This window comes from Nonomuraea candida (assembly GCF_000725485.1).
Lineage (GTDB): Bacteria > Actinomycetota > Actinomycetes > Streptosporangiales > Streptosporangiaceae > Nonomuraea > Nonomuraea candida.
Genome location: NZ_JOAG01000038.1, coordinates 1 through 57258 on the forward strand (window position 1 = coordinate 1; position 57258 = coordinate 57258).

A 57258-nucleotide genomic window follows, 5' to 3' on the forward strand; every position below is an offset into this window, starting at 1 on the left:
TTCGAGGCCCGACTGGGTCGGGACGTCCTTGCGCCCGGCCTGGCGAGCCGCCTCGACCCGGGCCTTCCACTTCTCGTTTCCGAGCAGCCAGTCGAACGATTCGGTCTGCAGGCCGAGGAGATAGGGCACCTCCAGGGGCTCCTGGATGCGCGCGAAGGAGACGCGGCGGGGGCCGGCGGCCACGGGGGAGCCGGGCACGGGGGAGCCGGGCGCGGGGGAGCCGGCGGGCGGGGCGGAAGCGGGAGAGTCGGGGGAGTCGGCGGAGGCGGTGCGCGAGGCTGCCAACGGGATGTCCTTCCGGAGGCACGGATGGAATCGGGCTGCGCGCATGCCAAACGCCCCGGCGGGATCCGGGGCGTCGCGGGGCAGCGCGAGAGAGCAGCATAACGCAGTGGACAAACGAATGTCCACGCTTACTATATGCGTCAACCTCGGTGCCGCCTTCAGCTTCCCATAGCCCCCATGGGCTCGTCAACTTCCGGAGCGAGGAGATGGCGCATTCGCTCCCCGTCGTCGGGGGTGAGGACCGATTGACAACCTCAACCAACCAAGCGCATGCTCGGATTTTCGCCCATGGCCCCGCCGAAGGGACACGTCGATGGAACCTCCCGCGCCTGCCCCTCGCCCCACCGCCCCCGCCTTAGGTCGCCGCTCCCTGCTCGTCGCCGGGGGCGTGATGGCGGCCGGCGCCGCCCTCGGCCGCGCCCCCGCCCACGCAGCCCAGGACGCCGAGTACGACGTCGTGGTCGTCGGCGCCGGGGCGGCCGGGATGACCGCCGCCCTCACCGCCGCCCGGCGCGGCCTGCGTACGGTCGTGCTGGAGAAGGCCGCCACCTACGGCGGGTCGGCGGCGCGGTCGGGCGCGGGCATCTGGATCCCGTGCAACGAGGTGATCCTCGCCGCCGGAGTGCCGGACACGCCGGCCAAGGCCGCCGCCTACCTCGCCCGCGTCGTGGGCGACACGGTGCCGCTCGCGCGCCAGCAGGCGTTCCTCGCCGCGGGGCCGCCGATGATCTCGTTCGTGATGCGCAACAGCCCGCTGCGCTTCCGGTTCATGCAGGGGTACGCCGACTACTATCCCGAGTTCCCCGGCGGCATGCCGGACGGCCGCTCCATCGAGCCCGACCAGCTCGACGGCAACCTCCTCGGGGCCGAGCTGGACCGGCTCAACCCCGCCTACATCCCGACGCCGGCCGGCATGGTCGTCTTCAGCGCCGACTACAAGTGGCTGACGCTCAGCGCGGTCAACCTGAAGGGCGCGGAGGTCGCCGGCGCCTGCCTGCTGCGCGGCACGCAGGCGGCCCTGCGCGGCGAGCGCCCGCTCACCATGGGCCAGGCCCTGGCCGGCGGGCTGCGCGCGGGCCTGCTCGCGGCCGGCGTGCCGGTGCTGCTCGGCACCCCGCTGCTGGACCTGCACGTGGAGGCGGGCCGGGTGGCGGGCGTGGTCACCTCGGCCGGGCTGGTCAGGGCCAGGCGCGGGGTGATCGTCGGCTCGGGCGGGTTCGAGCACAGCGCGGCGATGCGCGCCGAGTTCCAGCGCCAGCCCATCGGGACGGACTGGACGATCGGCGCGGACTCCAACACCGGCGACGGCATCGAGGCGGGCGAGCGCGCGGGGGCGGCGCTGGAGCTCATGGACGACGCCTGGTGGGGGCCGTGCGTGCCGCTGCCCGGCGAGCCGTACTTCTGCCTGGCCGAGCGCACGCTGCCCGGCTGCGTCATGGTCAACGGCGACGGGGAGCGCTTCGTCAACGAGGGCGCGCCGTACAGCGACGTGGTGCACGTCATGTACGACCGCAACTCCCCGTCCGCGCCGCACATCCCGGCCTGGCTGATCGTCGACCAGCAGTACCGCAACCGCTACCTGTTCAAGGACGTCCCGCCGCTGCTGCCGCTGCCCTCCTCCTGGTACGACGCCGGCGCCGTGCACAAGGCCGCCACCGTCGAGCTGCTCGCCCAGCGGATCGGGCTGCCGCCCGCCGCCCTGCGCGCCACGATCGCCCGCTTCAACAGGTTCGCCGTGGCCGGCAAGGATGAGGACTTCCACCGGGGCGACAGCGCCTACGACCGCTACTACGCCGACCCCCACGTCCGGCCCAACCCCTGCCTGGCCCCGCTGTGGCTGCCGCCCTTCTACGCCTTCAAGATCGTCCCGGGTGACCTGGGGACGAAGGGCGGGATGCGCACCGACGCCCGCGCCCGCGTGCTGCGGGCCGACGGCTCGGTCATCCCCGGCCTGTACGCGGCCGGCAACGCCAGCGCGGCCGTCATGGGGCACAGCTACGCCGGCTCGGGCTCCACGCTCGGCCCGGCGATGACCTTCGGCTACGTGGCGGCCAACGACCTCGCCACCGCCTGACTCGCCACCGCCTGACTCGCCACCGCCTGACTCGCCACCGTCTGACTCGCCACCGTCTGACTCGCCCTGCCTGCTCGCGCTCTGCCTGCTCGCTCCCTGCCCGCGTTCGGCCCCGGGCCCGGGCAGGGCGCCGCGCGGCCAGGCGGAAGGCCGGGGAAGTGGGGAGAGGGCGGAAAGGGGATTAACCGCTCCTTTCCACTCTTAACGTATAGCGCACCGGGGGGCTTGCGGCAAGACCCCCGTCATGCCGCAGAATCGTCGGCCTGAAGCCAGAACCTGCGGAAATCGGGGGACACGCGGTGCGCGCACAGCTCGTGCGCGCCCGTCCTCCCGCCTGCGCAGCCCACCTCACCTCGGAGTCACTGAACGTGCAACCGCTGACCGCCGGCGTCTTCCACCTTTCCGACCAGCTCGCCGCCAAGGCCGACCCGGCCCTGATCGCCGGAGACGAGCGGCACTTCGCCGCCATCGCCGAGAGCCTGGAGCGGTCGATCGCCGAGCTGTCCGAGCGTCTCGACGCCGCGCGCAGGGCGCCCGGCGGCCTGGGCCGGCAGGCGCTGGACCGGGACCTGGAGATCCACCGGCTGACCGCCCGCCTGCGCGCGCTGCGCCGCTTCGGCCTGGACCTGTGCCTGGGGCGCATGGTCGGGGCCGACGACCCCGAGCCCGTGTACGTCGGGCGGCTCGGCCTCACCGACGCCGACGGCCGCCGGCTGCTGCTCGACTGGCGCTCCCCGGCGGCCGAGCCGTTCTTCGGGGCCACCCACGCCAACCCGATGGGCCTGGCCAGCCGCCGCAGGTACCGCTGGACCCGCGGCCGGATCAGCGACTACTGGGACGAGGTGTTCGCCCCGGACGGACTCGAAGGGCACGCCGCGCTCGACGACCAGTCCGCCTTCATCGCCAGCCTCGGCGGCAGCCGCTCGCCCCGGATGCGCGACGTGCTCGCCACCATCCAGGCCGACCAGGACGCCATCATCCGCGCGGGGTCCCGCGGCGCCCTCGTCGTGGACGGCGGCCCCGGCACGGGCAAGACCGTGGTGGCCCTGCACCGCTCGGCGTACCTGCTCTACTCCGACCCGCGTCTGAGCCGGCGCCGGGGCGGCGTGCTGTTCGTCGGCCCGCACCAGCCCTACCTCGCCTATGTCGGCGACGTCCTGCCCAGCCTCGGCGAGGAGGGCGTGCGGACCTGCACGCTGCGGGACCTCGTCGCCGAGGGCGCCGCGGCGGGGGCCGAGCCGGACCCGGAGGTGGCCCGGCTGAAGGCGTCGGCGGAGCTGGTGAAGGCGATCGAGCCGGCCGTCCGGTTCTACGAGAACCCGCCGGCCCAGGGCATGACGGTCACGACGCCCTGGGCCGACGTCTGGCTGGGCCCCGAGGACTGGGCCGAGGCGTTCGAGGCGCCGGAGCCCGGCACCCCGCACAACGAGGCGCGCGACCGGATCTGGGAGGAGCTGCTCACGATCCTGGCCGACAAGCACGACGAGGAGGTCTCGCCCGACCTGCTGCGCAGGTCGCTGCTGCGCGACCGGGAGCTGCTCGCGGCCCTCAACCGCGCCTGGCCGCTGATCGAGGCCGCCGACCTGGTCGGGGACCTGTGGACCGTCCCCGCCTACCTGCGCATGTGCGCTCCCTGGCTCACCCCCGACGAGGTCCGGCGGTTGCAACGCGCCGACGCCCAGGCGTGGACGGTGTCCGACCTGCCGCTCCTGGACGCCGCCAGGCAGCGGCTCGGCGACCCGGAGACGGCGCGGCGACGGCGCCGCCAGGAGGCGTCCGTGGCCGCCGAGCGCGCCCGCATGGCGCAGGTCGTCGACAACCTGCTGGACGCCGATGACGACGGCGAGGGCGTGGTCACCATGCTGCGCGGACAGGACCTGAGGGACGCGCTGGTCGACGAGGCCGCGCTGCCGCCCGCCGACCCCGACCGGCTCGCGGGTCCGTTCGCGCACGTCGTGGTGGACGAGGCGCAGGAGCTCACCGACGCGGAGTGGCAGATGCTGCTGCGGCGCTGCCCGTCCAGGAGCTTCACCATCGTCGGCGACCGCGCCCAGGCCAGGCACGGGTTCACCGAGTCGTGGCGGGAGCGGCTCGAACGGGTCGGCTTCGACCGGATCGAGCTCGCCTCGCTGAGCGTCAACTACCGCACGCCGGAAGAGGTGATGGCCGAGGCGGAGCCGGTGATCCGGGCCGTGCTCCCCGACGCCAACGTGCCCAGCTCCATCCGCGCCGGCGGCGTCCCCGTCGTCCGCGGCTCCGCCGCCGAGCTGGGCTCCATCCTCGACGCCTGGCTCGCCGCGAACGCCGAGGGGGTCGCGTGCGTGATCGGCGACCCCTCCTTCGCCGAGACGCCGCGGGTGCGGTCGCTGACGCCGGAGCTGGCCAAGGGGCTCGAGTTCGACCTGGTCGTCCTCGTTGACCCGGAGCGGTTCGGCGCGGGCGTCGAGGGGGCGGTCGACCGCTACGTCGCCATGACGCGGGCGACCCGGCAGCTCGTCATCCTCACGACCTCCTCCTGACCGCTGCTGCCCGCGTTCGATAGCGACCGCGGCTCGAACTACACCTCAGAGGAGTCCGGCCGCTTCCTGGCCGGCGGTGATGCGGTACACGATCTCGCGGTGGTGGCGATCAGTGTCCCGCTGCGGCTCGCAGGGCGGAGGCGAAGGTGCGCAGCGCCCTGCGAGCGGCCGGCTCGGACGCGCGGGATTTCAGGACGACGCTGCGGGTGGGCAGCGGGGGGAGGCCGAGTGATTCGCCCATGTCCATGGTGCCGGGTGGGGCCACACGCGGGCTGAGCGCCGCCACGGCCAGGCCTGCTGCCGCGGCCGCACCGACGGCTGCGATGCCGCCGCCCACGAACACCTCTTGCCAGGCGATGCCCGCTTCGTTCAGCGCGGTCACCGCCATCTCGTGCACATGGCATGACTCGGCCTGAAGGGCGAGGCGCAGTGGCTCGCCGGAGCGGTGTTCGAAGTCGGATGAGGCCATCCAGCCGAAGGCCGCCTCCATCAGGACTTCGCCGTCGGTGCGGCGGTCCTCGTGGCGCAGCACGATGGCCGTGTCCAGCGCACCGCTGTCGAACAGGTCAAGGAGCTCCCATGAGCTGGCGATTCTCACCTCCAGCGTCAGGTCTGGCGCTGCTCGCCCTATCTGGCGCAGGAGGTGGGGCAGTTCGGCGCCGACGACATGGTGGCTTATGCCGATCGACAGGCGTTGCCGCTGGACGCCGAACGAGCCCAGCGCGCCCGCGTGGGCGGCCAGCAGTTCACGTGCGGGCCCGAGGAAGGCGGCGCCGTCTTGCGACAGGCGGACCAGGCGGGGCGTACGGTCCAGCAAGCGGCGGCCCAAGGCGTCCTCCAGCCGCTTGATCTTCAGGCTCACGGCGGACTGCGTGGAGTCCATCGCCTCCGCCGCGCGCGTGAAGCTCTTCATCTCGGCGGTCAGCACGAAGGCCTGCACGGCGTCCAGGGGGAGCATCTTCATCGGCATACCGATCATTGAAATACTTAATGACTGAAATATCCTAGGATGACTTTTTTGAATGATCAAGTGATGGCTACGCTGCAAACCGTCCCCGAGGAACGGAGTCAGACCATGCCCTTGGTCCAAGTGTCGTTGCGGCGAGGCAAGTCCGCCGAGTATCACCAAGCCCTCTTCGAGGGCGTCTACCGCGCCCTGCGTGAGACCTTCGACGTGCCGGAAGACGACCGCTTCATGACGATCACCGAGCACGACGGCAGCACCTTCAGCGTCAGCCCCACCTACTACGGCGTCGAGCGGAGCGACGAGGCGGTCATCATCCGGATCACCGCCAGCAACACGCGCGGCCCCGCCCAGAAGCAGGCGCTCTACCGGCGCATCGTCGAACTCTTGCAGGCGAACCCCGGCGTGCGCCCCGAAGACGTGTTCATCAATCTTGTGGAAGTACTGCCGGAGAACTGGTCGCTCGGCCATGGCATCGCGCAGTACGCGGTGCGGCAGCGCTGAGGGGAGACGGCGAAGCCGCCCAGCACACGCGCGGCGACGCGGACCGTGCGGTCCCGCCGGGACCGTGCGGTCCCGCCGAGGTGGGCGGCGGCGCTGTGGCCCAGCCGGTGCAGATCCCGTTACATCGAAGACCGTACAGTTCCCGCTTGGGGCCCACGCGGGTTGCCGCCGGAGAGGGTGCCCGCTACGGGGTCGCTCGTCAGGGGGCGACGCGATCCGGGTGCGTGGCCGGGGTTATTCCTGCCAGAACGTTTGGCGAGCGACTGAGCCGTTGACCGTACGGCGGTACTGTCCCGGCGACTGGCCGGTGTGCTTCTTGAAGGCGAAGCTCATGTACTCGGAGTGGCTGAAGTTGAGTCGCTCGGAGATCTGCTGCACGGTCCAGTCCGTCGAGGAGAGCAACTCGGCGACGTGGCCCATGCGAACTCTGATGATCTCGCTGTGGACCGTACGACCCAGGGTCGAGGCGAACCGGTAGTCCAGCGCGCGCCGTGAGAGGCCGACATGGCGGAGTACGGCGTCTACGGCGAGGTTCTGGTCGGACCGGGCCCGGATGAACCGCAGTGCCTTGGACACGAGCGGATCGTCCACCGCGAGGATGTCGGAGGACTGCCGGGTGACGATCCGGGTGGGCTCGATGAGCCTGAGCCCGGGTTCGATGGTGAGGCCTTGCATCATCAGGTCGAGCAGGTGCGCCGCAAGGTACCCGGTCGCGGTTGTGTTGGGCTCGATGCTCGACATCGGCGGGGTCGTGAGGTTGTCGATCAGTTCGTCGTTGTCGACGCCGATGACCGCGACGGCGTCGGGCACCACCAGGCCGGCGATTTTGCAGGCCTCCAGGATTTCCTGTCCGGCGATGTCGTAGCAGGCGAGGACTCCGACTGGTTTCGGGAGGTCGGTGAGCCATGCGGCGAGGCGTTCGCGCTCAACGGCGCGCATACCGGACTGCTTCATCCCGAAGGCGTGCGGCGTCGTGCCGCGCTGGCGGACGCAGCCGGCGAACCACTCGCTGCGTGTCACAGACCAGGCGAACCGGTCGTCGCCGCAGAAGGCGAAGTTCCGCAGGCCTCTTTCGGCGAAGTGGCCGATGGCCCAGCGTACGATTGCGCCGTCGTCGGTCTCTACCCCGGGGAGTTCTGGGACGAGCCGGGCCGCGCTGAGATCGACGGTCGGCAGGCCGAGCCTTCGAATGAAACGGGCGGTCTGTTCGGTTTCGATCCGGGCGAGCACGCCGTCGCCGTGCCAGCCTTCGAGCCACGAGAAGTCGGTTTCGTGCCTGCTGTGCTCGGCCAGGTAGAGCGACCAATGAGGAGACTCCTCGACGTACTTCTTCACCCCGAGGAGCAGCCCGCGAGCGTAGGCGTTCGAGGTTTCGACCAGTAACGCGACGTGTCGCGTCTGCGTATCGGCCACGTAAAAATTCTAAGACCTCATGCTAAATCGCGCATGGTTGCGCCGTTGCGTCCTCCGTAACCTCACGAAACAGGAGGTAAGGATGACGCAGCCAGTGCGTGTCGCCATCGCAGGACTCGGGTTCGGTTCCGAGTTCGTGCCGATCTATCAAGCCCATCCGGACGCGGAACTCGTCGCCGTCTGCCAACGGACTGAGGCCGCGCTCCACGAGACAGCCGATCGTTTCGGCGTGCCCGGTCGCCATACGGATTTCACCGCCATGCTCGACGATCCGGACATCGACGCGGTGCACATCAACACCCCGATTCCGGACCACGCGCATCACACCATAGCCGCGCTCCGTGCGGGCAAGCATGTCGCCTGCACGGTGCCCATGGCCACGACGCTCGACGAATGCCGGTCGATCGTGGCGGCCGTGCGGGAGTCGGGCAAGAACTACATGATGATGGAGACCGTCGTCTATTCCCGTGAGTTCCTGTACGTCAGAGAGCTTTTCGAGAAGGGGACGCTGGGCCGGATTCAGTTCCTGCGCGGAGCACATCACCAGGAGATGGCCGGCTGGCCAGGCTACTGGGAGGGTCTTCCGCCCATGCACTACGCCACCCATGCGGTGAGCCCGGTGCTGTCATTGGCCGGTGCGCTCGCCGAGAGCGTCGTGTGTCTTGGTTCCGGGCGCATCTCTGCGGAACTCACCGCCAAGTACGGCTCGCCGTTCGCGGTGGAGAGCGCGCTGATCACCTTGCGGGACTCGGCTGTCGGAGCGGAGATCTCCCGTTCGCTGTTCGAGACGGCCCGCGAATACGTGGAAAGTTTCGTCGTCTTCGGAGAGCTCGCTACGTTCGAGTGGGAACAGACGCAGGGCGCGGGTCACGTCCTGCACGTCGGCGAGGTTCCCAAGCGTGTCGAGATCCCGGACTTCGCTCATCTGCTGCCGCCGGAGATCGCGCCGTTCACCACCCGGGGCGTGTATGACGCCGAGAACGAGCACCTCTCGTTCGTCCAGGGGGGTGGGCACGGCGGATCGCACCCGCACCTGGCGGATGAGTTCATTCGAAGCATCGTCGAGGAGCGGGCCCCTGCGATTGACGAGGTCACGGCCGCGAACTGGACATCTGTCGGCATCTGCGCCCACGAGTCGGCCATGAACGGCGGACTGCGAGTGGCGATCCCGGACTACTCCGGCTGAGGAACACGCGCCCGGCAGCCACATCTCCGGCAGCCACAACTCTGGCAGCCACATCGCGCCGGACAGCCACATCGCGCCGGACAGCCACATCGCGCCGGACAGCCACATCGCGCCGACGGGCGCCCAACTCTGGGAGGTGGGGATGACCCCTGCCCTGATTGATACGGACAGCGCGGCCGTGGAGAGCCGACCGGCTCTGGCCGTGAGCAGGTTTGCGCCGCTGCGCCGGCCTTCGGGCTGGGTCGCCGCCGTCGTCGCGGTGGCGTTCGCCGCTTGGGTGCTGTTCCTCGCGGACGGCACTCCGGCGGGTCCTGCGGTGGATGACCCGGGCAGGTTCATGGTGACGGTCCTGGACGGTGTGACGTTCGCGGGTTTGCTGTTCGTCGCGGCGTCCGGCTTTACGTTGATCTTCGGGTTGATGCGCACCGTGAACATGGTTCACGGGTCGTTGTTCCTGCTGGCCGCCTACATCGCGATCCGCGTGCAGGAGACGATGGTGGGCCGGTCCCGCAACATCGTCCCGGCCGACGTGGGCGTGCTCGACTGGGTGGTCCCGCTGCTGGTGGGCGCCGGTGTCGCGGCCGTGCTCGGCCTGCTGGTCCAGCAGGTGTTCCTGCAGTGGAACGAGGGCCAGGAGATGCGACAGACCATGGTGACGCTCGCCATCACCGTCGTGCTCGCCGACCAGATGTTGCGTGAGTTCGGCGGGCTGGCGCGGCGGATGGTCTGGCCGGGCGCGGCGACCCACTTCCTGTCCATCGCGGGGGAGCGTTACCCCACCACCCGGCTCTTCATGCTCGCCCTCGCGGTGCTTGTCGGAGTTCTGCTGTGGCTGTGGCTGACCCGGACGAGCGTGGGCATGATCATCCGGGCTGGGGTGGATGACCGGCAGATGGTGCGCGGCCTGGGCATCAACATCCGCCGGGTGTTCGCCCTCACCTTCCTCGCCGGCTCGTTCCTGGCGGGTGTCGGCGGAGTCATGGGCGCGTCGTTCGCCGGGGCGGCCCCTGGGACGGACGGCAGCTGGCTGCTGAACGCGCTCATCGTCGTGATCATCGGCGGGCTCGGCTCGCTCAGGGGCGCGGCCGCCGGCTCGCTGTTGTACGGCACGGTGGTCGCCTTCTCGCCCGCCTATCTGCCCAGCCAGTACTCGTACTACGCGATCATCATGACCTTCGGTCTCCTGGCGCTCGTGCTGGCGGTGCGTCCCTATGGGCTGTTCGGGAGGCCGGCGTGAAACTGGCCTTCGCCTGCCTGGTCTTCGGCCTGGCGCTTCTGCCGGCCGTGGCCACGCCGTTCTTCGTCAACTTCGTCATGACCCAGACCCTGATCCTGGGCCTGGCCGCGGCGACCATCGTGTTCCTGGCCAAGTACGGCGGCATGATCTCGCTGGCGCAACTGCTGATGGTCGGGATCGCGGGTTTCATGTACGGCAACGCGGCCCTGGACGGCGGCGCGCGTGGCCTGAACCTCGGCTGGCATCCGTGGGCGGCTGCGGGGTTCGCCATCCTGGTGACGACGCTGGTCGCGTTCGTGCTCGGCGCGATCGCGAGCCGGTCCACGGGCATCTACTTCCTGATGCTCACCCTGGTCTACGGGGTCATCGGCTACTTCGTGTTCGCCCAGATCGTCGAGATCTCCGGTCCTGGCGGCATCACCAGCATCCAGCGGCCGGAACTGCTGGGACCGCCGGTACTGCTCTACTACGCGGGCCTGCTGCTGTCGGTGGCGGCCTACGCCGGGTTCCGCGCCCTCGGGCGAACGGCGTTCGGGCTCGCGCTTCAAGGGGTCCGCGACGACCCCGTCCGGATGGCGTCGCTGGGATTCAACGTGCCGCTGCACCGCGCGCTGGCCTTCGCCCTGGCCGGGTTCGTGGCCGGGCTGGCCGGACTGCTGAACGTCTGGTGGAACGGCCAGATCGATCCCGCGTCGATCTCGATCGGGCCGACGCTGATCCTGCTGATCATCGCGGTCATCGGCGGCATCTCATCGCTCAAGGGCGCCTGGCTCGGCGCGTTCGTCTACGTCCTGGTGCTCACCTACCTGCGCGACCTGCCGCTGGTCGACCGTATCGGCCTCACCGAGGCCCGGTTCAACACCGTCATCGGGGTCATCGTCCTCATGATCATGGTCCTCTCGCCCGAGGGCCTGACCGGGATCGTTCACAAGATCCGGAAGCAGTTCGGAGAAACACGCCCATGAGAAGATCGAAAGTTCTAACACTGTTCATGGCCCTGGCGCTGACCGCGGGATGTGGCGGCGGTGGTAACGCCTCCTCTGGTCTGCCTGCCGACCAGAAGCAGCCCGCAAGCAGTGGATCAAGCACCGGCAACGGGATCCGGCTCGGCATCCTGGGGCAATGTGAGGGCCCGTTCGGCGGCTTCCACGAGGACGTGGTCGCGGGCACGACGCTGGCGCTGGCACGGTTCGCGGGTGCGAGTCCCAGCTCCAAGACCAGCGCGCTGGAGGGATTCAGCGGCGCGAAGGTGGCGGGCACCCCGATCGAGCTCGTCGGCATCGGCTGCGGCGATGACACCGCCGACCGCATCGTGCAAGAGGTGCGCCGGCTGGTCGAGCAGCTCGGCGCCAATGTGATCATCGGACCGCTCTCCGGTGACGAGGGCATCGCGATCGCCGAGTACGCCAAAGCGCACCCCGATCTCACGGTGCTGGCCGGCATCTCCGGTTCGCAGGAGCAGACCCTGCACGTCCGGGCGCCGAACTACTTCCGCTTCTACGGCGACGGCGCGATCTGGAATGCGGGACTCGGCGATCTGCTGCACAACAAGGAGGGCTGGGAGACCGTGGCGGTCATCGCCGACGACTACAGCTTCGGCCACACCTCGGCGGCCGGTTTCATCGCGGACTTCTGCGCTGTGGGCGGCAAGGTCACCCATCGGGTGTTCCCGCCGCTGGGCACCACAGACTACTCCTCCTACATCGCTCAGCTCCCGAACCCCGACGAGGTCGACGGCTACTTCTGGGCCGTCGGCGGGACCGGGACGCAGGCCGCGCTCGAGGCCTTCGTCAACGGCAAGGGCGACCTCACCGGCAAGCAGCATGCCGGCAACCTGTTCTTCAACCCCGACCTGGCCCAGGCGCTCGGGACCGACATCGCCGGGGCGTACGTGGGCGGTTTCGCCACACTGCCGTCCGACGTGCGCACCCCGGAGATCGAGGAGTACCTCGCCGCCGCGGACAAGACCTGGGAGAGCATCCCCGGCGCGCTGAGCGGCAACAAGCCGGCCAAGCCGTCCGTCGCCGCCGCGTTCGGCTTCTTCTACGGCTACTACACGGCCGGTGTGGCGCTGGCCGAGGCGCTGGAAGCGGTCGGCGGCGACATCACCGACGTTCCCGCGTTCCACAAGGCGATCGCGGGCCTCACCCTCGACCTGCCGTACGGCGACATCAAACTGGACGCGAACCGCAGCGGCATCGTCGACGTCGGCCTGTCGCGCCTGGTGAACGAGTCCGGGAAGGTCGTCCAGCAGACCGTGGCCATCGTCCCGGGCGTCGACCAGACCTTCGGCGGCACCTTCAGCCCCGACACTCCGTCGCCTGGCCGCGACTCGCCTGCGTGCGCAAAGCGGGACCTGCCATGGGCAGGCAAGGCCATCACCGTCGTCAACGGCGTCCCGCAGAGGTAGGGCACCATGACGCCTGTCGTCCAGGTCCACGACGTCACGGTCGCCTTCGGCGGCCTGCACGCTCTGCGCGGTGTCGACCTCGACATCGCGCCGGGCGAGCGACTGGCCATCATCGGGCCCAACGGAGCCGGCAAGACCACACTGTTCAACGTCATCGCCGGCGACATCGCACCGACCACCGGCGCGGTGGTCATCAAGGGGCGGGACTGCACGCACCGGCCATCGCGTCACCGTCCCCGGCTCGGACTGGCGCGAACGTACCAGAAGGCACGTACCTTCTCCGGCCTCACGGTGTGCGAGAACATCTACCTCGCGCTCGCCGGTCACCGCGGCCGGCACAGGACGCTGTGGCGGTCCGCGGCCGATCGCCGGATGCGCCAGGAGGCCGCCCAGGTCGCCGGCCAGGTCTGGCTGTCCGGGCAGCTCGACGTGGTGGCGGGTGAACTCGCCCACGGGCAGCGGCGGCAGCTCGAACTGGCGATGGCCGTTGCCGCCCAGCCGGACGTGATGCTGCTGGACGAACCCGCGTCCGGCCTCTCCCGCGGTGAGCGGGAGCGGCTGGTCGAGCTGATCGAATCGCTCGATGAACAGCTGACCCTGCTGCTCATCGAGCACGACATGGAGGTCGCGTTCCGTGTCGCCCAGCGGGTCATCGTGATGGCCGACGGCCGGCAGGTCATGGCCGGATCACCCGATCAGGTTCGTGCGGATCCGCACGTCCATCAGATCTACCTCGGCACGGAGGGGGCATGACGGCGATTCTCGAGGTACGGGACTTACGCGCCGGTTACGGGGCCTCGGTGATCCTCGACGGTCTGAGCTTCCGAATGGAGGCCGAGTCCGTCGCCGTCGTCGGGCGCAACGGAATGGGCAAGACAACGCTGTGCGACACCCTGGTCGGATTTCTCCCGGCTTCGGGCGGCGAAGTCCGGGTGACCGGCCGGAGAGTCGACGGGCTCACTCCCGAGAAAGCCGCCACGACCGGGATCGCCTACGTCCCGCAGGGCCGCCGGCTCTTCCCCTCTCTCACCGTGGACGAGCACCTCACCATGCTGGCCCGGCGAGCAAGGGGCCGGCGATGGACGCCCGACGCGGTCTACGAGCTGTTCCCCCGGCTCGCCCAGCGCCGGCGCCAGGGTGGAGCCGAGCTGTCGGGCGGTGAGCAGCAGATGCTCGCCGTCGGCAGGGCTCTGCTGCTGAACACGCCCCTGATCGTGATGGACGAACCCTCCGAAGGGCTGGCGCCCACGATCGTCGACGTGCTGGTCGATGTCGTTCACCGCCTGGTGTCCGAAGGGGTGGCCGTGCTCGTCGTCGAGCAGAACCTGAGGGCCGCGGTACGGCTCGCGAACCGGCAGCTCGTCATGGTCTCCGGCCGCCTCGAGGCGGAGTTCACCGGAGAGGAGTTGCTGGTCCGCCCTGACCTGCAGCGCCAGTATCTCGGCGTCGGCTCCACGGCCGCGCCGTACAAGGATGGAGAGCCGGCATGAGGGTGACGAGGGCGCTGGGCGCCAACACCTGGATCTGGACCTCGCCGCTGACCGACAAGACGCTGGCCGAGCTGGCGCCGAAAATCCGCGCTTGGGGATTCGACGTGATCGAGCTCCCGGTCGAGAACGTCGGCGACTGGGATCCGGGCCGTACGGCGACGCTGCTCGACTCGCTCGGCCTGTCGGCGACCATCGTGGTCGCCATGGGGCCGGGGCGTGAGCTGATCGGCGCGGATCGCGAGACGATCACCACGACGCGCGACTACCTGCGGCGTGTCGTCGACATCGCGGCGGCAGTCTCCGCACCGGTGATCGCCGGTCCGATCTACACGTCGGTCGGCAGGACGTGGCGCATCGGTGAGGCGGAGCGGCGCGGCTGCTACGAGCAGCTTCGCGACAGTCTCGAGCCGGTGGTACGGCACGCGATGGGCGCCGGTGTCACCGTCGCCGTCGAACCACTCAACCGGTATGAGACCAGCCTCATCAACACCGTCGACCAGGCACTGGAGGCGCTGGACGGCCTCCCCGCCGCGGGCTGCGGACTCGGCCTGGACATCTATCACATGAACATCGAGGAACGCAGCATCACCGAGGCCATCCGCAGGGCTGCCGGCCGGATCGCGCACGTGCAGGTCTGCGCGAACGACCGCGGTGCGCCAGGCGCCGACCACCTGAACTGGCCCGGCATCATCGCCGCTCTGGACGCGGCCGGCTATCCGGGCCCGCTCGTGATCGAGTCGTTCACCGGCGACAACGCGACGATCGCGACAGCGGCGTCGATCTGGCGGCCGTTGGCCAAGACACAGGACGCCATCGCCGTCGACGGGCTCGCCTTCCTCATGGGAGTGGTGGGGCTCACTTCCTCCGGTCCCAGCTCCTCAACGAAATGACGGTGAGATTCATGCGATTACGGTTCATCACGTTCATGGTGGCGACGCTCCTGGCGGTCCTGCTCCCGCCTCCGGCCATCAGCTTCGCGCACCCTCCCGCAGAGGCATACAAGATCCTCTTCTTCCACAAGACGACCGGGTTCCGGCACGACTCCATCCCAGCCGCGCTGGCCGCCGTCGAAGAGCTGGGCACGCAACACGGATACACGGTGACGCAGACGCAGGACGCGTCGATCTTCACCGACGAGGGCCTCGCCGCGTTCAAGGCCATCGTCTTCTTCACCGACGGTGAGAACACCCTGACCACACCCCAGCGGACCGCATTCGAGCGCTACATCCACCGCGGCGGCGGCTTCGTCGGCCTGCACTCCACGTCCAATACCGACAAGGCGAACTGGCCGTGGTGGCGTGACCTGTTCGGCGGGGCGTTCTTCGCCAACCATCCGCCCATCCAGTCCGCGACGGTGAAAGTGGACGCGGCGCAGCACCCGGCGACGGCCCATTTCGGCGCCTCGTTCCAGTGGCCCGGCGACGAGTTCTACAACCTCACCGCCAATCCCCGCGCCGCGGGCGTCAAGGTGTTGCTCACGGTGGACGAATCCACCTACAGCGGCGGGCAGATGGGTGCCGATCACCCTGTCTCCTGGTGTTCGGCCTTCGACGGCGGCCGGACCTTCTACACCGCGCTCGGCCACTCGGCCAGCCACTACGCCAATCCCGGCTTCCGGCAGCACATCGGCTGGGCCATCGAGTGGGCCGCCGGCGCGACCGAGGGCGACTGCGGCCAGCCGCGTACGGGCATCCCCACCGCCGCGGCCTTCGAGAAGGTCGCCCTCGACGACAACACGGCCAACCCGATGAAGCTGGACATCGCCGCCGACGGCCGGGTGTTCTACACCCAGCTGGGCGGCACGCTGAAGATCTACCACCCGGACACCCGGCAGGTCACCACCGCCGGTCAGATCCCCGTGTACCGGGGCCAGGAGAACGGCCTGATCGGCATCGCCCTGGATCCGGCGTTCGCCCAGAACAACCACCTCTACCTCTTCTACAGCGACCCGGCCTCGATGACCGTCGACGGCATCGCCGGCGGAGTCCAGCACGTCTCGCGGTTCACGCTCGACCCGCTCAGCGAGTCGATCGACATGGACTCAGAAGTGGTGCTGCTGAAGATCCCCCACCAGCGGGTCGAATGCTGCCACAGCGGCGGCCACCTGGACTTCGACGCGGAGGGCAACCTCTACATCTCCACCGGCGACGACACCAACCCCTTCGCCTCCGGCGGCTTCGGGCCGCTGGACTTCCGGCCGGGCCGCCAGCCCTGGGACGCGGCCCGCTCCTCCGGCAACGCCGCCGACCTCCGCGGCAAGATCCTCCGGATCAACCCGCTCGAAGCCGCCACCAGCGGCGACCCTCCCGGCGTCGGCAGCACCTACACCGTCCCCGATGACAACCTCTTCACCAGCGGCAAGCACGACGGCCTGTTCCCGGGAGGCGTCTATGTCCCGGCCCTGGGCCGGCCGGAAATCTACGTCATGGGGCTGCGCAACCCGTTCACCCTGGACGTCGACCAGACATCAGGCACGCTCACCTTCGGGCTGGTCGGCCCGGACGCCAACCCCTCCGGCGGAGTGGATCCCGATCGCGGCCCGCGGGGCTACGACTACTGGGCCCGCGTGAACGAGGCCGGCAATTACGGCTGGCCGTTCTGCATCGTCAACAGCCAGCCGTACCGGCACTATGACTTCGCCACCGGCGTAGCCGGCGAGCCGTACGACTGCGCCGGTGGGCCGGTGAACGACTCTCCGAACAACACCGGCATCGACCGGCTCCCGCCGGTGGAACATCTGCCCACGCTCTACTACCCGTACTGCGCCAGCAACGGCGGATACTCGGCGCCGCCGCCGTACCCGGAGGTTCCGTGCGGTCCCGTCGACGGCGGGGCCGCCTACGGGACCGGCCGCGCCGCGTACGCCGGCGACACCTACCGCTTCAACCCCCAGGTCACCGCGGACGGCAAGTTTCCCCAGTTCTTCGACGGCAAGCCGTTCGTCATGGAGTGGGAACGCGACTTCATCGCGACGATGAACCTCGACCAGAACGGCGCATACGTCAAGGGATCGCTCGCCGAGCAGTTCTACGGCTTCCGCTTCGACCAGAGCCTGCGCCTGCGCAAGCCGCACGACATGGAGTTCGGCCCCGACGGCAACATGTACCTGATCGAATGGGGCGACGAGTTCAACTTCGGCGGTGGCGGGGTCAACCCCGACTCCGGCCTGTTCCGCATCAGCTACGTCAAGGACGGCCGGACCCCGACCGTTGTCTCGTCGGCGTCACCGGACAACGGCCAGCCGCCCGTGGAGGTGAGCTTCTCCTCCGAGGGGACCTTCGACGCCGACGGCGACAACCTCACCTTCGCCTGGTCGTTCGGCGACGGCGCCACCAGCACCCAGCCGAACCCGACCCACACCTACACCAGGGCCGGCGTCTACACCGCGCAACTCGTGGTCACCGACAGCTCGAGCCGCTCGGCCAGCTCGAACGTCACCATCACCGTCGGCAACACCAAACCGGTGGTCACCATCGACCTGCCTGAGCACGGGCAGGTCTTCGAGTGGGGCGACGACGTTCCGTTCAGCGTCAAGGTGACCGACGCGGAGGACGGCACCGTCGACTGCGCGGACGTGGTCGTGCAGCAGGGCGTCTACCACGACACCGGGGGAGCGGTGCACGTGCACCAGGGCCCGTCGCACCAGGGCTGCCAGGGCACCATCCAGACTGACCCGGAGAGCGGACACGAGGGCGCGAACGTCACCACCATCGTCACGGCGAGCTACACCGATGCCGGTGGCCACCCCGATGCGCAGCCGCTCACCGGAGGCAGCAGTCACCTGCTACGGCCGGCCCAGACGGAGGCCGAGCACTTCGCCAAGTCCTCCAACGTCACCACCGCACCGGGCAACGACCCGCTCGGCGGCGGCGAAACGGTACGGGGTGCGAACGGCGCCTGGGCGTCGTACGATCCGGTGAACCTGGACGGCGTCCACTCGCTGGGACTGCGCGTAGCGTCACAAGCCGACACCACCATCGAGATCCGGCGGGACGCACCCACGGGGCCGCTCCTGGCCACGAAGGAGATCCCGGCGACGGCCAAGGCCCAACGGATACCCGGAAAGACAGGATTCGGCAACGCCGCCCAGTTCAACAACGGGACCGCCCATCACTACGCCGAACTGCCCACGGGCGTCGTCAGCGGCCTGACCGGCGACTTCACCATCGCCACCTGGGTCAACCGCGCGGCCACCGGGCAGGACTGGTCCCGGATCTTCGACTTCGGCTCCGGGACCGGCACCTACATGTTCCTCACCCCGAACGCCGGCGGCGCACCCGGGCTCCGCTACGCCATCTCCACCCAGGGCAACTGCTGCGAGCAGCAACTGACCCACGACCAGGAACTCCCCGCCGGGTGGCACCACGTCGCGGTGACCCTGTCCGGAACCACCGGAACGTTGTGGCTCGACGGGGTCGCGGTCGCGACGAACACGAACATGACCATCAACCCAGCCGAGCTCGGACAGACAGCCAATAACTGGCTCATCCGCTCCCAATTTCCTGACCCCTACCTGAACGCGGCGCTCGACGAATTCCACATCTACGACTCCGCACTCAGTCAGGCACAGCTCCAGGCGCTCATAGCGAACCCGGCCGGTGCCGCCGGCGGCAACATCGTCGCCTACACCTTCAACGAAGCCGGCGGCGCCACCCTCGTCGACGCCTCCGGCAACGGCGACAACGGCTCCATCGTCCTCAACCCGGCCGTCGCCACCTGGACCGACGCCACCGTCGACCTCAAGGCGACCACCGGCAGCACGCGGCTCTACCTGGTCTTCCCCGGCGCCGAGGCGAACGTCAACTGGCTGCGGCTCAACGCCTGGCCCACCGGCCGGTTGCAGTCCTCCAACTACCCCGACCGCTATGTCCGGCATGCCAGCTTCGACGTGCTCCTCCACGTGAACCCCGCCATCGCGGACTCACAGTGGCGGATCGTGCCGGGCCTGGCCGATGCGACCGGCGACCACGTGTCCATCGAATCGGTCAACCACCCGGGCTACTACCTGCGGCACGCCGGCTTCGACTTCGCCCTCGTCCGCAACGACGGCAGCGCCCGGTTCAAAGCCGACGCGACGTTCAAACGCGTCCCCGGACTGGCCGACCCCACCGCGGTGTCGTTCCAGTCCTACAGCCATCCCGACCGCTACTTACGCCACTACCGGTTCGCTTTACGACTCGACCGGATCACCAACGACACCAGCCGAGCCGACGCTACCTACCGCATCACCGACTGACCACTACTCGGTGGACGGGGACGACCCGGTCCCCGTCCACCGGGGGTCGACAGCCGCGGAGCAACGCCCCCATGGCCGAACGCCAGTCCGCCGACCGGATCGTGGTCCTGGACGGCGGGCGCGCCGCCGACGCGGGCGACCACTGCTGCTTCCGGTCTGGGGGACTCGCTCATCGCGCGCCCGGGCGGCGGTGGGTCTTCGCCTGCCCAGAATCGGACATTTAAGATCTACAACGTAAAGGCGCTCGGTTTGTGCAAAATTTCATTTTTTACTTCTTAAAGGCACGGGCTACGCCCGTACTCGACAATCCAAAGAAACGGTCTCATCGGTTGTAGAGCTTGCGTGCCCACAAGTAGCTGCCCAGGGCGATGACGGCGCTCCAGGCGGCGGCCGCGAGGAACGTGGTCCCGGCGGGACGGCCGGCCAGCAGCTCGCGCAGGGTCTCGATGACGGGGGTGAACGGCTGGTGCTCGGCGAACCAGCGCAAGGGGGCCGGCATCGACTCGGGCGGGACGAAGCCGCTGCCGAGGAAGGGCAGCACCATCAGGGGCATCGGCAGGTTGCTGGCCGTGGCGACGTTCTTGGTGACCATGGCGAGCGCGACCGACAGCCAGGTGATGGCGAAGGTGAACATGGCCAGCAGGCCGATCACGCCGAGCCAGTCGAGTGCCGAGGCGGCCGAGCGGAAGCCGATCAGCACGGCCACCAGGGTGACCGTCGTGATCGCGATGAAGTTCTGCACGAGTGCGCCGAGCACGTGTCCGGTGAGCACGGAGACGCGGGCGATGGCCATGGTCTTGAAGCGGGCGATGATGCCCTCGGTCATGTCGATGGCGACGGAGATCGCGGTTCCCTGGGCGGCGCCGGCGATCGCGGTGACGATGATGCCGGGGGTGAGGTAGCCGACGTAGGTGGCGCGGTCGCCGCCGATGCCGGCGCCCATGGTGCCGCCGAAGACGTAGACGAACAGCAGCAGGAAGACGACGGGGACGCCGGTGTAGGTGAGGATCAGGGTGGGGTAGCGCCAGAGGTGTTTGAGCTGGCGGCGGGTCATCGTCGCGGAGTCGGTGATGGCTCTCATGGCGGTCGCGGTCACGGTCGCGGTCACGGTGGTGGTCGTGGCGGTGGTCGTGGTGGTGGTCGTGGGGGTGGTGGTCATGGGGCGGGTTCCTTGGTGAGGGTGAGGAAGACGTCGTCCAGGTCGGGGGTGTGGACGGTGAGTTCGGCGACGTCGATGGCGTGGGTGTCCAGCCGGTCGAGGAGGTTCTTGAGTGTCTTGACGCCGCCGGTGTGGGGGAGGTGGGCGGTGAGGGTGGCGTCGTCGTGGGTGGTGGCGCCGAGGTGGTGGAGGGCTCTGCGGTAGGCGTTCTCGTCGGTGAAGCGGACGGCGATGTGGCCGCCGGGGACGAGTCGTTTGAGTTCGTCGGGGGTGCCGTGGGCCACGAGCCGGCCCTGGCTGAGCAGGGCGATGTGGTCGGCGAGCTGGTCGGCTTCCTCGAGGTATTGGGTGGTGAGGAAGATGGTCACGCCGTTTTGGCGGACGAGGTCTTTGACGATCTGCCACATGGTGCGGCGGCTGCGTGGGTCGAGGCCGGTGGTGGGTTCGTCGAGGAAGATGAGCCGGGGTGTGCCGACGAGGGTCATGGCGAGGTCGAGGCGGCGGCGCATGCCGCCGGAGTAGGTGGCGGCGGGCTGGTGTGCGGCGTCGGTGAGGTCGAAGCGTTCCAGGAGTTCGTGGGCGCGCCGGCGTCCGGGGGTGCGGCCGAGGTGGAGGAGGTCGGCCATGAGGCGGAGGTTCTCCTCGCCGGTGAGGAAGGTGTCGATGGCGGAGAACTGGCCGGTGACGCCGATGGCGGCGCGTACGTGGTCGGGTTCTTTGGCGGGGTCGTGGCCGGCTACGCGGATGTCGCCGGCGTCGGGCTTGATCAGGGTGGACAGGATCTGGACGGTGGTGGTCTTGCCGGCGCCGTTGGGTCCGAGCAGGGAGAAGATCGTGCCTTGCGGGATGGTGAGGTCGATGCCGCTGAGGACGGGGTGTGTGCCGTAGGACTTGCGGAGTCCGGTGACGGAGATGGCGGGGGGCCGGCTGGTGTGCATGGTGGTCATCTCCGGGCCGGGTTGGGCGGGGTGGCGGGCGGTTCGAGACAGTACGTGTTTGACATGCTTTGAAAGCTACGTTGCGTTCAAATTTATTGTCAATCGATGGAACGTGTCATCCCAGGTCGAGCCGGTGATTTTGGTGCGTTGACGCTGGCAGCGAATGCAATGCTGCGTTGCGTTGGTTGGGTGCTAACGCAATAATGGGGTCATGCCAGGAGGAAGGTTGACCCAGCGGGACCGCCAGCGCATCGCGGCCGGTCTCACCGAGAGGCTCTCCTATGCCGAGATCGCCAGGCGTCTTGACCGGCCGACCTCCACGATCAGCCGGGAGATCGCCCGCAACGGCGGCCCCGGCGGTTACCGGCCGGAGCGGGCGCATCGGGCGGCGGAGCGGCGGGCGCGGCGTGGCACGCCGGTGCCGTCGCCCGGGCTGCCGGGTGGCAGGGCGGTCGGGGTGGAGGACGGGGTGATCGAGATGGCGGTCCGGATGGGGCTGCCGAAGATGATGGCGCGGGTGTTCATCGGCCTGCTGCTGTCCGAGGACGGCAGGCTCACGGCGGCGGGGCTGGCGCGCAGGTTGCAGGTCAGCCCGGCGTCCGTCTCGATGGCGGTGGGTTATCTGATCCAGCAGGGGCTGATCAGGCGTGAGCGTGATCAGCGGGGGCGTCGTGACGTGTATGTGATCGATGACGACACCTGGTACCACTCGGTGATGACCGGTGCGCGGCAGACGCTGGAGGCGGCGGAGGCGGCGAGGAAGGCGGCGGAGGCGTTCGGGCCGGACACGGTGGTGGGGCGGCGGATGGCGCGGGGTGGGATGTTCCTGGAGCGGATCAGCCTGGACCTGCTGGAGTCGACCGAGCGCTGGCGCGGCCTCCTGTCGTGATCGGTTCGGGGTGACTCCGGTGTGCGTGTGATCGCTCGCGCGGGCCGGGCCCCGCGCAGGGGGCTGCCGGCCGCGCCGCGTGTCGCCCCGGTCGTCACCTCCGCCTGATCGCGGCCGGGGTCAGCGGAAGGAGCGGCGGTAGGCGGCCGGGGTGGTGCGCAGGGCGGTGTGGAAGCGGCGGCGGAGGTTGACCGCCGAGGAGAGGCCGACGCGGGTGGCGATGGTCTCGACGGGCAGGTCGGTCTCCTCCAGTAGTGCGCGGGTGGCGGCCAGGCGGCGTTCCAGCAGCCAGCGGGCGGGCGGGACGCCGAGCTGGTCGGCGAACTGGCGGGTGAGGGTGCGGGGGGAGACGCCCAGGTAGGCGGCCATGTCCTCGACGGTGATGGGCTCGGACAGGTGGGCGAGCAGCCATTCGAGCAGGGGTGCCAGGGAGTCGGGCATGGGGCCGGTGGTGGGGAGTGGCGGGTACTGGCGCTGGCAGCCCTCGCGGTGCGGGCCGGCGGCGAGCTGGCGGCCGATGCGCATGGCGTGGGCCGCGCCGTGCTCCTGCAGCACCTGGTGGAGGCAGAGGTCGAGGGTGGCGGCCGAGGCGCCGGCGGTGGCGACGTCGCCGTGGTCGACGTAGATGACGGTGTCGTCGGGGATGACGCGGGGGTGGCGGGCGGCGAGCTCGCCGGACAGCTCCCAGTGGACGGAGGCGCGGCGGCCGTCCAGGAGTCCCAGGGCGGCGGGGATGAAGATGCCGGCGCAGACGGCGACGATGCGGGCGCCCCGGTCGTGGGCCCGGGAGACCGCGCGCAGCACGGCGGGGGAGGGGGTGAGGGTCCAGCCGGCGACGATCACGGTGCGGGCGTCGTCGAGGGCTTCGAGGCCGTGCTCGACCTGGATGGGGACGTCGAGGGTGGTGGGCAGGGAGCCGGGGTGCTCGGCGCACAGGGTGAAGCTGTAGTGGCGGGGGATGTCGGGGCCGTGGTAGCCGAAGACGGCCGAGGCGGAGGTGACGGGGTAGAGCTCCTGGCCGGGGGCGACCAGGGCGACCACGCGGTGCGGGCCGGGAGGTGTCGCGAGGGGGTCCCCGCAGTCCAGCAACATGGCGCAAATGTACCCAATGATGTCATTTGGGACACCGGTGGTCTGAGCTGGAAAGATCCAGAATGAGGGCTCATGTGGACGAGGAACTTCACCCTCTACTTCGGCGCCCGCACCATCTCGCTGCTCGGCGACGCGATGATGCCCGTCGCCTCGGCGCTGGCGATCGGGAAAGTGTACGGGATCGCGGGCGTCGGCTACGTGCTGGCCCTGTGGACCGCGTCGGCCGTGCTGGTCATGCTGTTCGGCGGGGTGGTCGCCGACCGGATCGGCGCCCGGCGGCTGATGATCGGCGCGGACGTGGCCAGGGTCGTCACGCAGGGCGTCGTGGCGGTCGCCTTCCTCGACGGCGTCCCGCCGTACGCCCTGCTGCTGGCGACGGCGTTCGTGTCGGGCCTGGCCGCCGGGGTGTTCGAGCCGGGCGTGGGCGGCATGGTGCCCCTGGTCGCCCGGGACCCGCAGCGGGCCAACGCGACACTGAAGATCGCCGAGGCGGTCACCCAGCTGGCGGGGCCCGCGCTGGCCGGGGTGCTCGTCGTCGTCGCGGGGCCGGTCGTCGTCTACACCGTGGACGCCGCGACGTTCCTGGTCAGCGGGGTGTGCCTGCTGCTGGTCCGGGTCGCCGTGCCCCGGCCGGCGCCCTCCGACGTGCTGAGCGACCTGCGCAGGGGCTGGCAGGAGTTCCGGGCCAGGAGCTGGATGTGGTCGGTCATCCTGGTCTGGGTGTTCTGGGGCGTCCTGGTGGTCGGGCCGTACGTGCCGCTGTCCTCGCAGGTCATCGGGGCCGACTACGGCTGGGTGATGGCGGCGCTCGGCCTCGGCACCGTGCTGGGCGGGCTGGTGGCGATCCGGCTCCGGCCGCGCAGGCCGCTGGCCGCCGGGGCGGTGGCGCTGAGCGGGTACGTGGCGGTGCCCCTGACCGTCGCGCTCGGCCTGCCGCTGCCGCTGCTGATGGCCGGGCACCTGCTCGGCGGGTGCGCCTGGGCGTTCTGGTCGGTGATGTGGTCCACCAGCGTGCAGACCCAGGTCGCGCCGGACGTGCTCAACCGGGTCAACGCCTACCAGGTGGCCGGGTCCGTGGCGGGCATGGCCGCCGGGCAGGCGCTGGCCGGCCCGGCCGCCGCGCTGGTCGAACCGCGCACGTTCATGCTCGGGTCGGCCCTGGTGGCGGCCGGTGTGGTGGCGGCCCTGCTGTCGATCGGGCCGGTCAGGCGGCTGGGCCGCGCCTCCCGGCGGGAGCCGGCGGACCGGCCGCTCCCGGCTCCGGCCGGCTAGCCGGCGAACGCCGACAGCGGCGCCGTGCAGAGCGTCTGCTCGGCTCCGAACTCCTCGAACGTGCCGGCGGGCCGGAAGAGGAGGCGGTCCGTCGCGCGGCCGGCGATGACGAAAGGGCACCCGCCCCTGGCAGGTCCCGCCGCGCCCCGCCCGCCCCCTGGAGCCGGGGGCGGGTCACCGGTGGCCCTTCCGGGATCAGGCGGGCTGGTCCTTCTCCGCGGGGAGCCAGGCCTGGAGGTTCGCCGGGTCGAACGGGATCGAGATGTGCTCGTGGGTGATCGCCCACGAGCCGTTCGACCGGCGCAGGCAGACGGTCGAGCGTACCCAGATCGAGGCCTGCTGCCCGTTCCTGCGCTTGCCCGAGTCCAGGTGGAGCATGTGCACGAACGCGGTGTCACCGCTGGTCACGATGGACAGGTCGTGCGTTTCCAGGCTGATGGGGCCGTCGTAGCCGTCGAACCACCGCACGAAGTTGCGGCGCACCGCCTCCGTCCCCGCGAACTGCAGCGGGGGGACGACGTCGTAATAGACGATGTCGGGCGAGTAGAGCGACATGAGCCGGTCGACGTCCTTGGCCTCGCAGGCCCGGGCCCGGCTGTCCAGGACGGTCCTGATCTCGGACTCGTTCGACGTCATCGCATCCTCCGTCATATCCGGCCGCGGCCGGCTCACCCGGCCCGCGGTCCCTGTGCTGTCAGTGATCCGACGACGCGGCCCCGGCGAATGTGAGGCCGGCGAAGGTTACGTCACCGAGCTGCGCGTCGCCGTCGAACTGCTCGGCAAGGAGATCGAGGATCGGCGGCAGGGCGCGGACCTGGTGGTGCCGGCGCTGCTGGACACGCTGCTGCTGTACATCCTGCGGGCCTGGTTCGACGTCTCGGCGGAGCACTGCAAGATCGGCGGCTGGGCGGCCGCGCTGGCCGATCCGGCCGTCGGCGCCGCGCTCGACGGCATCCACCGCGACCCTTCCCACCCGTGGACGGTCGAGTCGCTCGGCCGCCGCGCGGGGCTGTCCCGCGCGGCGTTCTCCCGCCGGTTCACCCAGTTCGTCGGGCAGCCGCCGCTGACCTATCTGACCTGGTGGAGGCTGGGCACGGCCGCGCGGATGCTGCGCGACTCCGACGCCGCGCTGAGCGAGATCGCCGCCGCGATCGGCTACGGCTCGGAGTTCGCCTTCGCCAACGCCTTCAAGCGCGAGTACGCCATGGCCCCCGGCAAGTACCGCCGCCTGGGCTGCCCGGCGCCGGGCCGGGCGGCGGCAGGAGCCGCGCCGGCCGCCGGCTCCCGACAACTCGCGCACGACGACGATCGGACGGCCTGATCGGACGGCCTGATCGGGCGCCGGGAGGCGCGGGCGTGCGTCGCGGCTCTTCGGTGGTACCTTCTCCCGGTGGTCAGACCGCGGCCGGGTGAAGAGGGTGTTCCGTGGGCAAGCAGTTGACGGAGATGCTCAAGGGGACGCTGGAGGGTCTCGTCCTGGCGATCCTGTCCGACCGGCCCGCGTACGGCTACGAGATCACCGCGTGGCTGCGCGATCAGGGCTTCTCCGACATCGCCGAGGGCACCGTCTACGCGCTGCTGGTCAGGGTGGAGCGGCGCGGGCTCGTCGACGTGGAGAAGGTCCCCTCCGACAAGGGGCCGCCGCGCAAGGTCTACTCGCTGAACGCGCACGGCCGGGAATATCTCGAGGAGTTCTGGCGGACGTGGGGCTTTCTGGCGGAACGGCTCGAACGGCTCCGCGATGAAGGAAGATGAGACCTCTCCGGCGCCGGAGGGGCGGCTCGACCGCGAGCGAAAGGACCGACGATGCGCAGGTTCCTCATCATCCTCCTCCTGGCCGTGCTGCCGGCGGCCGCGGCCTGCGCGGACGACGCGCCCGCCGATCCGGGCCTGCGCGCCGAGCTGCTGCGGATGCTCAAGGTCGACCAGGAGGTACGCACCCTGGAGGCGTCCCAGGAGGACTGGGACCGGGTGGAGAAGGCCAACACCGACCGCATGCGGCAGATCCTCGACGCGCACGGCTGGCCCGGCCACGCGATGGTCGGCGAGGACGGCGCGCACGCGGCCTGGGCGCTCGTCCAGCACGCCGACCGTGACCTGGACCTGCAGCGGCGCGGGCTGGAGCTGATGCGGCAGGCCGTGGAGCGCGACGACGCCGACCCGTCCGACCTGGCCTACCTGGTGGACCGGGTGCGCGTCGCGGAACGCCGGCCGCAGGTGTACGGCACGCAGTGGGAGACGAACCCTCAAGGGGAGTGGCGGCCCCGTACGCCGATCGAGGACGAGGCGAAGGTCGACGAGCGGCGCGCCGCGGCCGGGCTGAAGCCGCTGCGGGAGTACCTGGAAGAGCTGAAATCGGCCCGATGAGCCCTCCAGCCGCCACCCGGCCGGCCATCGGTAACCGGGCGCGATCGGCAGGGCCGGCCGCCGGCCCGCGACCTGCTCCAGGTGCCGCAGCGACTCGGCGTAGTGGGCGTGCATCACCGCGAGCAGGGACTCGGCCCGCGGCACGACCGGGTCCCCCGGCGCGGCGGTGACCTTGATCGCGTACACGGCGGTGCTCGCCGCCCTGAGCCCGGTGAGGCGGTAGCAGAGCACCGGGTTCTCGATCGTGGTGACCGGCGCGCCCAGCCGCATGAGCGGGACCAGGTCGGGGTCGCGGGCGAAGATCCGCCGCTCCAGGCCGTCCGCCGGGCCGGGGGCGGGCGGGGGGCCGCCCTCGCCGGGCGGCACGCACAGCTTCCACGGCTGGTCGGTGTAGGCCGCCAGCCGGTGCGGGTGCCGCAGCCGCTCGGCGGCCAGCACGAAGAACTCCGCCGGGAAGTCGGCGTCGTAGCACGCGCGCAGCACCTCCGGCGGGCGCAGCCCGCGCGCGTACAGCGCCGTGGCCAGCCGCGCCGGTGAAGGTCTTGGTGTTGCTGCCGATCCGGGCGTGCCCGTCGACCGGCGGCTTGGCGGTCCCGCCGAGCTCGGCCGCACCGGCGCTGCCGGTCCACTCGCCGCGCTCGTCGTGCACGCGCAGCGACACCCCGGTGAAACCGGACTCGACGATCTCCTCGATCGCCTGCCGCAGCTCGGAGCGGTCCGGCCCGCCGGCCGGGCGCGCGGTGTTCTGGTCCTGGCCGGAGTGGGTGATGGTCATGGGGGTCCGCTCCTCAAGCGTCTGTCGGGTGGGGCGGCGTCCTGCCGCTGCGCAGAGCTTGCACCCTGACCCGAGGTCAACCTCAACCGTGATCCGGCTCACAACGGCGCCATCGCCGCCGCGCTCGCCCACGGGGCAGCGATCCTGCGGGCCGCCGCCCCGTTCTGAGAGGTCCGGCAGCGAGCGATCCGGTCGAGCGAGGGGACGACGAGGATTTCGCCGCCGCGCAGGTAGCCCAGGGCCTTGGCAAGCTCTTCGCGGCCGGTGTTCTTGCCCCTCGGCTTGTCGGCGATGACGCGGATGCAAATCGGCCGCATTTCGGCCGGCGCGCCATGGCTTCCTGAGCCCCGGCCGCTCCGCCCTTGCGCGTCACGTGTCTTCATGCCCCATAACAAAAGCGACAAAAGGGATGTGCGGCTCGCTGGTGACCTTCATGTTTCACCGTCCCCCGCCGTAGAGCCGGGATTTGTGATATCTGTGCTGCAATTCCCCTGATGAAGGACTGTATTGCATGTTCAACGAAGGAGCTCCGCCCAACCACGGCGATGGCAGGGTGCGGCTGGAGGTCGACGGGCAGGTCGTCTACCTTGAGGCGATTCGGACCGGCGCTGCGGGCGAGCAGGAAATCGCTGGTCGCAGCCTCTCCCTTGATGCCGCCGTCGCGGGGATCCGCGCCGTGGTGGATCGGTTCTCCAAGGAGTTGCAGTCCACCGGGGCCGACAAGGTGACCGTTACGGTGGGATGCGAGTTCGTGGTCGAGACGGGCAGCATCGTGGCCGTCATCGGCAAGGGCTCGGCGAAGTCGGCCCTCAACGTGACCCTGGAATGGAACAAACCGTCGGCGTAGGCCCGGAGATGGAGTGGTTGCCCCTGCTCAAGGCCGCCACGCTGGCGCTCTGGGTGACGGGCGAGCACGGCCGGCCCGTTCGCCTCGGGACCGGCTTCGTGGTGAGCGGCGGGCTCGTGGCGACGTGCGCCCATGTGGTCGCCGAGGACTCCGCTTCGCTGCCGTCAGCCGTTCAGGGCCAGATCGTCGCCACCGGCGGCTCTCTCAGCCTGAGGCCCGTCGGCAAGCTGTACTTCCGTGACGAGAACACGGGGCTGGACCTGGCCTTCCTGAGGGCCGACGAGGCGGAATTGCCGGGTCCTGCCCTGCTCTCGGACCGGCTGACGATCGGTGATCAGCTCTGGACCTACGGGCATCCCGACGGTGTCTTCCGGGCGGGGCAACCGGCGACCTTCCACTACGAGGGCGGGTCACGCCGGAGCACGACGAAGAACCTGGAACTGCCCAGGCTCCGCGGCACACCGGTGGGCGGCGGGTTCAGCGGAAGCCCGGTCGTCAATCTCCGTACCGGCGCCGTCTGTGGCATGCTCTGCACCTCCGACCACCAGGGCAGCGCGCACATGCTGCCGGTGGCCGAGATCATCGAGCGCTCGGGGGAGACGCCGGCCTTCGAGCGCCAGGCTCCGCAGTGGCTGCTCTCGCTCTCGGACGAACAACTGCGCGAAGGCCGGTGGCGGATTCCGGACAGGCGGCTGCGCCGCTTCATGGAGGCCTTCCGCGGGCTGGTGGAGGCCCAGCCGTACCCGGGTGTGCTGCCCGGGGTGGCCACGCCTCCGCTGACGTCGATCTACGTCAAGCAGCAGGCCGCGCTGCCCGCGGAGCGGAGGCCGTCCGGGGCGAGAAGGCCGCCTGCCGAGCGGAGACCGGACCCGGCAAGGACATCAGCCGTCCCCTCATGGGACGACATCATGTTCGGCCCCTGGCACACGTCCCCGGTCACCGCCGATCAGCCGGCGGCGCGGGCGGACCATCCCGTGGCGGCCGACATCCTGCTCTCCACCACGAAAGACGCCGTCGTGGTCGCCGGCCCGGGATCCGGCAAGTCCTGCCTGCTGCGCATGCTGGTCGCCCATCTGTCCGAGCAGTGGCGTGAGGATCCCCACGGGCGTGAGGTCCCGATCCTGGTCCAGGCCGCCGCGTTACTCGACTCGGTGGGTCTGCCCGCCACCCTGCGTCGGGCCATCCAGGCGGACCTGGCCGCGGCCGGCTCGCTGGATGACCTGCCGGAGAACTTCTTCCGCGAGCCCCCGCTGCCCCAGGGGAAGTGGCTCGTCCTGGTGGACGGTCTCGACGAGGTGTTGGATGAGGAGCAACGCCAGGCCATCCTCGCCAAGATCCACGGTGCCCAGAGGTCCGCCGACGGCTCGCCGTATCGTTTCATCGTGGCGACACGGCCGCTTCCCGGGCACGAACTCGGTGACTGGCTGCAGCGCTACACCCTGCTGCCGCTGACTCCCGAGGATGTGCCCGCCCTGGCCGAGCGATGGTTCGTGGTGCTGGGTGTCCCCGATCACCGCCGTACGGCCCGGCGCCTCCACCATGCCATCACGCGGGCGCGCCTGGACGGGCTGGCACGGATCCCGCTGATGGCGGCCATCCTGTGCCAGCTCTATGCCGCCGACCCCGCCAGGCCGTTGCCGGCCGGGAAGGTGGCGGTGTTCGAGGAGTTCATCGAGTTGGTGCGGACGCGCCCCTTCAACGACCGGGCCGGTGGCCTGTTCCCTCAGACGCGGGCTCTACTGGCCAAATGGGGCGAGGGAGCCGTGGTGGCGGCCGAGGGCGTGGTGCCCAGATTGCTTCCCGCTCTGAGCGAAGCCGCTTTCGAGCTGTTCCGCTCGGAAGGCGAGTCCATCGATGTCGAAAGACTCGCCGAGACCCTGCCCGGTGACTATCCCGCGCACGTCGGGAAGCAGGTTCACCGCCTGCTGGTCCAGGAACTGGTCCGCCGCTCAGGGCTGGTCATTCAGCGTGGCGGTGCGTTCTATTTCGTCCATCAGTCGATCGGGGAGTTCCTGGCGGCTCGGCACGTCGCAGCCACGGAGGACCTCCATCGGTGGGCCGCGGCCAACATCGCCGGCCTGCTCCTGCAATGGGGCGAAGAATTCACCAGGCCCATCAGGCTGGCAGACCTCTTCGTCATGGCGAGCCTCCGGAGCAATCCGTTGATTCTGGCCGTCGTCCAGGACCGGCTCAGGCACGACTCCGGCCTGCTCGGGGTGGGCCGGGTGATGTCCGAGGGGGTGGATCTTCCCAGGGGCATCCGTGCTGCCGTCACCGAGCGCCTCGCCGAGCGGAGTTCGACGGAAGCGGACGCGGCGATGCTCCTCGCGGATCTCGGCGAGCCGCGGGGCGGTGACCGGCTGCTCGGCATGGCCCTCGACACCTCACTCGAACCCCAGATTCGCTGGCAAGCGGCCGAATATCTGGATCAACTGGGCGTTGACACTGCTGTGGCGGCGTTCATGTCCATGGCTCTCGCACCTGGCATGGAGGTGGATTACAAGCTCGCAGCCGCCGCGAGAGCGGTCGGCCGGGGCGGCCGTGAGATCCTGACCCCGGTCATCGAGCTCCTCGTAGAGCTGGGCCCTTCCGGCTTCAGGCGAGACACGATCGCGCACACGAGACACATCACGGAACGACTCGACAGAGACAGCCTGCTGCGTCTCTGCCGCGGGCTCGCCGCGCGCCCGGGGTTCTCCTTCAAGCTCGCCGGGGACATCCTGCGACGGTTGCGGCCGGAAAAGCCGGATGCCGACGAGTGGCGGGAGGCTGTGTACACGTTTCTCGTGGAGGCTGCCGGCCACCCCCACTTGAGCACCGGCGAAAAGCTCTCCGTCATCGAGCACACCCTCGGGTACTCACCTCCGCCGCTGCTCCTGCACCGGCTACTGACCCAGCCTCGGGTGGCGCCGAGCGTGCGGATCTGGGCGGTCAAGCACCTGGATCCCGGGGATGCCGAGGCGCAGAAGATGGGCGAGGACCATCTCAGGAGTCTCGTCGCCGACCCGCTCGTGGCAGGCACCGACCGCCGGCAGGCCGCTCTGGTGCTCCACGCCCGCGGATACCGGGATTCCTTCGACGCGATCCTGGCCGATGCACGCATCGGGAATGTGGTCCGGCTCGAGGCGGGCCGGGACCTCCTCAGGGCCCGCGACGAGCGCGGCATCGACCTGCTGGCAGAGGCCGTGGCCGACAGCCGGCTCGAGGTGGAGACACGGATTCGGGCCGGCCTGGATCTCGCCGCGGTGGCGCCGCGGCGAGGCGCCGAACTGCTCCTGGGCATCGTCCTGGACCCAGGCGTCGATGACCGCTCCCATCGTCACGCGATCCGGGTTCTGGCGGGTGTCGCCTCCGAAACCGCTACGAAACTGCTGACGGCCCTGATGAGAGAGGCCCGCCTCGACACCGGCATCCGCCGCATGGTGCTCGGCTACCTCGCGGCCAGGACGTTCGAGGACGCGGCCGAGGCGTGGATCGGCCTGCCGGACCATCTCGCGGCGGACCCCGCGGCCCTCCGCCTCATGCTCATGTCGGCTGATCCCGTCCGCCTGACCGATGACATCCTGGACCAGCTGGAATCCGCGTGCATGCGCCGCGGGGATGCCATCCTCCACTACAGCCTCACGCTGTTGCACCTCCGCCGGGAACGTGGCACCGCCACACTGCGGCGGGCGCTCGACCTCCTCCGGGACCGCGGGTACGACCACGCGTGGCAGGTTCGCATCCTCTACCACGCGCATCGCACCGGCAGCGTGACCGGGCCGGCAGAGTTGCGGGCGCTCGCTGCGGACACCTCCAGACCGGAAGAGGTGTCGATGGTGGCGCGACGGTGTCTCGAACTCCTCGGCCAGGAATAGGGCCTCACCTGACGAAGGAAGCGGAGGAACGACGGCGGCCACGCGGTGGGCGTCGGCCCCAGCCCAGGTGTGGTGATGCAGGCGGGGGAGCGGGACGGGGCGGGTTCAGGGCTGGACATGGGTGATCTCCACGCCGAGCAGGCCGGCCAGGGCACGCACGTCGGATGCGGCTGGGCGGCTGGGCGGCTGGGCGGCTGGGCGGAGCGTGGCCTGGCCGAGTACAGCGGCGGCGTCCGCTACCGCTTCCCGGGCCAGCGGGCCACCGGCCTGTTCGGCCCCGTCACCCTCGGCAGGCGTCCCTCACCGGCCGGGATGACCTGAGGGCTCCTCCAGACGGGACCGCCTGCCCGGCACACGCGCTCCGGGCAGGCGGTCCCGCCTGTGTCAGCAGCTCGCCGCCGTGCCGTTGCCGGCCGAGCGGATGCCGCTGCCCGCGCGTACGGCGTAGTAGTTCGACCGGAACCGGTCGAAGATCGTGTTGTCCTCGAGCTGGAGCAGCGCCTCGTCGGCCTGGCGCAGGGAGTTCCAGCTCCAGTTGTGGCTGCCGGTCCAGACGATCTTGCGGTCGGGCACGCCGTAGTACTTGCCCTCCACGAGCAGGTACTTGGCGTGCACCCAGATCGGGTCGGCGGTGCAGTAGTAGCGGACGTTGACGCCGTTGTAGACGCCCGTGGGCTTGACCAGCTCGTTCATCGAGGAGACCTCGGAGGAGCTGTCCTTGTTGTAGTTCACCGCCACCTCGACGTAGCAGCCGGCCTTGTCCAGGTCGAGCAGCTTCCGCGCCAGATGGGCGCGGCTGAAGATGCCCATCGCGACCCGGACGATGGTGCGGTGCGTGCCGTCGCCCGTGCCGACCGAGCTGTTGCCGGTGCACTCCACGTGGTCGAGCACGGTGCTCATCGTGTCCTCGGCCGGGTCGGTCGGGCTGCTGGTGCCCTCCTGGCGCGGGTAGAAGTGCACCTTGGCGTTGCCCGAGGTGACCGGCGCGCGGGTGTCGTAGTAGTTGTTGTCCACCCGCTGGTTCTTCAGGTCGGTGAAGTACGCCGCGTAGGCGTTGTAGATCCCCGTGTTCCCCGCCAGCACCAGGGCCGCGTTCCAGCCGCCGAGGCCGTCGCGGCCGGTGTGCAGGTTGGCCGACGACTGGACCACGACCCCGGCCGTGCCGCCGGTGCGGGAGAACAGGAAGAACTTGTTGTGGTTGAGCGACACCGAGCCGTAGAGCGGCCGGTCGCCGATGCAGCCCCGGCCGCTCGGGCAGGCCAGCACCCACGAGCTCTGGGCGGTGTCGGTGCCCAGCGCGCCGGCGAGCGCGGAGTACAGGGGCGTGCCCGCCATCTTCTTGTCGAAGACGATCTGCACGTTGCGCCCGTTGTTCTTCGCCGCGATCAGCGCGTCGGGGATGGTGGCGTCGGTGGCGTAGAACATCGACATCCGGATCGTGGAGCCGGCGTCGGCCCCCTCGATGAGCTGGACGATCCGGTTCTGGATGGCGGCCCTGTCGTTGACGGGGTGGTTGAAGACGGCTTCGGTGGCGACGGCGGCGTGCGCGGGCGTCAGCCCGGACAGGCCCGGTAAGAGGGTGGCGGCGGCGAGCAGGACGAGGAGACGGCGAGCCACGGAGGTCCTTTCCCGGGGGGACGGAAAGATCGCCCTTCGACGCTAGCAGGGCGGGCCGCCGCCGGTCAGGGCCTGCCGGGTCCCGTCAGGGGCGCGCTGAACGGCAGGACGAACAGCGGTCCGGTCACCACGGCGCGCTCGCTGCCCGGGCCGTACGGCAGGTCGGCGATCTGGCGGCAGGTGCCGCGGTCCTCGATGCCGTACACCGGGTTCTGGCCGCCGGGCCCGGAGTTGACGCGGCCGACCAGGGAGATGCGGTCGCGCACCCGCCCGCGCTCGTCGACGAAGTAGCCGTGGATCGGCGCGGTCGCGGCGAAGCCGCCGTCCGTCAGGACCTCCTGCACCAGGTCGGAGATGTGGAAGCGCAGCGTGCGCCCGTCGGCGTCGGTCACGGTGCCCTCCAGCTCGCCGACGAACGGGGTGTAGAGGCCCGGCGCGCCGGTGGCGAAGCCGTCGGGGTAGGGCGCGGGCCGCTTGGCGAGCTGGGAGACGCGCCAGGTGCGCAGGAAGGTGCCCGTCCTGATGGTGTACGTGCCGTTCTCGCACTCGAACGGGCGCAGGGTGCGGCCGGTCAGGTCGATCGTCTGCCGCTCGATGGGGTGGCCGGTGGACGGGTCGCCGAACCGCTCCTCGTCGATGCGCACGTCGATGCCGCGCGGTGACAGCCGCACCACGAAGCCGGGACCGACGGCCTTGACGTGGTGCCGGCTCTCCTTGAGCTTCAGGCCGGGGGCGCCCGGCTGGGGGTGGGCGTGCGCGGCGGCCGCGGGTAACAGGCCGGTGGCCAGGGCCGCGAGCAGGGTGACGGCGATTCGCCTGACGGTGATTCCGGGACGCATGGGTCCTCCTCACTGCCGTGATGGGCGGTCATCGTACAGCAGCGGCGAAACCCCGGTCGATCGGGTCGGCGCCGGGCCCGGGGCGGGTCATGCGGGGTTGCGCCGGACGAGCAGGACGTTGTCGGTGACGGTGGCGCTCTGGCCGCCGGGGCCGGTGGCGCGGCGGCGGGGCATGTCGGCGCGCAGGACCGACCAGCGCGCGGGGTCGAGGTCGAGCCCGGCGGCGACCTCGGCGGGCGTGGGGTGGCGGGCGTCGGGGTCCTGGTTCCACGACCAGGGCGCGGTGGAGCCGTGGTCGACGATCAGCAGCAGGCCGCCGGGGTTGAGCGCCCGGGCCGCGGCACGCAGGACCCGCTCGCGCGGCAGCGCGAACGGGGTGTGGAGGTACTGGGCGGAGACGAGGTCGAACCGGCCCGCGGGGAAGCCGGCGGCCAGGTCGTGCCGTTCGGTGCTGACCCGGTCGGCGAGGCTGAGCTCGCGGGCGTGGTCGCGGAGGCGGGCGACGGCGGTGGCGGAGATGTCGACGGCGGTGACCCGCCAGCCGTGCCGGGCCAGCCAGAGGGCGTCGCCGCCCGCGCCGCAGCCCAGGTCCAGGGCGGCGCCGGGGCGCAGCGGCGCGGCGGTCTCGGCGAGCAGCGGGTTGACGCGCCCGCCCCGGGCGCGCCGGGCGCGGTGGAGCCGCTCCCAGAACGCCGCCGCCTCCTCCGCGCCCGCCCCGCCCTGGTCACTTGCGCCGCCGGCGGGGCCTGGGGTGGGGTGCCGGGTGTGCGGGGAGTCCATCAGGGTCGTCCCTTCGTCGGCCCGCGTGCCGGGCGCCGGTGTGATACCGGCAGCATCACCGCTCCCGTTTCCTATTTGCACGAGATTTTGCGGATCTGCATCATGGGTGGCATGGAGAACCCCGCGGAAGACGTGCTGGCCGGAGTCGGGCCACGGCTGCGCGCCCTGCGCCGCGCACGCAACGCCACGCTGGCGGCCCTGGCCGAGGAGACCGGCCTGACCGCCAGCACCCTGTCCCGGCTGGAGACCGGCAAGCTGCGCCCCACGCTGGAGCAGCTGCTGCCGCTGGCCAGGGCGCACGGCGTGCCGCTCGACGACCTCGTCGCGGCGCCGCACACCGGCGACCCGCGCATCCACCTGCGGCCTGTGCGGCGCTCCGGGCTGGTGCTGGTGCCGCTGACCAGGCGGGCCGGCGGCGTGCAGGCGTACAAGGTGATCTACCCGCCGGCCGGCCGGTCGCCCACGATGAAGCCGCAGACCCACGAGGGCTACGAGTGGTTCTACGTGCTCAACGGGCAGGTCAGGTTCGTGCTCGGCGAGCAGGAGTTCCTGCTCGGCGTCGGCGAGGCGGCGGAGTTCGACACCCGCATACCGCACTGGATCGGCAGCGCCGACAGCCGGCCCGCCGAGCTGCTCACCCTGTTCGGCCCGCAGGGCGAGCACGCCCACCTGGCGCCGTCGAAGCGCTGAGCGGGGGCGGCCCTCCCGGAAGCCGCTCCCGCACGCGCACGGAAGCCGCCGCGGCCGGGGCGGCCCCTCACGAGAGCCGTAGCTTCGCGGCGTGACCGAAGCCTCACGAGAGCCGCAGTCTCGCGGCGTGACCGAAGCCGATCGCGGCCGCGAAGGGATGCACCCCCTTGGCCGGCTCGGTCAGCTTGGGGAAGAACGGCTGCAGGTCGCGCGGCCGGTCCTTGGCGCGCAGGTAGGCGACGCTGTAGAAGGCCGCCGACCAGAGTCCGGCCGGGTCGCGCCACTCCTCGGCCCAGGCGACGCCCGCGGCGGCGGGCGCGGACACCGCCTTGGGCAGCTTGGCCAGCGCGGGGAAGAGCCCGGCGGGCCGCACGTCCCCGGTGGTGATCCCGGAGTGGTGCATGCGCAGGCGGCGGTCGCGCCCGCCGCGCAGCCAGCCGAGCAGCGCCTTCTCGAGGTCGGCGCGTCTGATGCCGGTGGCCTGCTCGTTGAGGTCGAAGTCGAGGTCCCACAGCTCCCGCCACAGGCCGGCGAAGGCCGTCGCGTCCCCGGCGAAGAGCAGCGGAGGGTAGCGCGACGGGTCCGCGAGCGCCGTGCGGCCGATGACCGGGAAGAGGCCGCTGACGCCGCTGCTGAAGCCGGCCAGGGTGACGTTGCGGATCTTCGGCCGGGGCTGGTTGACCGCGCCGAACACCGGCGGCACGGGCAGCGCCGGCAGCCCGCCCTCCGGGGCGGAGGCGCCCTGCCAGCGGCCGAACGTGGAGCCCGGCGCGTGCCCGAAGCCGTGCAGGAACTGGGAGACCTCCAGCAGCAGCCGGTGCACCCCCTCCTGAGAGTTGAACGGCTGCCACATCTGCCGGCGGGAGTCTTCCCCGTCGGGCACGGCGGGGAAGACGGGCATGACGATGATCGCGGGCCTGCCCGCCGCGACCGGCGCGAAGGCGTAGACGTGGTCGAGGACCAGGTGGCGGTAGGCGACGTCCACGTACGGCTGCTTCCTGGTCTTCTCCGGGAAGACGGTGTACGGGTAGCCGGCGCGGTAGGGGTAGGCGGATCTCGGGAAGTCCCGGGTCGCCGTGCTGGGACTGTAGTACACGATGTAGTCGAGCCCCTCCGGCGGGATCGGCCCGGACAGGGCCGGCGCCCAGACCGCGATGAGGAAGCGGGGCTCCTTCAGGCGCTTGCCGGTGACGCTGCCGTATTCGAGCCAGAGGTAGCCGCCGTGGTCGCCCAGGGTGATCGTGGCGTCCGCCGTGGTGAAGCGGTCCCAGCCGTCGTGCCCGGCGACGGTGAGCGTCGTGGGCGCGGTGGGCCCGGTGGGCCCGGTGGGCCCGGTGGGCCCGGTGGGCGGCCCGCCGGGCGGGGCGGCGTCCGCCAGCGTGCGGATCTTGGTGGGCAGGCGCAGGAACGAGCCGATGACGGCGTACTCCCTGGCTCCGCTCCCGCCGCGGTAGAACACGCCCGGCTGGTCGCCCGAGGCCTTGCCGCCGAACGGCTCGGCGGTGACCGGCGCCTGCCGCACCCGCCCCAGGGTGATCGTCAGGTCCGTACGGGCGGCCGTCGTGACCAGCTCGCAGTTGCGGTTGTCCCAGTAGTACGGGAGCGAGGCCAGCCGGACGGTCACCACCTGCGTGACATAGTCGGGGTGCTCGACCGTGACGGTCAGCCGGGTCGTGCCGGGCGCCGGCGCCGACATGACGATCTGCTGCCGGGTCTGCACGGTGGACGCGTGCACCCCGGCGGGGTCCTCCAGCTCCAGTGTCACCGTCGCGTCGCTCGCGAGCGGCCGGTTCAGCACGTCCACCATCGAGATGCCGATGTCCGTCGCCATGGGACCGGCCGCCCGTCAGGTGCGCCGCCCGGCGGCGGGACCGCCGGGCGGGGTCGCGGGAGCCGTCACAGCTGCTGCCCGCTCTTCGGGTCGTAGTGCACCTCCACGGCCACCACCTGGTCGGTGGGCAGCACCTCGACCCACTGGTCGAAGACCTGGTAGGGCGCCGCCGGGCGGAAGCCGCCGTCGAGCGGGTCGAACCCGTTCTCGAAGACCTTCTCCGCCGCCAGGGTGGTCGCGATCTGCTTGTTCTCCCGCTCCAGCCGGTCGGCCAGCAGGTCGAGGACCTCGCCGACCTTCTTGCCCTCGTACTCGGGGGGATCGCCCTGCTGGAACGGGTAGTCCAGGCCGAGCGCCGCCTGCCCCTCGACGTTCGCCTGTTCGAGCCATTCGAGCGCGGCGCGCTCGCGGCCCGGCCGCACCGGCAGGACCGCCTTGGCCCAGGCGGCGTTGAGGAACTCGTTGCGTCGGGCGTCGCCGTCGCTCTGGATCAGCCAGCCGAGCGAGCTGCCCATGGGGGCGGGCCGGCTCTCCTCGGTGATGAGGTAGTTCACCCGGTACTCCTCGCTGGCCTGGCCCTGCGGGCTGATCGCGTTGGTGTGGTCGGTGTGGGTGTACCAGGTGACCACGGTGCGGTTGGCCAGCACGCCGGGCTCGGGCACCGGATATCTGCCCACGCTGGTCTTGGTGGGCGGGGGCGGCGCCGGCGGGCTGGGCTCGGGCGGCTGGACGGTGCGGGGCCGCCAGTAGTCGGGCGCCACGAAGTACAGCATCTCGTCCACGTCGAAGATCTGCCGCAGCAGCTCCGAGCCCAGGTACAGGTCCTCGAACAGCTCGAACGGCTTGAGCTTGTGGATCAGGCTGCCGTAGATCACCTGCCGCTCCTCGGTGCGCAGGTCCTGCGACGGCCGCGGCCGCATGCCGCTGACCAGGCCGAGCCGGTCGCGTACGGCCGACGCGTACGACGTGCGCTGCAACGCGGCCACCTCGGCCTCGTAGACCTTCATCTCCTCCAGGAAGCGTTCGTGGGCCGGGGTCGTCGCCGGCGGCTCCCAGGTGAGCTCGAACGTGAGCCCGATCGGGCTGAGATCGCCGGAGTTGAAGAACTTGGCGAAGACCGCGAAGTCGTTGCCGGTGACGCGGAACGCGTCGGGCACGAAGGCCCGCCCCGGCGCGACGGAGAGCAGCCGCGCCGACTTCAGCTTGTAGTCCGCCTCGGGCGGCGGCGGCGTGTAGTCCATCCGGGCCACGGCGTGGATGGCGTTGGCGTGGTCGGTGATGCCCTCGGCCTCGGGGAAGGCGTGGTGGACGAACTCCATGTTCGCCTCCGGCGGGTCCTGCGTGTCGCGCACCTTCCGGATCGGGAACGTCCCGGAGAACTGGGTGGTCCTGGCCACGAGCGGCGGGGGCCGCTCCGGCTTCCTGATCGAGGTGAGGTCGGGGGCGGGCACGATGTGCACCAGATCCCCCAGGCCCAGGTTGCGGCCGGGGGCGGGCAGGTAGACCTGCCAGCACAGGCGCGCGCCGATGTGCTGCAGCTGCACGCCGACCTTGCGCATCTTGCGCCGCAGCTCGTAGTTGACCAGCCGGTCCGTGGTGTTCTGCACGACGTAGCGGCGGCTGGACAGGTCGGTGGTCTCGGTCACCGTCTTGAACGTGGTCTTGAAGTTCCGCTTGATCTCGCTGGAGACCTTCGCGCTCTGCGTGCGGGAGTGCTTGTGCGTCTCCTCCGAGGACTGCTTGACCGTGCTCTCCAGGCTGAAGCTGGCGCTGGCCTCGGCGTGGTAGATGCCGACGTTGGCGCCGCCCGACGCGCTGACGCCGAGCTTGGTGTCGTTGGCGTTGTCCTCCTTGACGGCGTTGGCGACGTCCTCCTGCTCGGTCAGGCTCTCCTCGACCTTGCGGGTGGTCTCCTCGAACTGCTCGGCCGTCCGCTCGACCAGCGTGCGCCGCGTGCTGGTCTCGACGAGCTCCACCGTGCCGCCGGGGCTGAGCCACAGGTGCCCGGCGGGCGGCCCGAGGAAGGTGTCGAACTCGAAGAAGTACTGCCGGAACAGGTTGACCAGGCCGACCGGCGAGAGCACCCCGCGCGTGGTGTCCGCGAAGCGCTCGGCCAGGGCGGCCAGGGCCCGGTCGTCGAGGGTGCGGGCGGCGGCCGGCGCGAACGACTCCGCGGCCAGCCCCGCCAGGTCGCGGTCGGAGGTGCCCCGCGCGACGCGCAGCGCGTTCTGCATGCCGAACCAGCCGGCCAGCGGCTGGTAGATGCCGAACAGCTCGCTGGCGTACGGGAGCATGCCGGCGAACTCGACCACCGGCCGGCCCTGCGACAGCGGCGGGCCGTGCACCGGCGCGGTCAGCCGCTGCGTCGGGGCCTGCGGGCCGCCCGGCGTGCTGGCGAACGGCAGCGCCACGGGTGACTGGCCGGCCACCAGCCTGACCAGCAGCGTCTCCGCGCTCGACTCGGCGGCCGGGGCGACGAACGAGATCGTCTGGGCGCCGGCCGGGACGGCGACGCGGCCGACGTACTGGCGGGCCGAGCCCGGCTCCCGCAGCAGGAACATGCCGGCGAGGGCGGGGACGTCGGGGAAGCCGGCCGGGTCCCGGACGTCCATGTCGCGCGGCAGCCCCAGGGCGATCCGCTGGTTGGGCGTGATCTCTCCCGGGGAGCTGGGATCGATGGTGTAGGACCAGATCGCCAGACCGGCGCCCGCGGCGGGAAAAGGCGCCCTGCCGGAAAGTGTGACGGTGATCGCCATGATGGCCCCCTTCAGCCGAGATTCGGCATGCTGGCCCCCAGGCGCCCCACGATGATGCTTAATGTGACCGAAGTCAAGCTTTCCGTGACCATCACCAGAAATGTCCCCCGGACCTGACCGCCCTGCCCGCACCGCGCAGCGCTCCCGGCCTGGGTCGGGTCGGGGCGGGGATCGGGCGGGTCCGGCCGGAGTCCCGCCACCGGCCTGGAGCCAGGGGCGGGCCCTGGCCCGGAGCCGGGCCGGGGCACGGGCCTCGGTCAGGGGCGCCGCCGGTCGTCGCGGGCCGCCGCCCACACGCCGATCGCGGCGACCAGCACCCCGATCAGGCCGTAGCCGAAGGCCGCCCGGTAACCCGCGACCTGGTCCGCCAGGCCGCCCTGCGGGCCGGTCGTGGCGGCCGCCGCCGCACCCACCAGCACCGCCAGGCCGAAGGCCCCGCCGAGCTGGTCGACCGAGCGCTGCACGCCGGCGGCGACCCCGGCGTCGGCCTCGGTCACGCCGTGCAGGGCCGCGTTCTGCAGCGCGACCAGCCCGACGGCCATGCCGGCCGCGACGGCGACCATGCCGGGGATCACGTCGATCCACAACCTGCCGTCCACGGGCAGCCGGGCCAGCCAGCCGACCCCGGCGGCCGTGCACAGCAGGCCGGCGATGGCGGTGTATTTCATGCCGAGCACCCGGATCAGCCGGGCCACCTGGGTCATGGCCAGCAGCAGCGCCCCGCAGAACGGCAGGAACGCCAGGCCGGACCGCAGCGGGCTCAGGCCCAGCACGTTCTGCAGGTAAAGGGTGCACAGGAAGAACGTCGTCGACAGCGCGGCGCTGAGCAGGACGGTCGCGGCGTTGGCCACCGCGCGGGTGCGCTCGGCGAAGAAGGCCAGTGGCACCAGCGGCTCCCGGGAGCGCGCCTCGACCAGCACGAACAGCGCCAGCGCCGACACCCCGGCGGCCACCGGCAGGGCCACGCCCGGGTCGGTCCACGGCCGGTGGGCGGCCTGGAGGATGCCGTACACCAGGGCGAGCGGGCCGGACGTCAGCAGCACCGCGCCGGCCGCGTCCAGCCGGCCCCGGCTCCCGGGGCCGGCGGAGCGCACCAGCAGGGGCGTCGCCACCAGCACCGCGACGGCCACCGGCAGGTTGACGAAGAAGATCCAGCGCCAGTGCAGCAGCTCGGTCAGCACGCCGGAGAGCAGCACGCCGACGACGAGCCCGCCGCCGGAGATGGCGCCCCAGACGCCCAGCGCTCTGGCGCGCTCGGCGGGCCCGGGGAAGAGCAGGGCGATGAGCGACATCGCGGCGGGGGAGGCCAGCGCCTCACCCACGCCCTGGCCGAAGCGCGCGGCGATCAGCGTGCCGAGATCCGGGGCGACGCCGGCTGCCAGGGAGGCCAGGCCGAAGACGCCGGCGCCGATCAGGAACAGCCGCCGGCGGCCGAGCAGGTCGGCCAGGCGCCCGCCGAGCAGCAGCAGCCCGCCGCCGACCAGCGCGTACCCGTTGACGACCCAGGCCAGCGCGGTGGGGCCGGCGCCGAACTCGGCGCCGATGGAGGGCAGCGCCACGTTCACCACCGTGACGTCCACGGCGATGAGGAACTGCAGGAGTGAGAGCAGGGTCAGGGCCGCCCAGGGGCGGCCGGCCGGAGCGCCGGACCGCCCGAGGGCGCGGCCGGACGCGGAACGTGAAGCCTTCATGCGGAGATCTCCAGGTCAGGCGGCCGTCGGCGACGACCGCCCAGGGGAAAGGGCCACCTGTCGCGCCCCGGGAACGGCGGATCAACCCCAGCGGCGGGAGAGCCGGTGGGGGATCACGCCGTCAGGGGCGCGCCTGGAGTCACTTGGAGAAGACAGCCACGGTCCGGAAGCCTACCAAGACGTCCGGGAGAGCCCGCCCACGCGCCCGAATCCGACCGGATCGCACGCGGCCGCCCCCGGCGGCGGTCCGGCGGCGGGCTCCATGCCGGGACCGGTGGCGGGGCGGGGGCAAATGGGTTGGCGTCGCCGTCCTCGATCTGGTTAGCGTGACTTCGTCATGGTTTCATGGCGTTCGTTCTGCGCCGGGAGGAGGTGACCTCCTCCGGCGTCCGCGAGTTGGCAGATTGGAGATGCGGGATGACGTCTCGGCTCGTCGCGCTCTGTTTCGACGCGAACGACCCGTCCGGCCTCGCGCGCTTCTGGGCGGGAGTGCTGGGCTGGGAGGCGGCCGACGACCCGCACGGCGGCAAGGTGCTCCTGCCGAACGACGACACCGGGTTCCGCATCCGCTGCCGTCCGTCCCAGGAGAAGAAGGTCGGCCAGAACCGGATGCACTTCGACCTGACGAGCACGTCCCTGGAGGACCAGCAGCGCACGGTCGCCAGGGCGCTGGAGCTCGGGGGGCGCCACATCGACATCGGGCAGGGCCCGGAGATCACCCATGTGGTGCTGGCCGACCCCGAGGGCAACGAGTTCTGCGTCATCGAGCCGGGCAACAAGTTCCTGGCCGAGTGCGGCTTCATCGGCGCGCTGGCGTGCGACGGCTCGCAGGAGGTCGGCTACTTCTGGAGCCGGGCGCTGGACTGGCCGCTGATCTGGGACCAGGACGAGGAGACCGGCATCCGTTCGCCGCACGGCGGCCCGAAGGTCACGTGGGGCGGCCCGCCGGTGGCGCCGAAGCACGGCAAGAACCGGCTGCACTTCGACGTCGCCCCGGCCGCCGGCGGCGATCAGGCCGCCGAGGTCGAGCGGCTCGTCTCCCTGGGGGCGACGCGCATCGACATCGGCCAGGGCGAGACCGACTGGGTGGTCATGGCCGACCCCGACGGCAACGAGTTCTGCGTCCTGCCCGCCGCCACGACGTGACGACCGCCTCAGCCGGCGGGGCGGGGGTTCGGGCGGAGGTGGAGTGCCTTCGGGTGCTCACTCGCTCGCGGTGAGCTGGGGGAGGACCTTCTCGCCGAACAGCCGGATCGCGGCGATCACCTCGTCGCGGGGCAGCCCGCCGATGTCGATCAGCACCAGGTGCGCGTCCAGCCCCAGCAGCTTCTGCTGGGCGTTGAGCCGGTCGGCGACCTCGCTGGGATCGCCGCAGATCGCCGCGCCCTCCATCAGCGCGTCGATGTCGATCGCCCGGCCGTCACCGCGCCACGGGCGGGCGAACGCGGCGTACGCCTCCAGGTAGGGCCGCCACCGTTCGCGCGCGCCGTGCTCGGCGACGAACACGTGGCTGGGCAGGGCGACCCGCCCGGGACCGCCCCGCCGGTAGCCGGCCACGACGTCCACGTAGACGCCGGGGTCGCGCAGGGTGCTGGGCAGCATGAGCGGCATCCCCAGCTCGGCGGCGAAGTCCGCGGACGCCGCCGAGCCGCTGCCGACCCACAGCGTCGGGTGCGGCCGCTGCACCGGCCGCGGGGTGGTGGTCACGTCGCGCAGGGGGCTGCGGAACGTGCCGTGCCAGGTGACGTTCTCCTCCTGCAGCAGCTTCAGCAGCAGCCGCAGGTATTCGTGCAGCCGCGGGCGCAGGTCGGAGGGGGCGATGCCGAAGGCGACGTCGGTCTCCTTGGACACGCCGCGGGCCACGATGAGCTCGGCCCGCCCGCCGGACAGCACGTCGAGGGTGGCCAGCTCTTCCGCGACGCGCACGGGGTCGCGGTGGGCCAGCAGGGTGACGCCGGTGGACAGGCGCAGCGTGGTGGTACGGGCCGCGATCGCGGCGAGCAGCAGCTCGGGCGCGGAGACGATGTAGCGGGTGAAGTGGTGCTCGCCGATGGCCACGCCGGTGAACCCGGCTGCTTCGGCCGCCACGGCCTGGTCGATGACGGCGCGGATGCGATCTGACTCGGAGGGCGCTCGCCCCGTGCGTGGATCCGGCAGGTGATCCCCGAGGATCAGCAGGTAGACCTCCACAGGGCAAGACTCTACCCGGGGCGGGCGCGTCCGGCGGGGCGCGCGGCCTTCCCGCGGACGGGCGGCGGACGGGCGGCGGCGCCGGGCTGGCCGCCGCACGGCGCCCGGGTTCACCAGGTGCGCGGGCCGGGCCCGGCCGGGGGCGGGCCCGGGCGGCCGTCCGTGGCGCGCAGGGCGTACAGGTTGCCGTTCGAGCTGCCGACGAGGATGAGGCCGCCGGTCACGACGGGCAGGGTCTGGAACCGGCCGCCCGTGTCGAAGCGCCAGCGGGACGCGCCGGTGGCCGCCTCCAGCGCGTGCAGCGTGCCGCCGTCCTCCCGGGCGAAGACGGTGCCGCCGTGGACCGACACCCGGGCGGTGAGCGGGACGCGCCAGCGTTCGCGCCCGGAGGCGGGGTCGAGGGCGCGCACGTCCCGGCCGCCGGCGTAGAGCACGCCGCGCGACCCGGTCACGCTCCACAGGCCGCTGTCGCCCTCGGTGGTGAGCGTCCAGCGCCGCGTGCCGGAGGCGGCGTCCAGCGCGTGCGTACGCCCGGCGAGATCGCCGAGGTAGACGGTGCCGCCGAGCACGACGGGGTCGTACCGGACGTCGTAGTCGAAGCGGGCGCGCCACCGCGTCCTGCCGGTGGCGGGGTCGAGCGCGGTCACCCTCGTGCCGGTGGAGACGAAGACGCCCGCGCCGGTCGCGGTGAGGTAGTCGGCCGGGGTGGCGTTCGCGGGGCCCAGGCGGGCGCGCCAGCGCAGGGCGCCCGTCCTGGCGTCGAGGGCGGACAACAGCCCTTTGCCGGCCGCCCAGCGGACCTTTCTGGCTGGTCACGTAGACGGTGCCGGCGGCCACGGCCACGTTGCCCAGGTCGCCGGGGGTGCGGAAGCGCCACCGCCGCCTGCCGGTGGCGGCGTCCAGCGCGATGACGTGGGCGAAGCCGACGCCCGCGTAGACGCCGCCGTCCCGGATGACGATGTCCCTGGCGTCGAACCGGTGGTTCCACCGCTCCCGTCCGGTGGCCGCGTCGAGGGCCGCCACGCCGTCGCTCCTGGTGCCGTAGAGCGCGCCGTCCACCAGCGCGGGCGCGGCGGGCCCCGACGTCCAGCGGGTCCGGCCGGTGGTGGCGTCGAGGGCGTACAGGGCGTCGTCGGCGCCGGCGTACACGACGCCGCCGGCCACCACCGGGTCGGCGCGCACGCCTCCCGCGGCGAAATGGGTCCAGGCGCCCGTCCGCTCCGCAGGAGGGACGCGCCGCCCCGGCAGGTAGCGGGCCCTCAGGTTGTCGCGCACCCGGACCGCGGCCAGGCGCAGGGCCAGCCGGGACGGCGACGTCAGCCGGACGATGACCGGCCCCACGTGGACGAGGGCCGCGCCGTGGCTGCCGCCGGGGCCGTGGGCGGTGTAGGAGAAGACGCCGTCCGCCGCCGTGGGGTCGTGGTCGAAGCTCTCGTGCCGCCTGGTCTGCTCGGCCGCGGCGGCGAAGACCTCGCCGGCGTGCGGGGACACCCAGCTCACGGAGAGCGAGACGGTGGCGCCGCCGCTGCGGGACGGCACCCAGTCACAGGTCACCGGCCGGGGCGGCGTGAGCCCGCCCAGGGACCTGCCGCCGGGGTGGGGACGGATGCCGCCGAGGTCGCGCGGGCCGAGCAGGGAGCAGGCGTCCGGCCAGGCGCGCGGGGGGACGCCGCCGAGCGCGACGGGTCCGGTGGGCCGGCCGTAGACCGGGCGGAAGGCGATGACCCGGGTGTCGTTGTGGATGAAGGTCAGGCGTGCGGTCGCCCCGATGAGGTCGGTGACGTGCGGGAGCGGCCGGTCGAGGGGGAACGCGCCGGTGCGCCCGGTGTCCCGGTCGCGCGAGATGAGGAATCCGGGCAGCGGCCACGCGTTGTTCCAGTCGAACCCGGCGGGGCTCTCGGCGTCGGGATGCCCGCCGAGCTCCCGTGGCGGGCTCCAGCGGCCGTCGCCGGCCGGCCACCACGCGGCCTCCTCCAGGCGGGAGGCGGGCAGCGGCGTGCCGTCCTCGGTGAAGAGGAACTCCTCGCCGTCCGCCATCACGATGACGAAGCCCTCCGCCGCCCGGCGGAACCCGAGGGGGACGGGGTCTTCGGCGGTGGGCAGGGTGGTGACGGTGCGGGTCCAGGCCCCGCGCAGCGTGCGCGGGTCGAAGGACTCCAGCCGTACGCGGCCCTGCCCGCAGTGGCTCAGGAGCAGCACGGCGCGGGAGGCGAAGCCGACCTGCGCGTCGCAGCCCATCGCGGCGGCGGCCCGTGCGCGGACGCGGCCGGTGCGCAGGTCGAGCGCGAGCAGCCCGGACTCCTCCTGGTGGACGGCGACGCCGTGCTCGGACACCTCGATGCGCGGCAGGTTGTCCGCCCGCGGTCCCGACGGGGGCAGCACATGCCGCCACAGCGGGGCGCCGGTGGCCAGGTCGTGGCCGTACAGGGTGCGGTCCAGGGAGCCTCGCGGGCTGCCGGCCACGACGAGAGTGCCGGCCGTGGCCCACGCCCAGTCGATGGAGGGGGCGGCGGTGCGCAGGACGCGCCGGACCGCGCCGGTGCCGGGGTCGCGCACGGTCACCGTCCCCTCCGGCATCGCGGTGATCAGGCTGTCGCCGGCCAGGAAGGAGAGGCGGGACGTGTCCGAGGCGGGGACCGACCACGCCTCCTTCCACCCGACGAGCTCCAGCGGCGGCCGCCCGTCGTCGGCGGCGGCGATCGCGGCCGCCACCGCCAGCGCCGTCACGGCCCGCAGGCAACGGGCGATCAGCACGCCCGGCGTCCCTCGCAGGAGACCGGCAGCCAGCCGCCCTGCTGCATCTCCCGGTAGTAGGACCGGTAGCGGGGGGCCTTGCCGCTCAGCCGGAACGGCCCTCCGTCCGGCCCCTTGACCACGACCTGCTCCGTACGGTCGTCCGCCAGCGCCGTGACCACGAGGTCGAACTCGTAGTACGCCTTCCTGCCGGTGAAGCTCAGGCTGAGCGTGACCCGCTCGTCCCGCTTCAGGTCGATCTGCTTCTTCCGGAAGTACGCGGCGCCTTCGCCGGTCGTGAACCGGGGCGCGGCACGGTCGAGGTCGGCGGCCATCTCGACGGTGTCCGTCTCGCCGCCGGTGATGGCGATCAGGCGGGCGCCGTCCGACACCGGCAGGCGGGCGAGGACCCGGGGCGCGATGTCCACGATGCGCAGGCTGCTGCGGTTGCCCGTCAGCACGACGGTGACGTCCATGGCGCCGACCGGGGCCATCCGGTGGCGCGCGAACACCGCCGCGCGCCGCTGGTCCGCGTGGGTGGCCGGCATGATCGCCCGGTCCTCGGGGTCGGTCACCGGTTCGCGCAGGACGAGGTCGCGCTCGGAGTGGTCGACGGCGACGTGGCCGACGGTGATCGGGGCGGTGCCGCGGACCCGTCCGACCGTGTCGGAGCCGTCGCTGTTGTACCAGTCGGTGAACACGACGCCGAACACGGCCAGGATCACGGCCCCGGCGATCCCCGCCAGCCACCCCGCCAGCCCCTGCGGCCGGGCGGGGCCGGCCTCCCCGGCGCTCTCCTGCCGCCGGGCCGGGACGCCGCGGCCGGCCGGGGTGCGCTTGCTCCGGCGCGCTCTGCCCATGGGGACGCTTCCTCCGCCACTGATCGTCGAGACCAGAGTAGGCAGGAGCCCGGACGCGCAGGAGCGGTTTCCGGCTATTCGGCGGGTGCGGCCAGGTGGACGCGGCCAGGTGGACGCGGCCAGGTGGACGCGGCCAGGTGGACGCGGCCAGGTGGACGCGGTCAGGTGGACGCGGTCAGGTGGACGCGGTCAGGTGGACGCGGTCAGGTGGACGCGGTCAGGTGGACGCGGTCAGGTGGACAGGGTGCGGGACGGTCCGGTCGTGTCCCGTCCGGAGGCGCCCTCGGCGAGGGCCTCCAGCTCGATGACCGCCCGGTCGGGGGTCGCCTCGGCGGCGATCTCGGTGGCCAGCCGCTGCGCCTCCCGCCGGAAGGACGCGTCGTGCAGGACCCGCTCCACCGCGCGGCCGATGACCCGGGGCGAGGCGCTCTTGCCGACCATGACCCCGGCCCCGGCGAACTCGACGTGCCGGGCCACCTCAGTCTGGTCGCGCCCGAGCGGCACGCACACCAGGGGGACCCCGGCGGCCAGGGACTTGACGGCCGTCCCGTGGCCGGCGTGCGTGACGGTCACGGCGGCGTGGCGCAGCGCGACGTTGTGCGGCGCGGCCGCGACGACCAGGACGTTGCCGGGCGCGCGGATGCTCGCCGGGGCCACGGCCGGGCCGGTGGTCAGGAGCGCGCGTACGGGCAGCGGCCCGAGCGCGTCGGCGATGCGCTGCAGCACGGCGCCCTGGTCCATGAACGACGAGCTCAGGCTGACCAGCACCAGCGGCGCGTCACCTTCCGGCAGCTCCAGCTCGCGTTCCCCGGCCCAGGCCGGGTCGTCGAGGCGGGCGCCGATGTGGCGCAGCCGCTCGGGGAAGCGCCGGCCGGGGTGGTCGAGCACCCGGGGGGAGAGCACGAGCAGCCGGTCGGCCCGGTCGAACGCGTCCATCACCGACGTCAGCGGCGGCAGGCCGTGCGCGGCGCGGGCCGCGTTGAGCGCGGGCAGCCCCTTCACCCAGGGCCTGCTCATCATCGGGAGCAGCATCCGGTCGCGCAGCCGCCCCAGCACGCCGGTGGCGGGGGCGAGGCCGAGACCGGGCGGCGGCGCTCCCGGGGTCGGGAACGGGTAGAGCGTCGTCACCAGCGAGGCCGTGGGAACCCCCGCCGCCTCGGCGGCGGTGAGCACGCCGAGCAGCATGTGCTCGGCGACCACCACGTCGGCCGGGCGGGCCCGCAGCTCGGCCAGCGTGTCGCGGGCGTAGTCGGCCGCGGGCCCGCAGACGATGCGGTCGCGCAGCCGGGTGAACGCGCCGATCGGCGTGCGGGCCTCGAAGTCCTTGATGACGTCCTTGGCCGGGTCGGCGGAGTCGCCCTGGGGGGCCGTGGTCCAGGCGATCGGCTCCGCGCCGACGGCGGTGACCTCGTCGTGCAGGGACCTGTCGGCCAGCACCCGGACGTCGTGGCCGCGTTCGAGCAGCGCACGGGCGACCGACAGCACGGGGGGCACCGCTCCGCCGCCGGACCAGGTGGCGAACAGGAAGTTCTTACGCATCGTGTCTCTTTCGGGGGTCGATCGAGGTCAGCAGGTCGCGCATGGCGCGTTCGGCCTCCTGGCGCGACAGGCCGAGGTCGCGCCGCCACAACTTCCACAGGTAGATGTCGGTGGCGGCGTAGTGCAGGTGCAGGGCGTGCTCGCGCTCGGGGCCGGCGGCCGGGAGCCGGTCGGCGAAGACCTGCTCCAGCCAGGCCCGGTGCTGGACGCGCGCGTGCGCGGCCGCCCGGGCGAACGCGGGGACCCGGTCGATCTGCGCGGTGTAGAGCGCGTTGGCGTCACCGTGCCGCTCGTAGTCCTCGAACAGCACGGCCACGATCGCCGCCACGTCGCCGGTGGGCGCCTGGCGGTTGAGCGCCGCTTGCGAGGCCGCCACGTCGGCGAGGGCGTCGGCCAGCTCTTCCTTGCCGCCGAAGTGGTTGACGACCGTCTGCACGGAGACGCCCGCCTCGTCGGCGATGTGCTGCAGCGTGACGTCGTCGTACCAGCGCCGCGTCCACAACGCGGCCGCTGCCGCCATCACGCGATTACGGGTGGCCTCCATGGCCGCGGCCCGAGCGCCCATCCGGTACGGACGCCTGGCCTCCTTTTCCATGGAGTCATAGTTATATTCATTTGAGTCGCAAGTCAAGCGAAAACGCCGCCACCCGGCGCCCGGGCGGCGGCGTCCGTCCGCCGGCCCGCCGGTGGGGCGGGTCAGCCGTCCGCCTCCCAGACCGGGCGGATCTCGATGCCCGCGCCCATCGGGCAGCGCCGCGCGATCTCCTCCGCCTCGTCGAGATCCGCGCATTCCACCAGGTAGAACCCGGCCAGGTCCTGGCGCAGCGGCACGAACGGCCCGTCGGCCGCCACCGGCCCGTCCGTGCCGGCCCGCAGCGACCTGGCCTCCTTCGCCGGCTTGAACGCCTCTCCCGAGAACGCCACGCCCCGCTCCCGCAGGTATCGGGCGAACGCCGCGTGCTCGGCCAGCGCCGCCCCCATCTCCTCCTCCGAGACCGAGTCCCAGTACCCCTCGGCGTCGAACAGCAGCAGTGCGACCTTCATCGTTCCTCCTCCTTCTGGCACACGCCTCACAGGTACGACGAACGGGCGCCGCCCGGAAGGACCGGGTCCCCGTCACCCCGCGGCCTTCTATACATCGAGCGTATACCTCGGGTATATAGTGATCGTCCATGACAGTCCCCCTGGCCCTGCTGGGCCTCCTGGACCGCGAGCCCAGCTACGGCTACGACCTGAAACGCGCCTACGACACCTACTTCGGCAGGGGCAGGCCGCTCCCCTTCGGGCAGGTCTACTCCACGCTCGGCCGCCTGGCCAGGGACGGCAAGGTCACGGCCGGCCAGAGCGAGCCGGGCGACGGCCCCGACCGCAAGCGCTACGCCATCACCACCCTCGGCAAGCAGGAGGTGGAGGCGTGGCTGGCCGAGCCCGTGGCGGCCGAGCCGTTCCTGCAGACGGTGCTGTTCACGAAGGTCGTGCTGGCCCTGATGCTGGGCCACGACGCGCAGGGCTACCTCGACACCCAGCGCGCCACGCACATGCGGCGCATGCGCGAGCTGTCGGAGATCAAGCGCGGCGGCGCCCTCGTGGACACCCTGCTGGCCGACCACGCCCTGTTCCACCTGGAGGCGGACCTGCGCTGGATCGACGTGACCACGGCCCGGCTGGGCGCGCTGGCGGAAATGGTGCGGCAGCCATGACCGTCGACGCCCTGCCCGTGCCGGGCCCGCTGCTGGAGGCCCGTTCCATCGACCGCTCCTACGGCCGCACGCAGGCGCTGCGCGCGGCGAGCCTGGCCGTGACGGCGGGAGAGGTGCTGGCGATCATGGGCCCGAGCGGCTCCGGCAAGTCCACGCTGCTGCACTGCCTGGCGGGCATCTTCACGCCCGACGCGGGCGAGGTCTGGTTCGACGGGCGGCGGCTGGACCTGCTGAGCGACGCCAGGCGCTCCGAGCTGCGCCGCACCGCGTTCGGCTTCGTCTTCCAGTTCGGCCAGCTCGTGCCCGAGCTCACGGCCGCCGACAACGTCGCCCTGCCGCTGCTGCTAGGCAAGGCCCGGCGCAAGCCGGCCTACCGGCGCGCGGCCGAGCTCCTGCGCCGGCTGGAGCTGGCGGAGCTGAGCGGGCGGCGCACCGGCGAGCTGTCCGGCGGGCAGGCGCAGCGGGTGGCGATCGCCAGGGCGCTGGTGACGCGCCCCAAGGTGATCTTCGCGGACGAGCCCACCGGCGCGCTCGACTCGCTCACCGGCGAGAAGGTCATGGAGCTGCTCGTCGGCCTGGCCCGCCAGGAGGGCACGACCGTGATCGTGGTGACCCACGACGCCCGCGTCGCCGCCTGCGCCGACCGGGAGGTCATGGTGCGCGACGGCAAGGTCACCGACCCTTACGCCACCGACCCCTATGCCGCCGGGGCCGTCCGATGACGCTGTGGCTGGGCCTGCGGCTGGCGCTGCGCGGCGGCCGGGAGGCGGCCGTCCGGCTGGTGCTCGTCGGCTGCGCCGTCGCCCTGGGGGTGGCGGTGCTGCTGTCCACCGTGTCGCTGTTCAACGCCTTCCAGGCCACCGCGGGCCGCCCGTGCTGGGAGTGCACGACCGGCTCCGCGCCCGGCGGCTGGGCCCTGGGCGCCACCCCGGGCGCGGTGTTGTGGAACTACCGCCAGGACTCCTACGCGGGCCGCCCGATCAAGCGGCTCGACGTCGCCGTCCTCGACGCGGGCACGCCCGCGCCGGCCCTGCCCGGCCTTGCCGCGCTGCCCGGCGCGGGCCGGCACTACGTCTCGCCCGCGCTCGCCGCGCTGATGGACGCCGTGCCGCGCGAGCAGCTCGCCGCCCGCTTCCCCGGCGACCGCGCCGGCCTGGTCGGGCGGGCGGCGCTGGCCGGCCCCGACGACCTGGTCGCCGTCGTCGGCCACACCCCCGGCGAGCTGGCCGCGCTGGCCGGCACGGCGGCCGTCGACACCGTCGCCACCACCCCCGCCACGGACGACACCACGGCCCTGTACGAGCACGGCTTCGGCATCGCCGCCATCGGCCTGATCTTCCCGCTGGTCGTCCTCGTCGGCACGGCCACGCGCCTGGCCGCCGCCCGCCGCGAGGCGCGCTTCGCGGCGATCAGGCTGGCGGGCGCCACCGCGCGCCAGATCAACGTGATCGCCTCGGTGGACGCGGCGCTCGGCGCGCTGCTGGGCGCGCTGGCCGGCATCGCGCTCTTCCAGGCGCTGCGGCCGGCCGTGGCCGGCGTCGCCGTCACCGGCTCCCGCTTCTTCCCCGACGTGGTCGCGCCCACCGCGCCGCAGTACGCCGCCGTGGTCGCGGGCGTGCCGCTCGCCGCCGCCGGCGCCGCCCTGTGGTCGCTGCGCCGGGTGCGGATCACGCCGCTCGGCGCGGCGCGCAGGGTGCGGGCCTCCACCCCGGGCTGGTGGCGGGTGCTCCCGCTGCTGGCGGGGCTGGGGCTGTTCGCGGGCCCGGCGTTCGCCGGCGGAGACGACCCCGACGCGCTGCTCGTCGACGCCGGCCTGGTCCTGATCATGGCCGGCCTGGTGGTGGCCGGGCCGTGGCTGACGCTGCTGGCCGCCCGGCTGACCGCCCGGGTCACGTCCGGCGCGGCGACGCTGCTGGCCGCGCAGCGGCTGGCGGCCGACCCGAAGGGCGCCTTCCGCTCGGTGAACGGCATCGTGCTGGCGGTCTTCATCGGCACGGCCGTCGCCGGCATCGTCCCCGCCGTCGTCTCGGGCCAGGACGCGGCGGGCGGCGGCACGCTGAGCGGGGTCATGCGGGCCTCGTTCGGGTACGCCGACGCCGCCGGCGGCCTGCCCCTGCCGCCCGCCACGGCCGGCGAGCTGCTCGCCGACCTGCGCGCCCGGCCCGGCGCCACCGTGCTGCCGATCTACCGCAGGCCCGATACGCCGCCCCCGCCCGACGGGCCGCCGCCGTGCGATCCGGGCCCCGGCTGCCGGCTCGACTTCCTGCTCGGGCACGTGGTCGAGTGCGCCGCCCTGGCCGGCTTCCCGGCGCTCGGCCGGTGCCCGGAGGGCGCCCGGGCGGTGACGGCCGACTTCAACCGGCTGCTCTCCGGCGACAACCTGCTCTCCATCGACCGCAACCTCCCGGTCGTGGGCCCGGACAGCCCCGCCGGCCCCGACAGCCACGCTGCTCCCGGCAACCCCGCCGGCTCCGACAGCCCGGCCGCCGGCGCCCCCGGGAAGGACGCCCGGGCCGGGCTGCCCCTGGCGGCGGTGCTGATCCGGGCGGACGACCCGGCCGTCCGGGAGCGGATCCGCACCCTGCTCACCCCGTACGTCGCCCGCTCCGGCAGCGCCGAGACGCCGCAGACGTTCGCCGAGGTCGCCCGCACCCGCGCGGTGCTGCTGGAGCAGGGGGAGCGGGTGGCGCTGGCCATCGTCGCGCTGACCCTGCTGGTGGCCGGGTGCGGCCTGCTGGTGGCGGTGGCCGGCGGCGTGGTCGAGCGCAGGCAGCCGTTCACGCTGCTGCGGCTGTGCGGCACGCCCACCCGGACCCTGTCCAGGGTGGTGCTGCTGGAGACGGCGGCCCCCGTGCTGCTGGCCGCCGTCGTGGCGGCGGCCGCCGGGTTCGGTGTGGCCGGGCCGGTGATCGACCAGCTCGCCATCAAGAGCGCGCCGCCGGCGCTGCCGGGCCCCGTCTACTTCCTGACCGTCGGCGGCGGGCTGCTGGCCGCCCTGCTGGTGATCCTCGCCGGCCTGCCGCTGCTCAAGCGCGTGACCTCACCCGACCACGCCCGCTTCGAATAGGACACACTCGATGATCGTGACCTGGGCCCGGCGGCTCGCCGCGCCGCTCGTGGCCGCCCTGGCCGGCGCCCTCCTGGTGGCGCCCGCGCCGGCGCAGGCCGCCGCCGGCCGCTACGCCGCCGACATCAGGCGCACCGAGTACGGCATCCCGCACATCCTGGCCAAGGACCACGGCGGTCTCGGCTACGGCTACGGCTACGCCTTCGCGCAGGACAACCTCTGCGTCATGGCCTCCTGGGCGCTCACCCTGCGCGGCGAGCGGTCCCGCCACTTCGGCGCGGAGGCGATGTCGGACGACGCCATCGACCCGATCCCCAACCTGGCCAGCGACGTCTACTACAAGAGCATCCAGGCCTCGGGCGTGCTGCGCCGGGTGCTGGTCCGCCCCGCGCCGCACGGCCCCAGCGCGCGGCTGCGCGCGCTCGTGGACGGCTACGTCGCCGGGTTCAACCGCTACCTGAGCGAGACGGGCGTGGCCCGGCTGCCCGACCCGGCCTGCCGGGGCAAGGCGTGGGTCGGCCCCATCACGGCCACGGACGTCTGGACGAACCTGCTCGACCTGGGCCGCATGGGCGGCAGCTCCTCGTTCAAGGAGGCCATCGCCGCCTCCGGGCAGGCGCGGGAGAACCCGGACGGGGACGGGCCGGGCCGGCCGTCCAGGAGGGCCGCGGCCAGGACGGTCCCCGCCCCCGGCAGCAACGCCTTCGCCCTGGGCCGCGAGGCCACCCGCGGCGGCCATGGCATGCTGCTGGCCGACCCGCACTTCCCGTGGAACGGCAGCTGCCGCTTCTACCAGGTCCACCTGACCATCCCCGGCGTGCTCGACGTGTCCGGCGGCAGCCTGTACGGCACCCCCATGGTCCAGATCGGCCACAACGCGAGCCTGGCCTGGACGCACACGGTCTCCCACGCCCAGCGCTTCACCCTGTACCGGCTGGAGCTGGCGCCGGGGCAGCGCACCGCGTACCTGGTGGACGGCCGGCCCGAGCCGATGGGCCGGCAGGAGGTGCCGGTCACCGTCAGGGACGCCGGCGGCGCGACCCGCGCCGTCACCACCACCCTCTACACCTCCCGGTACGGCCCCGTGCTGGCCACCGGCTGGACGGACCGGACGGCGATCGCCCTGGCCGACGCCAACGCCGCCCAGCTGCGCTTCGCCGACGAATGGCTGGCCATGGGCGCCGCCCGCGACCTGGCCGGGCTGCGCCGGGCGCAGGAGACCCACCAGGGCATGCCCTTCGTCTACACGCTCGCCGCGGACGCCGGCGGCCGGGCGTACTTCGCCGACGCCTCGGTCGTCCCGCACGTCACCGACGAGCGGGCCCGGCGCTGCCGCGTCCAGGACGGCCCCGAGCCGCTCGTCCTGGACGGCTCCACCTCGGACTGCCTGTGGGGCAGGGACGCGGACGCGATCGTGCCGGGCATCTTCGGCCCCGCCGCGCAGCCCCGCCTGACCCGCGCCGACTACGTGGCCAACGCCAACGCCGACCCCTGGCTGACCAACCCGGAGGCGCCGCTCACCGGCTATCCGCGCGTCTTCGGCGACACCCGTACCGAACGGGACCTGCGCACCCGGGTCGGTCTCGACATGATCGCCCGGCGGCTGTCCGGCGACGACGGGCTCGGCGAGCCCGGCTTCACGCTGGAGACCCTGCAGCGCACGGCCACCGGCAAGCGCAACCTGAGCGCCGAGCTGCTCCGCCCCGGCCTGCGGGCGCTGTGCCGGGCCGAGCCCGTGATGACGGCGAGCGACGGCGCGCAGGTCGACGTCCGCCGGGCCTGCGCGGTGCTGGCGGCCTGGGACGGGCGGGCCGGCCTGGACAGCCGCGGCGCGATCCTGTGGCGGGAGTTCTTCCTGGGCCTGCACCGCCCGCACCGGCGGGCCGACGGCGCGGTCGCCCCGCCGAAGCCCTGGTGGAAGGCGCCGTTCGAGGCCGAGCGGCCGCTCACCACGCCGCGCGGGCTCGACGCCGCCAACCCGATCGTGGCGACCGCGCTGGCCGACGCCGTGCGCTTCTTCACGGCCAACGACCTGCCGCTGACGCTCACGCCGGGGCAGGCCCAGCGGTACGGCGGCGTCCCGGTGCCGGGCTGCACCGAGGGGGAGGGCTGCTTCGACCGCATCCGCACCGGTGGCGAGCTGGGCGAGGACGGCCGCTATCCGGACGTCGGCACCGGCTCCAGCTTCCTGATGGCCGTGGAGCTGACGCCGGCCGGGCCGCGGGCCCGGACCGTGCTGACGTACTCGCTGTCGGCCAACGCCGCCTCGCCGCACCACACCGACCAGACCGAGCTGTTCGCGCGCGGCCAGTGGGTGACGGGGCGGTTCGCCGAGGCCGAGATCAGGGCGTATCCCGGGCTGACGACCACGTCCTTGCGGTGAACCCGGCCGAGCCGCCGAGCACAGTACGACCCGATGCCTTGTCGCGCAAGGTATCGGGTCGTACTGTG

44 protein-coding genes and 2 pseudogenes are annotated in these 57258 nt (G+C 72.1%); 25 read left to right on the top strand and 21 right to left on the bottom strand.

All coding sequences use genetic code 11. The annotated features are described in order from the left end of the window. Positions 1 to 198 (bottom strand): hypothetical protein (locus IO39_RS31820; RefSeq protein WP_157549157.1); only part of this gene is annotated, 198 nt, incomplete at its 3' end. A 400-nt stretch (positions 199 to 598) separates the two neighbouring features. Here IO39_RS31820 and kstD point away from each other — a divergent pair. Both kstD and helR read left to right on the top strand, forming a co-directional pair. Continuing rightward, on the top strand, positions 599 to 2359 hold the full coding sequence (gene kstD, locus IO39_RS31825; RefSeq protein WP_052423616.1) for a 3-oxosteroid 1-dehydrogenase: 1761 nt from the start codon (positions 599 to 601) through the stop codon (positions 2357 to 2359). 368 nt (positions 2360 to 2727) lie between these two features. Beyond that, the gene (gene helR / locus IO39_RS31830) at positions 2728 to 4878 is read left to right on the top strand and encodes an RNA polymerase recycling motor ATPase HelR (RefSeq protein WP_043630798.1); all 2151 of its coding nucleotides are present in this window, start codon (positions 2728 to 2730) and stop codon (positions 4876 to 4878) included. 109 nt (positions 4879 to 4987) lie between these two features. Here helR and IO39_RS31835 read toward each other — a convergent pair whose 3' ends face one another. Then, on the bottom strand, positions 4988 to 5848 hold the full coding sequence (locus IO39_RS31835) for a LysR family transcriptional regulator (protein WP_211267245.1): 861 nt from the start codon (positions 5846 to 5848) through the stop codon (positions 4988 to 4990). A 63-nt stretch (positions 5849 to 5911) separates the two neighbouring features. On the opposite strand from IO39_RS31835, the gene IO39_RS31840 reads away from it, so the two are divergent. Continuing rightward, entirely contained in the window at positions 5912 to 6346 is a 435-nt protein-coding gene (locus tag IO39_RS31840; protein WP_211267246.1) for a tautomerase family protein, read from the top strand. A gap of 234 nt (positions 6347 to 6580) precedes the next feature. On the opposite strand, the gene IO39_RS31845 is transcribed toward IO39_RS31840, so the two are convergent. Further along, positions 6581 to 7759: a XylR family transcriptional regulator gene (locus IO39_RS31845; RefSeq protein WP_043630803.1), complete on the bottom strand. Its 1179-nt coding sequence runs from the start codon at positions 7757 to 7759 to the stop codon at positions 6581 to 6583. An 82-nt stretch (positions 7760 to 7841) separates the two neighbouring features. Here IO39_RS31845 and IO39_RS31850 point away from each other — a divergent pair, with 82 nt between their 5' ends. The 8 genes from IO39_RS31850 to IO39_RS31885 all read left to right on the top strand — a co-directional run bounded on the left by IO39_RS31850 (position 7842) and on the right by IO39_RS31885 (position 19318). Then, on the top strand, positions 7842 to 8945 hold the full coding sequence (locus tag IO39_RS31850; protein WP_043630804.1) for a Gfo/Idh/MocA family protein: 1104 nt from the start codon (positions 7842 to 7844) through the stop codon (positions 8943 to 8945). A gap of 202 nt (positions 8946 to 9147) precedes the next feature. Then, positions 9148 to 10182 carry a branched-chain amino acid ABC transporter permease gene (locus tag IO39_RS31855; protein ID WP_169789157.1) on the top strand — a complete coding sequence of 345 codons (1035 nt, stop codon included), beginning with the start codon at positions 9148 to 9150 and terminating at the stop codon, positions 10180 to 10182. After that, positions 10179 to 11147 carry a branched-chain amino acid ABC transporter permease gene (locus IO39_RS31860; protein WP_052423618.1) on the top strand — a complete coding sequence of 323 codons (969 nt, stop codon included), beginning with the start codon at positions 10179 to 10181 and terminating at the stop codon, positions 11145 to 11147. The genes IO39_RS31855 and IO39_RS31860 overlap by 4 nt, the downstream gene beginning before the upstream one ends. Then, positions 11144 to 12592: an ABC transporter substrate-binding protein gene (locus tag IO39_RS31865; protein WP_084773820.1), complete on the top strand. Its 1449-nt coding sequence runs from the start codon at positions 11144 to 11146 to the stop codon at positions 12590 to 12592. Before IO39_RS31860 ends, IO39_RS31865 begins: the two co-directional genes overlap by 4 nt. Before the next feature lie 6 nt (positions 12593 to 12598). Beyond that, positions 12599 to 13345 carry an ABC transporter ATP-binding protein gene (locus IO39_RS31870; protein ID WP_043630808.1) on the top strand — a complete coding sequence of 249 codons (747 nt, stop codon included), beginning with the start codon at positions 12599 to 12601 and terminating at the stop codon, positions 13343 to 13345. Continuing rightward, positions 13342 to 14082: an ABC transporter ATP-binding protein gene (locus tag IO39_RS31875; RefSeq protein WP_043630811.1), complete on the top strand. Its 741-nt coding sequence runs from the start codon at positions 13342 to 13344 to the stop codon at positions 14080 to 14082. The genes IO39_RS31870 and IO39_RS31875 overlap by 4 nt, the downstream gene beginning before the upstream one ends. Before the next feature lie 2 nt (positions 14083 to 14084). Beyond that, positions 14085 to 14972, top strand: coding sequence for a sugar phosphate isomerase/epimerase family protein (locus IO39_RS31880; protein ID WP_084773822.1), 888 nt, complete (start codon positions 14085 to 14087; stop codon positions 14970 to 14972). 11 nt (positions 14973 to 14983) lie between these two features. After that, positions 14984 to 19318 carry a ThuA domain-containing protein gene (locus IO39_RS31885; RefSeq protein WP_169789158.1) on the top strand — a complete coding sequence of 1445 codons (4335 nt, stop codon included), beginning with the start codon at positions 14984 to 14986 and terminating at the stop codon, positions 19316 to 19318. 322 nt (positions 19319 to 19640) lie between these two features. On the opposite strand, the gene IO39_RS31890 is transcribed toward IO39_RS31885, so the two are convergent. Together IO39_RS31890 and IO39_RS31895 are read right to left on the bottom strand one after the other, a co-directional pair. Further along, the gene (locus tag IO39_RS31890; RefSeq protein ID WP_043630897.1) at positions 19641 to 20399 is read right to left on the bottom strand and encodes an ABC transporter permease; all 759 of its coding nucleotides are present in this window, start codon (positions 20397 to 20399) and stop codon (positions 19641 to 19643) included. Between the two features lie 74 nt (positions 20400 to 20473). Beyond that, positions 20474 to 21424 (bottom strand): daunorubicin resistance protein DrrA family ABC transporter ATP-binding protein, encoded by a 951-nt coding sequence (locus IO39_RS31895; protein ID WP_043630814.1) that lies wholly within the window; start codon positions 21422 to 21424, stop codon positions 20474 to 20476. A 217-nt stretch (positions 21425 to 21641) separates the two neighbouring features. On the opposite strand from IO39_RS31895, the gene IO39_RS31900 reads away from it, so the two are divergent. Then, entirely contained in the window at positions 21642 to 22304 is a 663-nt protein-coding gene (locus tag IO39_RS31900; RefSeq protein ID WP_084773826.1) for a MarR family transcriptional regulator, read from the top strand. A gap of 120 nt (positions 22305 to 22424) precedes the next feature. Here the strand turns inward: IO39_RS31900 and IO39_RS31905 are convergent, their stop codons facing one another. Then, a complete protein-coding gene (locus IO39_RS31905) occupies positions 22425 to 23396 on the bottom strand; it encodes a GlxA family transcriptional regulator (protein WP_052423621.1) in 972 nt (323 codons plus the stop codon). Between the two features lie 72 nt (positions 23397 to 23468). Here IO39_RS31905 and IO39_RS31910 point away from each other — a divergent pair, with 72 nt between their 5' ends. After that, positions 23469 to 24668 carry an MFS transporter gene (locus tag IO39_RS31910; protein ID WP_043630818.1) on the top strand — a complete coding sequence of 400 codons (1200 nt, stop codon included), beginning with the start codon at positions 23469 to 23471 and terminating at the stop codon, positions 24666 to 24668. Positions 24669 to 24863: 195 nt separating this feature from the next. Here IO39_RS31910 and IO39_RS31915 read toward each other — a convergent pair whose 3' ends face one another. Beyond that, positions 24864 to 25304, bottom strand: coding sequence for a YybH family protein (locus tag IO39_RS31915; RefSeq protein WP_043630820.1), 441 nt, complete (start codon positions 25302 to 25304; stop codon positions 24864 to 24866). A gap of 115 nt (positions 25305 to 25419) precedes the next feature. Here IO39_RS31915 and IO39_RS31920 point away from each other — a divergent pair. The 3 genes and pseudogenes from IO39_RS31920 to IO39_RS31930 all read left to right on the top strand — a co-directional run. Beyond that, positions 25420 to 25989: pseudogene (locus tag IO39_RS31920) on the top strand (helix-turn-helix transcriptional regulator); the annotation flags it as partial. Between the two features lie 104 nt (positions 25990 to 26093). Beyond that, complete coding sequence (locus IO39_RS31925; RefSeq protein ID WP_043630822.1) at positions 26094 to 26423, top strand: PadR family transcriptional regulator; 330 nt, start codon at positions 26094 to 26096, stop codon at positions 26421 to 26423. 51 nt (positions 26424 to 26474) lie between these two features. Further along, positions 26475 to 27035, top strand: a complete 561-nt coding sequence (locus IO39_RS31930) for a DUF6624 domain-containing protein (RefSeq protein WP_052423623.1) — start codon at positions 26475 to 26477, stop codon at positions 27033 to 27035. Between the two features lie 873 nt (positions 27036 to 27908). Here the strand turns inward: IO39_RS31930 and IO39_RS31935 are convergent. Next, complete coding sequence (locus IO39_RS31935; RefSeq protein ID WP_157549143.1) at positions 27909 to 28193, bottom strand: recombinase family protein; 285 nt, start codon at positions 28191 to 28193, stop codon at positions 27909 to 27911. Between the two features lie 128 nt (positions 28194 to 28321). Here IO39_RS31935 and IO39_RS55045 point away from each other — a divergent pair, with 128 nt between their 5' ends. The 3 genes from IO39_RS55045 to IO39_RS31950 all read left to right on the top strand — a co-directional run bounded on the left by IO39_RS55045 (position 28322) and on the right by IO39_RS31950 (position 32835). Then, complete coding sequence (locus tag IO39_RS55045) at positions 28322 to 28657, top strand: CU044_2847 family protein (protein WP_157549145.1); 336 nt, start codon at positions 28322 to 28324, stop codon at positions 28655 to 28657. Beyond that, positions 28636 to 32514, top strand: coding sequence for a serine protease (locus tag IO39_RS31945; RefSeq protein WP_169789159.1), 3879 nt, complete (start codon positions 28636 to 28638; stop codon positions 32512 to 32514). The genes IO39_RS55045 and IO39_RS31945 overlap by 22 nt, the downstream gene beginning before the upstream one ends. Positions 32515 to 32631: 117 nt before the next feature. Next, a complete protein-coding gene (locus IO39_RS31950; protein ID WP_043630830.1) occupies positions 32632 to 32835 on the top strand; it encodes a hypothetical protein in 204 nt (67 codons plus the stop codon). Positions 32836 to 32898: 63 nt separating this feature from the next. Here IO39_RS31950 and IO39_RS31955 read toward each other — a convergent pair whose 3' ends face one another. The 3 genes from IO39_RS31955 to IO39_RS31965 form a co-directional block, all read right to left on the bottom strand. Next, on the bottom strand, positions 32899 to 34131 hold the full coding sequence (locus IO39_RS31955; RefSeq protein WP_052423624.1) for a phospholipase D-like domain-containing protein: 1233 nt from the start codon (positions 34129 to 34131) through the stop codon (positions 32899 to 32901). A 65-nt stretch (positions 34132 to 34196) separates the two neighbouring features. Next, positions 34197 to 34970, bottom strand: coding sequence for a hypothetical protein (locus IO39_RS31960; RefSeq protein WP_043630833.1), 774 nt, complete (start codon positions 34968 to 34970; stop codon positions 34197 to 34199). 87 nt (positions 34971 to 35057) lie between these two features. Then, the gene (locus IO39_RS31965; RefSeq protein ID WP_043630835.1) at positions 35058 to 35750 is read right to left on the bottom strand and encodes an SAM-dependent methyltransferase; all 693 of its coding nucleotides are present in this window, start codon (positions 35748 to 35750) and stop codon (positions 35058 to 35060) included. Positions 35751 to 35861: 111 nt separating this feature from the next. Between IO39_RS31965 and IO39_RS31970 the strand changes: the two genes are divergently transcribed. Further along, complete coding sequence (locus IO39_RS31970; RefSeq protein ID WP_043630837.1) at positions 35862 to 36440, top strand: XRE family transcriptional regulator; 579 nt, start codon at positions 35862 to 35864, stop codon at positions 36438 to 36440. Between the two features lie 103 nt (positions 36441 to 36543). Here the strand turns inward: IO39_RS31970 and IO39_RS31975 are convergent, their stop codons facing one another. From IO39_RS31975 to IO39_RS31985, 3 genes are all read right to left on the bottom strand, one after another. Beyond that, positions 36544 to 38271, bottom strand: coding sequence for a hypothetical protein (locus tag IO39_RS31975; protein ID WP_043630839.1), 1728 nt, complete (start codon positions 38269 to 38271; stop codon positions 36544 to 36546). Between the two features lie 65 nt (positions 38272 to 38336). Next, entirely contained in the window at positions 38337 to 41027 is a 2691-nt protein-coding gene (locus IO39_RS31980) for a hypothetical protein (RefSeq protein ID WP_084773831.1), read from the bottom strand. 257 nt (positions 41028 to 41284) lie between these two features. Then, positions 41285 to 42718 carry a DHA2 family efflux MFS transporter permease subunit gene (locus IO39_RS31985; RefSeq protein ID WP_052423625.1) on the bottom strand — a complete coding sequence of 478 codons (1434 nt, stop codon included), beginning with the start codon at positions 42716 to 42718 and terminating at the stop codon, positions 41285 to 41287. A gap of 417 nt (positions 42719 to 43135) precedes the next feature. Here IO39_RS31985 and IO39_RS31990 point away from each other — a divergent pair, with 417 nt between their 5' ends. After that, a complete protein-coding gene (locus IO39_RS31990) occupies positions 43136 to 43864 on the top strand; it encodes a VOC family protein (RefSeq protein ID WP_043630841.1) in 729 nt (242 codons plus the stop codon). A 57-nt stretch (positions 43865 to 43921) separates the two neighbouring features. Here IO39_RS31990 and IO39_RS59695 read toward each other — a convergent pair whose 3' ends face one another. The 7 genes and pseudogenes from IO39_RS59695 to IO39_RS32015 all read right to left on the bottom strand — a co-directional run bounded on the left by IO39_RS59695 (position 43922) and on the right by IO39_RS32015 (position 51084). Then, positions 43922 to 45022: an LLM class flavin-dependent oxidoreductase gene (locus IO39_RS59695; protein WP_369332895.1), complete on the bottom strand. Its 1101-nt coding sequence runs from the start codon at positions 45020 to 45022 to the stop codon at positions 43922 to 43924. Continuing rightward, a complete protein-coding gene (locus IO39_RS59700) occupies positions 45019 to 45681 on the bottom strand; it encodes a PQQ-binding-like beta-propeller repeat protein (RefSeq protein ID WP_369332896.1) in 663 nt (220 codons plus the stop codon). Before IO39_RS59700 ends, IO39_RS59695 begins: the two co-directional genes overlap by 4 nt. A gap of 37 nt (positions 45682 to 45718) precedes the next feature. Further along, positions 45719 to 47662: pseudogene (locus tag IO39_RS59705) on the bottom strand (outer membrane protein assembly factor BamB family protein); the annotation flags it as partial. After that, a complete protein-coding gene (locus tag IO39_RS56195; protein ID WP_043630843.1) occupies positions 47656 to 48501 on the bottom strand; it encodes a hypothetical protein in 846 nt (281 codons plus the stop codon). The pseudogene IO39_RS59705 and the gene IO39_RS56195, both read right to left, overlap by 7 nt. Before the next feature lie 231 nt (positions 48502 to 48732). Further along, on the bottom strand, positions 48733 to 50040 hold the full coding sequence (locus tag IO39_RS32005) for a glycosyltransferase (protein WP_043630845.1): 1308 nt from the start codon (positions 50038 to 50040) through the stop codon (positions 48733 to 48735). Then, entirely contained in the window at positions 50033 to 50635 is a 603-nt protein-coding gene (locus IO39_RS32010; protein ID WP_052423626.1) for a TetR/AcrR family transcriptional regulator, read from the bottom strand. The genes IO39_RS32005 and IO39_RS32010 overlap by 8 nt, the downstream gene beginning before the upstream one ends. 101 nt (positions 50636 to 50736) lie before the next feature. Next, entirely contained in the window at positions 50737 to 51084 is a 348-nt protein-coding gene (locus IO39_RS32015; RefSeq protein ID WP_043630847.1) for a YciI family protein, read from the bottom strand. Between the two features lie 128 nt (positions 51085 to 51212). On the opposite strand from IO39_RS32015, the gene IO39_RS32020 reads away from it, so the two are divergent. Genes IO39_RS32020 through IO39_RS32035 form a run of 4 tightly spaced genes read left to right on the top strand, consistent with a single transcriptional unit; the run spans position 51213 to position 57190 of the window. Beyond that, positions 51213 to 51740, top strand: a complete 528-nt coding sequence (locus tag IO39_RS32020) for a PadR family transcriptional regulator (protein ID WP_043630849.1) — start codon at positions 51213 to 51215, stop codon at positions 51738 to 51740. Continuing rightward, positions 51737 to 52462, top strand: coding sequence for an ABC transporter ATP-binding protein (locus IO39_RS32025; protein ID WP_043630851.1), 726 nt, complete (start codon positions 51737 to 51739; stop codon positions 52460 to 52462). The genes IO39_RS32020 and IO39_RS32025 overlap by 4 nt, the downstream gene beginning before the upstream one ends. Further along, positions 52459 to 54807: an FtsX-like permease family protein gene (locus IO39_RS32030; protein WP_043630853.1), complete on the top strand. Its 2349-nt coding sequence runs from the start codon at positions 52459 to 52461 to the stop codon at positions 54805 to 54807. The genes IO39_RS32025 and IO39_RS32030 overlap by 4 nt, the downstream gene beginning before the upstream one ends. Positions 54808 to 54817: 10 nt before the next feature. After that, a complete protein-coding gene (locus tag IO39_RS32035; RefSeq protein WP_043630855.1) occupies positions 54818 to 57190 on the top strand; it encodes a penicillin acylase family protein in 2373 nt (790 codons plus the stop codon). The last annotated feature ends 68 nt before the right edge of the window (positions 57191 to 57258 follow it).

Excerpts from the sequence above, each read along its gene's own strand:
- kstD (WP_052423616.1), top strand. The coding sequence starts at position 599 with ATGGAACCTCCCGCGCCTGCCCCTCGCCCCACCGCCCCCGCCTTAGGT.
- IO39_RS31835 (WP_211267245.1), bottom strand. The coding sequence starts at position 5,848 with ATGCCGATGAAGATGCTCCCCCTGGACGCCGTGCAGGCCTTCGTGCTG.
- IO39_RS31840 (WP_211267246.1), top strand. The coding sequence starts at position 5,912 with ATGGCTACGCTGCAAACCGTCCCCGAGGAACGGAGTCAGACCATGCCC.
- IO39_RS31850 (WP_043630804.1), top strand. The coding sequence starts at position 7,842 with ATGACGCAGCCAGTGCGTGTCGCCATCGCAGGACTCGGGTTCGGTTCC.
- IO39_RS31865 (WP_084773820.1), top strand. The coding sequence starts at position 11,144 with ATGAGAAGATCGAAAGTTCTAACACTGTTCATGGCCCTGGCGCTGACC.
- IO39_RS31870 (WP_043630808.1), top strand. The coding sequence starts at position 12,599 with ATGACGCCTGTCGTCCAGGTCCACGACGTCACGGTCGCCTTCGGCGGC.
- IO39_RS31875 (WP_043630811.1), top strand. The coding sequence starts at position 13,342 with ATGACGGCGATTCTCGAGGTACGGGACTTACGCGCCGGTTACGGGGCC.
- IO39_RS31885 (WP_169789158.1), top strand. The coding sequence starts at position 14,984 with ATGCGATTACGGTTCATCACGTTCATGGTGGCGACGCTCCTGGCGGTC.
- IO39_RS31890 (WP_043630897.1), bottom strand. The coding sequence starts at position 20,399 with ATGAGAGCCATCACCGACTCCGCGACGATGACCCGCCGCCAGCTCAAA.
- IO39_RS31895 (WP_043630814.1), bottom strand. The coding sequence starts at position 21,424 with ATGACCACCATGCACACCAGCCGGCCCCCCGCCATCTCCGTCACCGGA.
- IO39_RS31905 (WP_052423621.1), bottom strand. The coding sequence starts at position 23,396 with ATGTTGCTGGACTGCGGGGACCCCCTCGCGACACCTCCCGGCCCGCAC.
- IO39_RS31910 (WP_043630818.1), top strand. The coding sequence starts at position 23,469 with ATGTGGACGAGGAACTTCACCCTCTACTTCGGCGCCCGCACCATCTCG.
- IO39_RS31915 (WP_043630820.1), bottom strand. The coding sequence starts at position 25,304 with ATGACGTCGAACGAGTCCGAGATCAGGACCGTCCTGGACAGCCGGGCC.
- IO39_RS31930 (WP_052423623.1), top strand. The coding sequence starts at position 26,475 with ATGCGCAGGTTCCTCATCATCCTCCTCCTGGCCGTGCTGCCGGCGGCC.
- IO39_RS31935 (WP_157549143.1), bottom strand. The coding sequence starts at position 28,193 with ATGAAGACACGTGACGCGCAAGGGCGGAGCGGCCGGGGCTCAGGAAGC.
- IO39_RS55045 (WP_157549145.1), top strand. The coding sequence starts at position 28,322 with ATGTTCAACGAAGGAGCTCCGCCCAACCACGGCGATGGCAGGGTGCGG.
- IO39_RS31945 (WP_169789159.1), top strand. The coding sequence starts at position 28,636 with ATGGAACAAACCGTCGGCGTAGGCCCGGAGATGGAGTGGTTGCCCCTG.
- IO39_RS31950 (WP_043630830.1), top strand. The coding sequence starts at position 32,632 with ATGGGTGATCTCCACGCCGAGCAGGCCGGCCAGGGCACGCACGTCGGA.
- IO39_RS31960 (WP_043630833.1), bottom strand. The coding sequence starts at position 34,970 with ATGCGTCCCGGAATCACCGTCAGGCGAATCGCCGTCACCCTGCTCGCG.
- IO39_RS31965 (WP_043630835.1), bottom strand. The coding sequence starts at position 35,750 with ATGGACTCCCCGCACACCCGGCACCCCACCCCAGGCCCCGCCGGCGGC.
- IO39_RS31970 (WP_043630837.1), top strand. The coding sequence starts at position 35,862 with ATGGAGAACCCCGCGGAAGACGTGCTGGCCGGAGTCGGGCCACGGCTG.
- IO39_RS31975 (WP_043630839.1), bottom strand. The coding sequence starts at position 38,271 with ATGGCGACGGACATCGGCATCTCGATGGTGGACGTGCTGAACCGGCCG.
- IO39_RS31980 (WP_084773831.1), bottom strand. The coding sequence starts at position 41,027 with ATGGCGATCACCGTCACACTTTCCGGCAGGGCGCCTTTTCCCGCCGCG.
- IO39_RS31985 (WP_052423625.1), bottom strand. The coding sequence starts at position 42,718 with ATGAAGGCTTCACGTTCCGCGTCCGGCCGCGCCCTCGGGCGGTCCGGC.
- IO39_RS31990 (WP_043630841.1), top strand. The coding sequence starts at position 43,136 with ATGACGTCTCGGCTCGTCGCGCTCTGTTTCGACGCGAACGACCCGTCC.
- IO39_RS56195 (WP_043630843.1), bottom strand. The coding sequence starts at position 48,501 with ATGGGCAGAGCGCGCCGGAGCAAGCGCACCCCGGCCGGCCGCGGCGTC.
- IO39_RS32005 (WP_043630845.1), bottom strand. The coding sequence starts at position 50,040 with ATGCGTAAGAACTTCCTGTTCGCCACCTGGTCCGGCGGCGGAGCGGTG.
- IO39_RS32010 (WP_052423626.1), bottom strand. The coding sequence starts at position 50,635 with ATGGAAAAGGAGGCCAGGCGTCCGTACCGGATGGGCGCTCGGGCCGCG.
- IO39_RS32015 (WP_043630847.1), bottom strand. The coding sequence starts at position 51,084 with ATGAAGGTCGCACTGCTGCTGTTCGACGCCGAGGGGTACTGGGACTCG.
- IO39_RS32020 (WP_043630849.1), top strand. The coding sequence starts at position 51,213 with ATGACAGTCCCCCTGGCCCTGCTGGGCCTCCTGGACCGCGAGCCCAGC.
- IO39_RS32025 (WP_043630851.1), top strand. The coding sequence starts at position 51,737 with ATGACCGTCGACGCCCTGCCCGTGCCGGGCCCGCTGCTGGAGGCCCGT.
- IO39_RS32030 (WP_043630853.1), top strand. The coding sequence starts at position 52,459 with ATGACGCTGTGGCTGGGCCTGCGGCTGGCGCTGCGCGGCGGCCGGGAG.
- IO39_RS32035 (WP_043630855.1), top strand. The coding sequence starts at position 54,818 with ATGATCGTGACCTGGGCCCGGCGGCTCGCCGCGCCGCTCGTGGCCGCC.